Annotated in this window: 50 protein-coding genes, 1 tRNA gene and 1 other RNA gene (1 of these 52 running past the window's edge); 28 read left to right on the top strand and 24 right to left on the bottom strand. The window is 52.3% G+C overall.

The window, feature by feature from the left end; all coding sequences use genetic code 11:
* Positions 1–593, bottom strand: the 5' portion of a protein-coding gene (locus H5T67_04290) for an ECF transporter S component (GenBank protein MBC7244538.1). 292 nt of this gene lie to the left of the window's left edge; 593 of the gene's 885 nt are visible here — the first part of the coding sequence; it begins with the start codon at positions 591–593; the stop codon falls past the left edge of the window.
* A 71-nt stretch (positions 594–664) separates the two neighbouring features.
* On the bottom strand, positions 665–2,326 hold the full coding sequence (locus H5T67_04285) for an ABC transporter ATP-binding protein (protein MBC7244537.1): 1,662 nt from the start codon (positions 2,324–2,326) through the stop codon (positions 665–667).
* A 372-nt stretch (positions 2,327–2,698) separates the two neighbouring features.
* On the opposite strand from H5T67_04285, the gene H5T67_04280 reads away from it, so the two are divergent.
* The 9 genes from H5T67_04280 to rlmD all read left to right on the top strand — a co-directional run bounded on the left by H5T67_04280 (position 2,699) and on the right by rlmD (position 12,746).
* Positions 2,699–3,610 (top strand): HEAT repeat domain-containing protein, encoded by a 912-nt coding sequence (locus H5T67_04280; GenBank protein ID MBC7244536.1) that lies wholly within the window; start codon positions 2,699–2,701, stop codon positions 3,608–3,610.
* A gap of 28 nt (positions 3,611–3,638) precedes the next feature.
* Positions 3,639–4,235 (top strand): zinc ribbon domain-containing protein, encoded by a 597-nt coding sequence (locus tag H5T67_04275; GenBank protein MBC7244535.1) that lies wholly within the window; start codon positions 3,639–3,641, stop codon positions 4,233–4,235.
* Positions 4,232–4,525 (top strand): Asp-tRNA(Asn)/Glu-tRNA(Gln) amidotransferase subunit GatC, encoded by a 294-nt coding sequence (gene gatC, locus H5T67_04270; GenBank protein MBC7244534.1) that lies wholly within the window; start codon positions 4,232–4,234, stop codon positions 4,523–4,525. Before H5T67_04275 ends, gatC begins: the two co-directional genes overlap by 4 nt.
* Positions 4,526–4,593: 68 nt before the next feature.
* Positions 4,594–6,084: an Asp-tRNA(Asn)/Glu-tRNA(Gln) amidotransferase subunit GatA gene (gatA, locus tag H5T67_04265; protein ID MBC7244533.1), complete on the top strand. Its 1,491-nt coding sequence runs from the start codon at positions 4,594–4,596 to the stop codon at positions 6,082–6,084.
* The gene (locus H5T67_04260; GenBank protein ID MBC7244532.1) at positions 6,081–7,073 is read left to right on the top strand and encodes an NTP transferase domain-containing protein; all 993 of its coding nucleotides are present in this window, start codon (positions 6,081–6,083) and stop codon (positions 7,071–7,073) included. The genes gatA and H5T67_04260 overlap by 4 nt, the downstream gene beginning before the upstream one ends.
* A 283-nt stretch (positions 7,074–7,356) precedes the next feature.
* The gene (gene ald, locus H5T67_04255; GenBank protein MBC7244531.1) at positions 7,357–8,469 is read left to right on the top strand and encodes an alanine dehydrogenase; all 1,113 of its coding nucleotides are present in this window, start codon (positions 7,357–7,359) and stop codon (positions 8,467–8,469) included.
* Between the two features lie 43 nt (positions 8,470–8,512).
* Positions 8,513–9,952, top strand: coding sequence for an Asp-tRNA(Asn)/Glu-tRNA(Gln) amidotransferase subunit GatB (gatB, locus tag H5T67_04250; GenBank protein ID MBC7244530.1), 1,440 nt, complete (start codon positions 8,513–8,515; stop codon positions 9,950–9,952).
* Positions 9,953–10,204: 252 nt separating this feature from the next.
* The gene (locus H5T67_04245) at positions 10,205–11,455 is read left to right on the top strand and encodes a Glu/Leu/Phe/Val dehydrogenase (GenBank protein ID MBC7244529.1); all 1,251 of its coding nucleotides are present in this window, start codon (positions 10,205–10,207) and stop codon (positions 11,453–11,455) included.
* A gap of 61 nt (positions 11,456–11,516) precedes the next feature.
* Positions 11,517–12,746, top strand: coding sequence for a 23S rRNA (uracil(1939)-C(5))-methyltransferase RlmD (rlmD, locus tag H5T67_04240; protein ID MBC7244528.1), 1,230 nt, complete (start codon positions 11,517–11,519; stop codon positions 12,744–12,746).
* A gap of 2 nt (positions 12,747–12,748) precedes the next feature.
* Here rlmD and H5T67_04235 read toward each other — a convergent pair whose 3' ends face one another.
* From H5T67_04235 to H5T67_04195, 9 genes are all read right to left on the bottom strand, one after another.
* Positions 12,749–13,411 (bottom strand): ribulose-phosphate 3-epimerase, encoded by a 663-nt coding sequence (locus H5T67_04235; GenBank protein MBC7244527.1) that lies wholly within the window; start codon positions 13,409–13,411, stop codon positions 12,749–12,751.
* Between the two features lie 13 nt (positions 13,412–13,424).
* Positions 13,425–14,231 (bottom strand): BtpA/SgcQ family protein, encoded by an 807-nt coding sequence (locus tag H5T67_04230; protein MBC7244526.1) that lies wholly within the window; start codon positions 14,229–14,231, stop codon positions 13,425–13,427.
* Positions 14,232–14,284: 53 nt separating this feature from the next.
* On the bottom strand, positions 14,285–15,379 hold the full coding sequence (locus tag H5T67_04225) for a M42 family metallopeptidase (protein ID MBC7244525.1): 1,095 nt from the start codon (positions 15,377–15,379) through the stop codon (positions 14,285–14,287).
* Between the two features lie 329 nt (positions 15,380–15,708).
* Positions 15,709–16,449 (bottom strand): glucose 1-dehydrogenase, encoded by a 741-nt coding sequence (locus H5T67_04220; protein ID MBC7244524.1) that lies wholly within the window; start codon positions 16,447–16,449, stop codon positions 15,709–15,711.
* 23 nt (positions 16,450–16,472) lie between these two features.
* Positions 16,473–17,627, bottom strand: coding sequence for a uroporphyrinogen decarboxylase (locus H5T67_04215; protein ID MBC7244523.1), 1,155 nt, complete (start codon positions 17,625–17,627; stop codon positions 16,473–16,475).
* Between the two features lie 158 nt (positions 17,628–17,785).
* The gene (locus tag H5T67_04210) at positions 17,786–18,088 is read right to left on the bottom strand and encodes a hypothetical protein (protein ID MBC7244522.1); all 303 of its coding nucleotides are present in this window, start codon (positions 18,086–18,088) and stop codon (positions 17,786–17,788) included.
* A 96-nt stretch (positions 18,089–18,184) separates the two neighbouring features.
* Complete coding sequence (locus H5T67_04205; GenBank protein MBC7244521.1) at positions 18,185–19,492, bottom strand: PTS galactitol transporter subunit IIC; 1,308 nt, start codon at positions 19,490–19,492, stop codon at positions 18,185–18,187.
* 141 nt (positions 19,493–19,633) lie between these two features.
* Entirely contained in the window at positions 19,634–20,161 is a 528-nt protein-coding gene (locus H5T67_04200; protein ID MBC7244520.1) for a PTS sugar transporter subunit IIA, read from the bottom strand.
* A gap of 16 nt (positions 20,162–20,177) precedes the next feature.
* Positions 20,178–20,942, bottom strand: coding sequence for a DeoR/GlpR transcriptional regulator (locus H5T67_04195; protein ID MBC7244519.1), 765 nt, complete (start codon positions 20,940–20,942; stop codon positions 20,178–20,180).
* Between the two features lie 400 nt (positions 20,943–21,342).
* Between H5T67_04195 and glpK the strand changes: the two genes are divergently transcribed.
* The 9 genes from glpK to H5T67_04150 all read left to right on the top strand — a co-directional run bounded on the left by glpK (position 21,343) and on the right by H5T67_04150 (position 32,492).
* A complete protein-coding gene (gene glpK, locus H5T67_04190) occupies positions 21,343–22,860 on the top strand; it encodes a glycerol kinase GlpK (GenBank protein ID MBC7244518.1) in 1,518 nt (505 codons plus the stop codon).
* Positions 22,861–22,892: 32 nt separating this feature from the next.
* Positions 22,893–24,359: an NAD(P)/FAD-dependent oxidoreductase gene (locus tag H5T67_04185; GenBank protein MBC7244517.1), complete on the top strand. Its 1,467-nt coding sequence runs from the start codon at positions 22,893–22,895 to the stop codon at positions 24,357–24,359.
* 15 nt (positions 24,360–24,374) lie between these two features.
* Positions 24,375–25,643 (top strand): FAD-dependent oxidoreductase, encoded by a 1,269-nt coding sequence (locus tag H5T67_04180; protein ID MBC7244516.1) that lies wholly within the window; start codon positions 24,375–24,377, stop codon positions 25,641–25,643.
* Between the two features lie 35 nt (positions 25,644–25,678).
* A complete protein-coding gene (locus H5T67_04175) occupies positions 25,679–26,011 on the top strand; it encodes a DUF1667 domain-containing protein (GenBank protein ID MBC7244515.1) in 333 nt (110 codons plus the stop codon).
* 4 nt (positions 26,012–26,015) lie between these two features.
* Positions 26,016–27,083 carry a ketopantoate reductase family protein gene (locus H5T67_04170; GenBank protein ID MBC7244514.1) on the top strand — a complete coding sequence of 356 codons (1,068 nt, stop codon included), beginning with the start codon at positions 26,016–26,018 and terminating at the stop codon, positions 27,081–27,083.
* Between the two features lie 38 nt (positions 27,084–27,121).
* Positions 27,122–27,643 carry a hypothetical protein gene (locus H5T67_04165; GenBank protein ID MBC7244513.1) on the top strand — a complete coding sequence of 174 codons (522 nt, stop codon included), beginning with the start codon at positions 27,122–27,124 and terminating at the stop codon, positions 27,641–27,643.
* 116 nt (positions 27,644–27,759) lie between these two features.
* Entirely contained in the window at positions 27,760–30,264 is a 2,505-nt protein-coding gene (locus H5T67_04160) for an ATP-dependent Clp protease ATP-binding subunit (GenBank protein ID MBC7244512.1), read from the top strand.
* Between the two features lie 11 nt (positions 30,265–30,275).
* Positions 30,276–31,637, top strand: a complete 1,362-nt coding sequence (gene radA / locus H5T67_04155) for a DNA repair protein RadA (protein ID MBC7244511.1) — start codon at positions 30,276–30,278, stop codon at positions 31,635–31,637.
* Between the two features lie 33 nt (positions 31,638–31,670).
* Entirely contained in the window at positions 31,671–32,492 is an 822-nt protein-coding gene (locus H5T67_04150; GenBank protein ID MBC7244510.1) for a hypothetical protein, read from the top strand.
* 41 nt (positions 32,493–32,533) lie between these two features.
* Here the strand turns inward: H5T67_04150 and H5T67_04145 are convergent, their stop codons facing one another.
* The 8 genes from H5T67_04145 to H5T67_04110 all read right to left on the bottom strand — a co-directional run bounded on the left by H5T67_04145 (position 32,534) and on the right by H5T67_04110 (position 42,283).
* Positions 32,534–33,595: a radical SAM protein gene (locus H5T67_04145; GenBank protein ID MBC7244509.1), complete on the bottom strand. Its 1,062-nt coding sequence runs from the start codon at positions 33,593–33,595 to the stop codon at positions 32,534–32,536.
* Between the two features lie 2 nt (positions 33,596–33,597).
* Positions 33,598–33,972, bottom strand: a complete 375-nt coding sequence (locus H5T67_04140; GenBank protein ID MBC7244508.1) for a metallopeptidase family protein — start codon at positions 33,970–33,972, stop codon at positions 33,598–33,600.
* Between the two features lie 72 nt (positions 33,973–34,044).
* Positions 34,045–35,667 carry a LysM peptidoglycan-binding domain-containing protein gene (locus H5T67_04135; GenBank protein MBC7244507.1) on the bottom strand — a complete coding sequence of 541 codons (1,623 nt, stop codon included), beginning with the start codon at positions 35,665–35,667 and terminating at the stop codon, positions 34,045–34,047.
* Between the two features lie 50 nt (positions 35,668–35,717).
* Positions 35,718–37,352 carry an ATP-binding protein gene (locus H5T67_04130; GenBank protein ID MBC7244506.1) on the bottom strand — a complete coding sequence of 545 codons (1,635 nt, stop codon included), beginning with the start codon at positions 37,350–37,352 and terminating at the stop codon, positions 35,718–35,720.
* Between the two features lie 2 nt (positions 37,353–37,354).
* A complete protein-coding gene (locus H5T67_04125; GenBank protein MBC7244505.1) occupies positions 37,355–38,041 on the bottom strand; it encodes a hypothetical protein in 687 nt (228 codons plus the stop codon).
* Positions 38,038–39,219, bottom strand: coding sequence for a DNA double-strand break repair nuclease NurA (locus H5T67_04120; GenBank protein ID MBC7244504.1), 1,182 nt, complete (start codon positions 39,217–39,219; stop codon positions 38,038–38,040). The genes H5T67_04125 and H5T67_04120 overlap by 4 nt, the downstream gene beginning before the upstream one ends.
* Positions 39,220–39,233: 14 nt before the next feature.
* Positions 39,234–41,132 (bottom strand): selenocysteine-specific translation elongation factor, encoded by a 1,899-nt coding sequence (selB, locus tag H5T67_04115; GenBank protein MBC7244503.1) that lies wholly within the window; start codon positions 41,130–41,132, stop codon positions 39,234–39,236.
* Positions 41,132–42,283 (bottom strand): hypothetical protein, encoded by a 1,152-nt coding sequence (locus tag H5T67_04110; protein MBC7244502.1) that lies wholly within the window; start codon positions 42,281–42,283, stop codon positions 41,132–41,134. The genes selB and H5T67_04110 overlap by 1 nt, the downstream gene beginning before the upstream one ends.
* 147 nt (positions 42,284–42,430) lie before the next feature.
* On the opposite strand from H5T67_04110, the gene H5T67_04105 reads away from it, so the two are divergent.
* The 5 genes from H5T67_04105 to rsmA all read left to right on the top strand — a co-directional run bounded on the left by H5T67_04105 (position 42,431) and on the right by rsmA (position 46,661).
* Positions 42,431–42,516: transfer RNA gene (locus H5T67_04105), tRNA-Ser, on the top strand.
* A gap of 51 nt (positions 42,517–42,567) precedes the next feature.
* Positions 42,568–42,830: signal recognition particle sRNA large type (ffs, locus tag H5T67_04100), an RNA gene on the top strand.
* A gap of 58 nt (positions 42,831–42,888) precedes the next feature.
* Positions 42,889–44,130 carry an NAD(P)/FAD-dependent oxidoreductase gene (locus H5T67_04095; GenBank protein MBC7244501.1) on the top strand — a complete coding sequence of 414 codons (1,242 nt, stop codon included), beginning with the start codon at positions 42,889–42,891 and terminating at the stop codon, positions 44,128–44,130.
* A 108-nt stretch (positions 44,131–44,238) separates the two neighbouring features.
* Positions 44,239–45,795: a DUF348 domain-containing protein gene (locus tag H5T67_04090; protein MBC7244500.1), complete on the top strand. Its 1,557-nt coding sequence runs from the start codon at positions 44,239–44,241 to the stop codon at positions 45,793–45,795.
* Positions 45,796–45,818: 23 nt separating this feature from the next.
* Positions 45,819–46,661 (top strand): ribosomal RNA small subunit methyltransferase A, encoded by an 843-nt coding sequence (rsmA, locus tag H5T67_04085; GenBank protein MBC7244499.1) that lies wholly within the window; start codon positions 45,819–45,821, stop codon positions 46,659–46,661.
* Between the two features lie 70 nt (positions 46,662–46,731).
* On the opposite strand, the gene H5T67_04080 is transcribed toward rsmA, so the two are convergent.
* Both H5T67_04080 and H5T67_04075 read right to left on the bottom strand, forming a co-directional pair.
* Complete coding sequence (locus H5T67_04080) at positions 46,732–47,628, bottom strand: C39 family peptidase (GenBank protein ID MBC7244498.1); 897 nt, start codon at positions 47,626–47,628, stop codon at positions 46,732–46,734.
* A complete protein-coding gene (locus tag H5T67_04075) occupies positions 47,629–47,913 on the bottom strand; it encodes a DUF503 domain-containing protein (GenBank protein ID MBC7244497.1) in 285 nt (94 codons plus the stop codon). It abuts the gene before it with no gap.
* Positions 47,914–48,304: 391 nt separating this feature from the next.
* Here H5T67_04075 and H5T67_04070 point away from each other — a divergent pair, with 391 nt between their 5' ends.
* The 4 genes from H5T67_04070 to ybeY all read left to right on the top strand — a co-directional run bounded on the left by H5T67_04070 (position 48,305) and on the right by ybeY (position 51,673).
* Positions 48,305–48,505 (top strand): 30S ribosomal protein S21, encoded by a 201-nt coding sequence (locus tag H5T67_04070; protein MBC7244496.1) that lies wholly within the window; start codon positions 48,305–48,307, stop codon positions 48,503–48,505.
* A gap of 66 nt (positions 48,506–48,571) precedes the next feature.
* Positions 48,572–49,036: a GatB/YqeY domain-containing protein gene (locus H5T67_04065; GenBank protein ID MBC7244495.1), complete on the top strand. Its 465-nt coding sequence runs from the start codon at positions 48,572–48,574 to the stop codon at positions 49,034–49,036.
* A 187-nt stretch (positions 49,037–49,223) separates the two neighbouring features.
* Positions 49,224–51,188 (top strand): HDIG domain-containing protein, encoded by a 1,965-nt coding sequence (locus H5T67_04060; protein ID MBC7244494.1) that lies wholly within the window; start codon positions 49,224–49,226, stop codon positions 51,186–51,188.
* A complete protein-coding gene (ybeY, locus tag H5T67_04055; GenBank protein MBC7244493.1) occupies positions 51,185–51,673 on the top strand; it encodes an rRNA maturation RNase YbeY in 489 nt (162 codons plus the stop codon). The genes H5T67_04060 and ybeY overlap by 4 nt, the downstream gene beginning before the upstream one ends.
* 109 nt (positions 51,674–51,782) lie before the next feature.
* On the opposite strand, the gene H5T67_04050 is transcribed toward ybeY, so the two are convergent.
* Positions 51,783–53,753 (bottom strand): hypothetical protein, encoded by a 1,971-nt coding sequence (locus H5T67_04050; GenBank protein ID MBC7244492.1) that lies wholly within the window; start codon positions 53,751–53,753, stop codon positions 51,783–51,785.
* A 432-nt stretch (positions 53,754–54,185) separates the two neighbouring features.
* On the opposite strand from H5T67_04050, the gene H5T67_04045 reads away from it, so the two are divergent.
* Positions 54,186–54,773, top strand: a complete 588-nt coding sequence (locus tag H5T67_04045; GenBank protein MBC7244491.1) for a ferric reductase-like transmembrane domain-containing protein — start codon at positions 54,186–54,188, stop codon at positions 54,771–54,773.
* A 61-nt stretch (positions 54,774–54,834) separates the two neighbouring features.
* On the opposite strand, the gene H5T67_04040 is transcribed toward H5T67_04045, so the two are convergent.
* Both H5T67_04040 and H5T67_04035 read right to left on the bottom strand, forming a co-directional pair.
* The gene (locus H5T67_04040) at positions 54,835–56,076 is read right to left on the bottom strand and encodes a DUF438 domain-containing protein (protein MBC7244490.1); all 1,242 of its coding nucleotides are present in this window, start codon (positions 56,074–56,076) and stop codon (positions 54,835–54,837) included.
* A gap of 72 nt (positions 56,077–56,148) precedes the next feature.
* On the bottom strand, positions 56,149–57,366 hold the full coding sequence (locus H5T67_04035) for an FprA family A-type flavoprotein (GenBank protein ID MBC7244489.1): 1,218 nt from the start codon (positions 57,364–57,366) through the stop codon (positions 56,149–56,151).
* Between the last annotated feature and the right edge of the window lie 305 nt (positions 57,367–57,671).

The following is a 57,671-nucleotide window of genomic DNA, read 5'->3' as shown; positions in this document are numbered from 1 at the left end:
CTAAAGTCCTCGATTTCGCCTGTCCAAGGGCCGATGACTCTCGGGTTGACAAACACGAGCACGGCGAATATGGCCAGCAGGGCAATCGTGATAATGGTCAGTGTATTCAGGCTGCGTTTTTTGTCCGCAAAAAGGAGGACCAGACCAGGGACAAAACCCATCAATCCATTACCCATATCCCAGGCTGGGTAAACGCCCCATCCGCTCAGGAAATCGCCCAGGATGTTGCCTGCTGCACCAGTGAAGAACCCCACCACTGGGCCAAAGATGTACCCGAAGAAGATGGGGATGACCACCGCTGGACGCAGAGCTACTTGGCTTACGGAGGGCATGGGAATAACGTTAAAGACCCAGCAGAAAACGCCATAGAGTGCTGCGCCAAGAGCCATATAAACCACCTGCCGGGTTCCAATCTCCCAGACCTTGTTCTCCGACGTGGCGAGGTAGATGGCCAAGATCAGCACCACGCCGATGGCAACGAAAACTGCCCACATGATTCCTTGGAGTTGTCCCCCCGATGCAACGTTGACAATCAGCATGAGAGCGATGAGCACGGCAAAGAGGACCACCCAGTTCAGTAGTTTCTTTTGCATTTCCCTTCTCCTTTCTTCTTGGTAATTTGCTTATCCCCGCGCCCTTCCCTCCGCGAGGCTTGGCTACTAAATCAACAGGCCATTCTATAGGCTGGTGAATCTGTAGAAGGGGTTGCCCCTAAACAAGCCAGCGCCTCAGCGCGCATGAACCGACCAGTCCGTTCGATCAGCGCCAGGTTCGTCTGCAGCAACGAGGTTGGGTAAAGATGGCATTCTCTCAGCAATTCTGGCACTGAGAGCGTTTCCTCTGGTTTCCCATCCGCTACAATGCGGCCATTGTCCATCAGAACCACGCGGTTCGCATAACAAACAGCTAAATCGAGGTCATGAGTAATGAAAAGGATCGCAGAGAAATAAGGCAATTGTAAGATGGAATCCATGAATTCCATATAGTTGCGATAGTCTTGTCCAGCGGTAGGTTCATCCATAGCCAGGATACGCGAGCGCATGGCAAGGATAGCTGCGATGCTCACTCGTTTCTGCTGTCCGAAACTTAACGAAAGGGGCGAAAACTGCTCCAACCCACTCAAATTTAGAATGCGCACCGCTTCCGCTACGCCTGCTTTCACGTCTTCTTCGCTGTAACCCAGGTTGCGAGGGCCAAAAGCGAGTTCCTCATGCACTGTTGGGGCAAAGAGCATGTGACTGGGACTTTGAAAAACATAACCCAGAGTACTAGCTAACTTTGCCGTGCTTGTCTGACGCGTATCTTGTCCCGCAACAATGACTCGTCCTGCACTGGGTTTTAGCAAGCCAATAGCATGCTTGATTAACGTGGTTTTGCCTGCTCCGTTGGGGCCCAGTAGGGCGATCACATCGCCAGGATAAATGGCAAGGTTAATGTCGCGCAGAGCAGTGGTGCCCTCTTCATAACTAAAGGTTACATCTTCGAACAGAACCAGTGGTTCGCTGTCGCTGATTTTGGTCGCAAGAACGGGATAAGCATGTTCCATGTCAACCCTGCCCTTGGCTTTTTCCATCACCAGTGGGGCAGGCAATTTGACCTCACCGTACTGGACAGTACGAGCAAAGCCATCCAGGTCACCGAAATAGCGCTGTTGTCCCTGTTCCAAGAGCAGCGCTTTATTCGGCCGAATGGACAGCACATCTTCTACGCGGTGCTCAATAATCAGGATTGTGCGCCCTTCGTCGGCCAAACGCCGTATCATATCCAGAGCTTCGCGCGCACTGAATGGATCCAAATTAGCAAGTGGTTCGTCAAGGAGGAGGATGGATGGGCGCATAGCCAGCGTTCCGGCAATGGCAACTTTTTGTTTCTCCCCGCCGGAAAGGTAAAACGTCTCGCGGTCACGGAGATGGTTAATGCGTAAATAGTCCAACGTTTCTTCCACGGCGGCAATAATTTGCTCACGTGGCCAGCCCAAGTTCTCGAGTCCAAAGGCGACCTCGTCATACACGTAGCTGCCCATGATCTGTTTTTCCGGGTCTTGGAGCACCGTGCCGACAATGCGGGAGATATCGGCTAGCCTCATACCGGTAGTATCCTGGCCATGAAGGAGGACGCGCCCGTGCAACTCCCCCTTGTAACTGCGCGGAATCAGTCCATTGATGCAGCGCATCAGGGTAGTTTTGCCACAGCCACTGGCTCCCGCTACCAGCAGTATCTCACCAGGCCAGAGCTCAAACGAGATATTCTGAATAGCCTGGTCGGAGCGGGTATGGTAACGAAAGGATAGGTTCTCTACAACAACAGCGGGCACGTTTGCGATCAAGGACACACTCCCGATTGCACAGAGTACGTGATGGACATTTTGGGCACTCCGAAGTCATCGCAAGTCATTATACCCAGATTGTTACTGAAGTCAACTTGTACGCTTTGAGGATGTTGAAAAAGTCCTTTCTTGTTAACCCGCACCACAGCATGTAATAGCCATTCACTAACTATTGCACAATATGCAGGCATTTTTTCAAGTAACTGATGTGTTTCTCAACAGCCTCACGCTTTCTCATCCCTGCTATAAGCAATGTAGCTAACAAGCGGTTTTTACAGATTACAAAAGGCATGGTATACTTTGAGACGTATGCTATTTGCGACGAAAACATAGAGCAATATCTGGTAGTTTGCTCAGGAATACGCATTCACGATGACCCGGCACTATACCGAAATTTCAACCCCATTTAAGATTGTAAAACGCTTGCAACTGTCCGTGCAAAGAAGGGTAAAAGCCCTGCTGGAGAACCTGCGCTTCGACAAAAGGTCTCGTCTCGAAAAATTGTTGGCACAGTTATCGAGCGACGACGCACGCACTCGTTGGGAAGCTGCGGAAATCCTTGGTTATTATCGAGACCAGTCAGTAGTTGAGGCATTGATCAAGGCTTTGGGAGATCCACATCCATTTGTGCGCTGGCAAGCAGGGGAAAGCCTTGCCCAGCATAAGGATGCGCGCACAGTAACCTTGTTGAAGGAGGCGCTCTCGAGCAGGAACATCCACCGTCGCAGTGAAGCAGCGGAGGTTCTGAGTAAACTTGGGGACAAAGAAGTGACCAGTGACCTCTGCAAAGCGTTGGATAGCCGTAATGCTCAAGTGCGCTGTAGCGCGGCAGAAGCATTGGGTCGTTTGGCAGATCCGACCGCTCTACCTGCGCTGATCCAAGCACTGTCCGATAACGACCCGCAGGTGCGGCGAAGCGCGGCGCAAGCCATTGGAGCTATTGGTAGCCGTGAAGCGGTACCAGCCTTATTGACCGCCTTGGGAGACAGGAGCGCGCCTGTTCGGGCTAGTGCAGCCGCAGCATTGGGCAAGATCCCTGAATCCAAGGCGGCTAGCGCTCTTCAGCATCTGTTGCATGATCCCGATCCTGGTGTCAGGTGGCACGCAGTGCGTGCTTTAAGTATAATTGGCAACGAAGAGGTACTGTCTGCTTTGGCATCGCTGCTGCATGACGAAACAGAAGTGTTTGGTTCGCTTATTTCAGAGGCAGCGCGTCAAGCGATCAGGAGCATCGAACAGCGCCAGAAAGATCAGGCACGGCGAGAGCGTTTGCGAGTGTCGTGATTTGGGATGAATGGCAGGAGTCATCTAGATGATCAAGTGTCCATATTGCGGTATGCCCAACCGACGGGGAAGCAGATATTGCAGCAATTGTGGTCAACGTCTGGAAGAAGTCTCTGGCATCGCTTGTTCAGCCTGCGAAAGACTGAATCCACTAGGCAGCACTTTTTGCGCCTTTTGTGGTGCCCTTCTTGTATCTAGCGTTCCTGCTGCGGAAAGTGCAACAGGTCAAACCGCCCCGCGACAGGAGGAGACTGGGAAAGAGGGCATGGAAGCAGTCACTCCTCAGCGTGAGTTACCATCTTGGCTTTACGAAGAGCTTAGTACACGGCCTAAAGATGTTAGCTTATCCGCTGCTGCACCACTATTAGTAGAGGAAGAGAGGAACAAGTATCTCCGGGGCATCCAAGGTGTGCTGCCGAGCACTGATAAGTGGCTAGCATCGTCCATGCAGCTGGAAATAGGAAAAACGGACTCGACAGCGAATAAGCCAACAACCAGCAAAACAGCGAAGCGAATGGGTTGCCTGACAGTGGGGTTGATGACCTTATTGGGCATTATAGGGTTCGCTTGGGTATCAGTAACGCATTTTTCTCGAGAGTGTAACAAGCAGGGTGGTAAAAGATGACCGTGATACTCACTCGCGAACAGGTCGAGCATGTTGCCAATCTAGCTAAACTGGGACTGACGGAACAGGAAATCGAGCTATACCGTGAGCAACTTTCGGCTATTTTGGAATACTTTGCCATCTTGCAACAGCTTGACACTGATGCCATCCCTCCGACGGCTACCGTTCTGCCCTTGCGCAATGTCATGCGCATGGACGAACCCAGCCCTTCGCTTTCACGGGAAGATGTACTGGCCAATGCTCCTGCAGTAGTAGAAGGACATTTTCGCGTCAAAGCGATTCTGGAGTAGTGCGTGATGAACAGGGTAGCATCATGCGTTGCTCATCACTTGTCAGCCATCCTTGCCAGAGGTGACGTGTGAACTTGTATGAACTAACCATCCATAAAGCGCTCGACTTGCTGCGGTGCCGGGAGATCTCAGCAGTCGAGTTGACGAGAGCACTTTTGGATCGCATCGTGGATGTGGACAATGACATCAAAGCCTATATTACCCTTTTGCCTGAAATGGCACTGGAAGAAGCGCGCATTGCAGATGAGCGTCGTCTAAAGGGCATGGATGGGGCTTTATTAGGCATTCCGCTGGCAATTAAGGATGTCATCTGCTTGGCTGGAGCGCCCACTACCTGTGGCTCGCGCATTTTAGAGAGCTTTATCCCACCATATGACGCGACCGTCGTAGAGCGGCTGTATCAGGCTGGTGCGATCTTTTTGGGGAAAACGAACACCGACGAATTCGCTATGGGCTCCTCCACGGAGAACTCGGCCTTTTTCACCACTCACAATCCCTGGGACTTGACACGGGTGCCTGGTGGGTCAAGTGGTGGCAGTGCTGCTGCGGTAAGTGCTGATGAAGCTTTGGGAGCCTTGGGTTCAGACACTGGGGGCAGTGTGCGCCAGCCCGCTTCGTTTTGTGGTGTAGTTGGCCTGAAGCCTACTTATGGGCGCGTGTCGCGCTACGGGCTAGTGGCATTTGCTTCATCGCTGGATCAAATCGGACCGCTTGCAAAAGATGTCACGGATTGTGCATTGCTACTCAATGCAATTGCAGGTCATGACGCACGAGATTCTACGTCTTTAGACGCGCCTGTGCCAGATTACACCAGAGCTCTTCGTCCCGACATCAAGGGGCTACGCATTGGTGTGCCACGTGAGTACCTCGCTGCAGGCATACAGCCTGGGGTGGAAACTGCAGTGCGCAAGGCGATTCAGGTATTGGCGGATTTAGGTGCAGAGATTGCCGAGACTTCCCTGCCACACACCGAATATGCTCTGCCAACATACTACCTGATCGCCCCCGCTGAAGCTTCGGCCAACCTGGCTCGCTACGACGGTGTGAAGTACGGATTCGCTGCTACCGAGGCGTCCGATATTTGGGAGGCATACCGCAAGACGCGACAGCATGGTTTTGGCGCAGAAGTAAAGCGTCGTATCATGTTGGGTACCTATGCTCTTTCAGCCGGCTACTACGACGCCTATTACCTGAAAGCGCAGAAAGTACGCACCCTGATCAAACAAGATTTCGATCGGGCTTTTCAGCAATTTGATGTGCTGGTTGGACCAACTTCACCCACTGTGGCTTTCAGAATCGGAGAAAAAGTAGACGATCCGCTGCAGATGTACCTCTCGGATGTCTTTACGCTGGCGCATAACTTGGCAGGCATCTGTGCGCTTTCGTTGCCCTGTGGCTTTTCCGATGGATTGCCGGTAGGACTGCAAATCAGTGGACCAGCTATGGGCGAGGAAATCGTCCTGCGCGTTGCCTTCGCTTATGAGCAAGCAACAGAATGGCACAAGTGCAAACCGATGCAGCCTATGAGCACTCTCGAAAACGAGGAGTACAGACCATGAAAGTGATTATTCCATTAGCGGGCTTTGGCACCAGATTGCGTCCGCATACTTATACCAAGCCCAAGCCACTTGTCTCTGTGGCTGGCAAGCCAGTCCTGGGCCACATCCTAGACAAACTAACCAATCTGGACATAGAAGAGATCATCTTCATTGTTGGCTACCTCGGCGACCAGATACGCGACTATGTAACTGCCAATTATCACTTTCCCTCCCGCTATATCGAGCAAAAGGAACTGAAGGGCCAAGCTCATGCCATTTTTCTGGCTAAGGAACACATTTCCGGGCCCGTGCTGATTATTTTTGTGGATACTATCTTTGAGACAGACCTCAGCACACTCGCACAGGAACCAGCAGATGGCATCATCTATGTCAAAGAAGTGGATGATCCACGACGCTTTGGCGTAGTCATTACAGAAAACGGCTTGATCACGAAACTGGTCGAGAAACCTGCTTCCCCGGTTTCCAATTTAGCTGTGATTGGCCTGTACTATGTCAAAGATTCCCAAATGATGATCGAATGCATTGGCGAATTAATCCAGAAAGACATTAAGACCCAAGGGGAATATTTTCTAGCCGATGCCTTCCAGTTGATGATCGACCGCGGAGCCAGGTTCGTAGCTCGGACTGTGGAGGTCTGGGAAGACTGTGGCAGGCCCGAAACAGTGCTGCATACGAATCGCTATCTCCTGGAGCACGGCGGCGCGCAGGAGATAGAGACCGAGAACTCGGTATTGATTCCGCCAGTCTATATCGAGAGAACCGCCTTGATAAAGGACTCGGTTATTGGCCCCTATGTCAGTGTAGCGGGAGGAGCGGTGATTATACGCTCTATCATCAAAGATTCCATTATTAACGAATTTGCGCATATCGAGGACGCCAATTTGAGCCAATCCCTGATTGGCAAAGACGCTGTGGTACGGGGTTCTTCTCAACGCTTAAACGTTGGTGATTCCTCACAGGTGGATTTTGCGGGCAATGAACGTGAATAACCCCACCCGCGTGGAATGCTATTCAGGCTACAACTATGCTCAAGAACCGCGTGCCTTTGCCTTTGAGAACGAGCGGCGCATGGTAACAGATGTCCGTAAGAGATGGCGAGAGCCGACAGGGCCTTTCTTCGAAGTGCTTGCGGATGATGGCAGGGTGTATTTGCTTGCTTATCATGAATCTGCTGACCAATGGTATGTATCCCTACTGTGTTCGAGGCCAGCGCGTATTATGACGATGAATGGGATTGAGGATGAAAAAATCACAAAAGGAGGATGGTCAAGGATGATCATTGGTGTACCAAAAGAGATCAAGGATAATGAGTATCGGGTTTCCATCACCCCAGGGGGCGTGCACCAACTTGTAGTAGAAGGGCATCAGGTATTGATAGAACGAGGAGCTGGGGAAGGTAGCGGTTTTGCCGATAGCGAATATGAGCAAGCTGGTGCGAAGTTGGTTGCTGATGCTGCAGAAGTATGGCACAGAGCCGAAATGGTGATGAAAGTGAAAGAACCTCTGCCCCAAGAATATGACTACCTGAGGGAAGGACTCATCTTGTACACCTACCTGCATCTGGCCGCTGATGAAGAACTGACCAAGCAATTGGTGGCCCGCAAGGTTACCGGCATTGCCTACGAAACGGTGGAGCTCCCGGATGGTTCTTTGCCACTCCTTACTCCAATGAGCGAGGTAGCAGGCAAGATGTCCGTGCAGATTGCTGCACACTACCTGGAGAAAATGAATGGGGGCCGAGGTAAATTGCTTGGCGGCATACCAGGGGTCTTGCCTGCTGATGTCGTGATCATCGGTGGGGGTACTGTTGGGACCAACGCCGCCATCGTGGCCTTGGGCATGGGAGCCTCCGTATTGATCATTGACATCAATGCCGACCGTCTGCGCTATCTGACAGAGGTGCTGCATGGCAATTTAAAGACGCTCATTTCCACCCCGCGCAACATTGCCGAAGCGGTGCGTCGAGCGGATGTGGTTATTGGAGCAGTGCTGATCAAAGGCGCCAAAGCACCGCGCTTGGTCACACGTGATATGGTGTCCACGATGAAGCCAGGAAGTGTGATTGTAGATGTGGCGGTAGATCAGGGTGGCTGTGTCGAAACAACGCGTCCTACCTCCCACAGCAATCCCACTTTCTTAGTAGATGGCGTGGTGCACTATTGCGTTCCGAATATCCCTGGCGCAGTACCGCGTACATCCACGTATGGCTTATCCAATGCCACCCTGCCTTATGCACTCAAGCTGGCTAATAGGGGTTTCCTGAATGCGATCAAAGAAAATGCTGCTCTGGCTAAGGGGGTCAACACCTATAAAGGACATATCACGTATCAAGCCGTTGCTGAAGCATTTGGTATGGAGTACTGCCCCCTTACGGAGCTGCTCTAAGCCCGGAATGAACCTAGCAATCCAAAACTCTTGAAGGAGCTTGATGGAATACGAGCCAACTATTGGCCTCGAAACACATGCACAATTGCTCACTGCTTCCAAAGTGTTCTGCTCTTGCAGCAGCGACTATGCTATGGCGCCCCCCAACAGCCTTGTTTGTCCTGTCTGCCTGGGCCTGCCTGGCTCGCTTCCGGTCATCAATCAACGTGCTGTCGAGTACGTGATCATGACCGGATTGGCTTTGAACTGCCGTATTCCCGAAGTATCGCGATTTGACCGCAAGAATTACCACTATCCCGATCTAGTCAAGGGCTATCAGATCTCCCAATACGACCTGCCTTTATGCCGCGACGGCTGGATAGAAATCCAAGTGAGTGGAGGAACAAAGCGTATTGGCATCCAAGACGTGCATCTGGAGGAAGACACGGGCAAGCTTGTCCACGTCCAGGGCCAAAGCCTAATTGATTTTAACCGCTCTGGCGTAGCACTGATGGAGATTGTAACCAAACCTGATTTCACTTCGATCGAAGAAGTGCGCGAATATGTGCTCAAACTCCGCCGGATACTGCGTTACCTTGGTGTCAGCTCAGGCAACATGGAGGAAGGTGCCATGCGCTTCGAGGCCAACGTGTCATTGCATCCGGCAGGCACAACCGAGAAAGGCGCGCGCGTCGAGATCAAGAATCTGAATAGTTTCAGGGCACTGCTGCGCTCGCTGGAATATGAAATCAGCCGCCAGGAGCAGGTGCTTCGGGAGGGCGGAACGATCAGTCGCGAGACGAGAGGCTGGGATGAGACACGCAGCATAACCTTCGTGCAGCGCAGCAAGGAATTCGCTGATGATTACCGCTACTTTCCAGAGCCCGACCTTCCGCCTTTGGAGATCACACGAGAATGGGTGGAAGAGATTCGGGCCAAGATGCCAGAGTTGCCCGACGAACGTTATCGTCGCTTCGTGTCGGAGTATGGACTCTCGGCATACGATGCGGGTTTGCTTACCGATGATCGCTTTATTGCTGACTATTTCGAGCAGGCAGTCACCACAGCAAAAACCAGAGGTATTCCACCTAAAACCATTGCCAATTGGATTACTGGCGAATTGTTCCGTCTGCTCCATGTCACCAATGTGGAACCAACTGCTATCCAGGTGCCTCCGGAGCAGCTCGTTGAACTCGTTGTGCTGCTCAACGAGAACCTGATTACAATGACTAGTGCCAAGCATGTTTTGGAAACCATGTTCCACACGGGTAAAGCGGCGAGGGATATTGTGGCCGAAGAAGGATTGATACAAATTGCAGATGCAGACCAGATTATGCCCATCGTAGAAGAGGTTATCAGATCAAATCCCGATGCAGTAGCCCAGTATAAAAGAGGTAAGGAGACTGTGCTGCGTTTCCTTGTCGGCCAAGTAATGCGAGCCACAAAAGGCAAGGCAGATCCAAATATAACCGCTGAATTGATAAGGAAAAAACTAAGCGCTTGATTTTGGGAAGTGATCTTGGTTGCGGTATAATTTCTCGTTGTGAAGAGGCATCAGGGCTTATATGCTCTGATAGCTTTGCGACGAGGTGAGGCACGGAATCTGCGTTGGATAGGGGTACTCATTAACACAGTTCTCAAAATCTGAAAGGCGGTGTTCATATCGCTGAACGGCAAGCCTGGGGAGCCAATCCGCTCGTTTTGAGACAGGCGAATCAATAAAGCAAAATACATTCAAAGGAGAATTAATAGAATTATGACGAACGAAATCAATCCATTTGAAAATGCTCAACGCCAGCTCGATATTGCTGCTGAGATCCTGAAATTGGATCCTGGGATGCACGCTTTTCTCCGCGAGCCCATGCGCGAACTGCATGTCTCCTTGCCTGTAAGGATGGACGATGGTACTGTCAAAGTATTCAAGGGCTTTCGCGTGCAATACAACGATGCCCGTGGGCCATGCAAAGGTGGCATCCGCTTTCATCCTGAGGAGACGATCGATACCGTACGCGCTCTGGCTGCTTGGATGACTTGGAAGTGTGCTCTATTGGACTTGCCTCTAGGAGGAGGCAAGGGTGGCGTAGTATGCGATCCGAAGAGGATGTCCAAGGGTGAGCTAGAACGCCTCAGCCGCGCTTATATACGGCAAATAGGACGTATCCTGGGACCGGAGATGGACGTACCTGCGCCGGACGTATACACCGATGCGCAAATCATGGCCTGGATGATGGATGAATTCAGTGCCATGCAAGGGCACAATGTGCCCGGCGTGATCACGGGCAAACCCCTCTGCTTGGGGGGCTCATGTGGACGCAGTGATGCTACTGCACGTGGTGGCATGTATGTCATACGTGAAACAGCAAAGGTGCTCGGCATTGATCTGAGGGGCAAAGCGACAGCCATTCAAGGTTATGGGAATGCCGGACAGTTCGCCCACCAACTTGGCCAGGAATTGCTGGGACTCAAGGTGGTCGCGGTCAGTGACACGAAGGGTGGAATCTATTGCAAAGAAGGGCTTGACCCACAAAAAGTCATGAAACACAAAGCCGACACAGGCTCTGTAGTCAATTTGTCTGGATGCGAGAACCTCACCAATGAAGAGCTTTTAACACTGGATGTCACCGTGCTCATTCCTGCCGCTATGGAAAACCAGATTACAGGCAAGAACGCGGGTGGGATAAAGGCTAAGATCCTGGCCGAGTTAGCCAATGGTCCCACCACCACTGATGCCGACGACATTTTGTACAAGAATGGGGTTTTTGTCCTTCCGGACTTTTTGTGCAATGCCGGGGGCGTTACCGTATCCTACTTTGAGCAAGTGCAGAACGCCTACAATTACTACTGGCCCATCGAAGAGGTATACGAAAAGCTGGATAAGAAAATGACTGCCGCTTTCCATGCCATGTATGATATGGCACAGGCCTATGGCGTCAACAACCGGGTAGCAGCCTACTTGGTAGCAGTAAACCGCGTGGCAGAAGCCGTCAGGATGCGTGGCTGGGTATAATTCCGGCTGATCAGCAGGGGCGAACATCGCGTTCGCCCCTTTTGTTTGTAGCACAAGGGATATGGACGAAATATTGACCATTTTATTGACCGATATGGCCCATGGTGGCGAAGCAGTAGGGCGTTACGAGGGAAAGGTCATCTTTGTTTCGTATGCCATCCCTGGCGAACTAGTTCGTGCACAAATCGTGCTGGATAAGGGCCACTTCGCACATGCTAGATTGTTGGAAGTTTTGACTCCATCCCCACAGCGTGTGCAACCACTGTGCCCTTACTTTGGCCTGTGCGGCGGTTGTCAGTGGCAGCATTTGGCCTACGAAGCACAATTGGAATATAAAGGCTCCATTGTGCATGGCCAGTTGCAGCACATCGCCAGCCTAGCCCATGCTACGATCCACCCAACCATCGGCATGCATAATCCCTGGCATTACCGCAACCATGTGCAGTTCAGCGTGAGCACGGATGGCCATTTAGGCTTCATGGCTGCTCGCAGTGATCAGGTCATTCCTATTGAGCAATGCCCGTTGTTGCATCCCCTTTTGCAGGATTTATTCGATTCCCTAGACATCGAACTTGCGGGGCTGCAACGCTTGTCACTGCGCGCAGGAGTGAATACTGGTGAGCAGATGGTCATCTTTGAAATAAAGGGCGACGAGCCACCTGAATTAGAAGTGGAAATTCCTGTTTCTTGCGTGCTGGTCTTAGCCGATGGAACTCCGGTTACTCTGCTTGGCAGCCCTTATATCCACGAACAGATTGCAGGTAGAGTTTACCGCATCTCAGCTCCCAGTTTCTTCCAGGTAAACACGCAGCAATGCGAAGTGCTGATCTCACTAGTCTCCACTTACTTGGATCCCAAGCCGGATAGTACTGTCCTTGACGTTTACTGTGGAGTGGGCACGTTTGCTCTAGCGATGGCGGAGAAGGCAAAGCAGGTGATCGGCATCGAAAGCAACGCGGCTGCGATTGCTGATGCTCAAGCCAATGCAATGGACATGGAGAATGTGCTTTTTGTCCAGGGACTAGCAGAGGAAATTCTGCCAACCTTGGACATTCAGTCCCCTCTTGTCCTTGTAGACCCGCCTCGGTCTGGCATGGATAGGAAGGCTCTCGCTGCTCTGGTGAACTTGCTTCCTACCCGTATCGTCTACGTCTCCTGTGATCCGGCCACACTAGCCCGCGATATCAAGCGACTGCTTGCATCTGGCTACCAGTTGTGCGAAGTACAGCCGATAGACATGTTCCCACAAACCCACCATATCGAATGCGTAGCCCTGCTAGAACGGGCATGAGTTTATATGCTGATGCTGGCAATAGCAGCAGTACGCAAAGCTACGAGATTCTCGGCGACGGCTCCATTGTGGAACACACTGCGTCCTGCCACAATCACATTCGCTCCCGCCCGTACGGCTTCGCCAATGTTCTCCGTTGTAATCCCTCCATCAACCACCCAGTCTATGCCCTGCTGACCAAGCATCTTTTGCCCTTCTCTTACCTTGCGCAATACCTCGGGCAAAAAGTCAGCGTCCGGATACTCAGGTTCCGTAGTCAAGATCAGGACGAAATCAAGATAGCGGCGTAGGTAACGCAAATCAGGCAAAGGTGTCTTGGGATTAAAGGCCAAACCTGCCCGCGCACCCAACTGTCGGATCAAGCGCAAGGTACGGTGCGGGTAGGAACATGCCTCATAGTGTACCGAGACCCAGTTTGCACCTAAGGAGACTACTGCGGGGATAATCCAATCTGGCGCGTGCATCATCAGATGCACATCAAAGGGCAAGTGAGTCAATGGGCGCAATTCGCCTATGATGCGCGTGCCCAAGGTCATCATGGGCACAAAAGTGCCGTCTTCGATATCAAAGTGAATGATATTGGCTCCAGCAGCTTCGAGATCCTGAACGACATTAGCTAGATGAAGGAATGGAGCCGAGGCCATAGAGGGTGCTATCTGGATCACAGGTGGCCTCCGGCTAGCCACGAAAAGCCCGCACCACGGCCATGAATTCCTTCACTCGCCGAACATCTACAGGATTCCAAGTAATGCCATCCTGTTTGAAATAGGTGCCCACGATTGCACCGTCAGCAACAGAGAGTTGAGCCTCCACATTATCTGTGCGCACACCAGTGTTGGCAAAGATCGGGATATCCGGCACAGCTTTCTTCACCTGTGCAAGGAGACTGGTATCTGTCTCCTGTCCAGCAGTTATTCCCGAAACGCAAATGCCATCAGGCAGTGTATTGAATACCGTGGAGACCGCTATGTCCGTGAGAGGGCGGTCAGCCAAGTATTTTGCTGCCTCTGGATAGATGTTGAACAGCAAACGCACATCCTGCGCCCCGATCGCATGCTGGTGGCGCACTACGGCGCCGCAGTTGGTATTCCACAGTCCAAAGTCGCTAGCATATACACCTGTGAAGATCTCGCGCACGAATTTCGCTCCGACGGCCACAGCCAAATCAAGGGAAGCACGTGCATCCCAGAGCACGTTCACTCCAAATGGGATACAAATTTCTGGCAACAACTCGCCAATGACACGCGCCATGGCAGCCACGGTCACGGTTTCCACCTGTGTCAGATAGGGGCGGCTGAACTCGTTGGAGAACATCACCGCATCTACGCCGCCTTCCTGTAATGCCAACAAATCCCTGCGCCCAGCCTCCACGACGGCTTTCATGCCTCCACTACGGTCATAGGCAGGGTCGCCGGGCATAGCACGCAGGTGACACATAGCGATGATAGGTTTATCCGTTCCAAAAACATCCTGTAACCAGGACAATCTCATCCTCCTCATCAGGCTAAAAATACAGTTTGAATCAAGCTATTGCTAGACTATCCCCGGGATAGGTCAAGAGCTGAATCTATGCTATCCAATACCTCCGCCAGTAGAATGATCAAATGCTCCATATCCGGCCGTGAGCCCACTTCAATCGGAGCATGAGTGTAACGGACGGGAAATCCCATGTCCAGGGCGGGTATCCCCTCCCGCACGACAGCTAAATAAGAGGTTTCTCCTAATCCTCCTAAGAACACAGAATGCTGTAGAGGGATGCCTAAACGGGCAGCAGTCTCAGTAACGTATTGACGAAGTCGTGGATTAGGAATCAGACCATTCAATGTGCCCCGACCGTGAAAGGTATAATGGCTAATGACCGGTCCGCCTCCAAATCGGATATCTGCAAGGGGCTTCAGATCCGGTGTATCACAAGCAACAGCTACATCCAATCCAATTGCCATGTCCGGGTTGATGGCAAACCCTGCCGTCACTACACCACGGATATTAAATTCCTCCTGCACAGAGGCAACAAAATATATTGTGGCAGCTCTCTTTTTGCCTGCCAGCAAGCGTATGAGCTGTAATAAGACAAAACAACCGGCTCGGTCATCGAGTGCCTTTCCTGCAAATTGCCCACCCAGCATCTCCTGGAAGAAACCATGATATGTGACCGGAGTACCGGGATAAATACCCATGGCCTCAGCTTCAGCCTTCGAGTGTGCACCAATGTCCACATAGAGCTCATTGATTTCGGTAACCTTGAATTTCTCCTCCGGCGGTGTCAAGTGATGAGACTTTGGTCCAATCACACCAAATACATCGCCTTTGGAACCGCGCAAAACCAAGCGCTGTGCTGGAAGGCTCTTCTCCGGAACGCCACCTACTCGCGTTAATCGTATCCATCCATCATCCTCGATTTTGCGCACCATAAACCCAAGCTCGTCCATATGCGCGGAAATCATGACTTTTGGGCCTTTTGCCTGCGTACCAGGTAGGCAAGCGATCACATTACCTAGGCGATCTACACGCACGTCAGACACGAAGCGTGACATTTCCGCCTTCATGTACTGGATCATAGCCTCCTCGTGGCCTGACAGTGCGGAGAGATGGCACATCTGCTGTAGTTGTTCTAGGCTCTCAATCGGCTTCACTTTTTCTGTTTTCCTTCCTTGTCTCTGTGCCCAAGGCGAGCTCTTTGTCTAGCGCTGGTTGTGTGCTGACCAAAAGGTCCTTGATCCGAAACGATCCATAAATTTCAGAACCAGCGACCTAGTCTGGCATAATTGTAACCAATAGTCTCTGCAATGGCCAATCGGACCGCAAGACATGCGCAGAAGGGGGAGGCGATAAACGAACATGCCAGAGATAGTAAGCCCGCTCTTTCATAGACTCTGACTAAACAGCCTAAATGATCTCTTTGGATTTGCATTTGGTTATTTCGATTTGTCTACGTCTTTTGCGTTGCTTTCTATGTTGTGACTTAAGAGCCCCACATCCGTCCACCGTCAGCTGTTATTATCTCACCGCTAATATAATTCGATAGCTCAGAGCAGAGAAAGAGCACAACGCGTGCAATATCTTCTGGTTGTCCTATGCGCCGGATAGGTATGCGCGGGATATAGTGCTCCAGCAATGCCTCTTCCGTCTTGTAACGAGCCATAAGCATATCTGTCTGGATCACCGCCGGCATAATGCCATTGACCAGGATTCCCTTTGGCGCATATTCCCTGGCCAAGTAGCGAGTCAAGCTAAAGCTCCCACCTTTTGACACGACATAAGCAGGTGCCCCTGTTGAACCTGTCATGGCGCAAGTAGATGAGATATTGATGATTCGACCCTTCCCTCTGGCGACCATGTGCGGCAGCACTGCCATCGCACATAAGTACTGACCCGTTACATTGACAGCAATAGTGCGTTCCCAGTCTTCGCTTACTCCGGCGTTGTTGACCAAGATATCGATCTGGCCAAACGCATCGAGTGCAGTTGAAGCAATATGCTTTGCTCCCTCTTTGACGGAAACATCTGCTTGCACGAAAACGACCCGTCGACCTAGACTTTCAATATAGTCCATGGTAGGACGCACTTCGCGCTCTTCTCGAATATCATCAAGGACAATATCAGCCCCTGCCTCTGCTAGAAGTCGGCAAGTAGCACGACCAATTCCTTGGGCACCGCCGGTTACAATGGCCACTTGGCCGCTCAAATCTATGATATAAGGCATGTTTCTGATCCCTTTCTCCTCAGTTACACCGCGATTGGGTATCGACCATATCTTTTGGCATCTTCAACCATCCGTAAAAGGTTATCTAGAGGCACATCGCTTTGGACAAGGTTTGCCGGAGCGAGGATGTATCCACCGCCCGGCGCAAGCTGGCGAATACGTGTGCGGACTTCACGCGAGACATCTTCAAGCGAGCCTGGCATGGCTTGCTGCATGTCGATTGCACCGTGGAACACCAGCTTCTCACCAAAATTAGCCTTTAACTCTGCTGGATCCATCCCTGCAGCCAATGGCTGGACTGGGTTTAAAATATCCACTCCGAGTTCAATGAGATCAGGGATCAGGTTCCGTATCGAACCACAACTGTGCAGATAAATGCGAGCTTGCGGAGCCTTACTACGTATCAGCTCATGCAATCGTTGTCTAGCTGGTTTGATCATTTTGCGAAATAACTCAGGAGACATAAAGCTGTTCTGTTGAGTACCATAATCATCCTGCGTCTCCACGATGTCTACGTACGATCCTACCGCGGTCAATAAAACATCGTAATACCTCATAATGGTATCTGTCACTCGGTCTACCAGCCGTATAGCCAGTTTAGGGTCGGCAATCATATCTACCATGAAATTTTCCATGCCACGCAGCACCCAGCAATGCTCAAAAATGCCTGAAGTTGGAGAGCGCGTCGCAACGGCGAAAGCCGTATGGTGCCGCAAGTATTCACCCCGCTCTTTTACCCCTTCCAGTAAGCCAGAATCCCCATACGGGTTCGGCCAGGGATATCCATCGATATCAGATATTGTTGTCGCTTTGGCCAGGGGATTACCCGTGAAGGCGTGTAGGCCGCCTTTCGTCTCTCTAGTTATGCCCCAAGCATCGACAAACGGGTCATACAAGCCACCCGCACCCAGCTCTTTGCGCACGAAATGGTCGGAGTGATAAAAATTCAGAAAGACATGTCGTACATCCGTGCCAAGAGCATCAAAAACACGATCATCGTAGTAGTTATCACCGTGTCCGCGCCGGAATGGCTCAATCTCGCCCTCAATGTGCAGTCGATCCTTCAATGCTCTATATACCGCATCGTGGATCGCGGATCCACTGGCTCCGATTCCGATGGGCACGCGGTCTGGCTCACGGTGACTCAATGTGGATGTTACTCGTTCTCTCGGGGTCATGTGGAATCAAATGCTCCTTGTGGGATTGGCCCATGAGTGGCCGATTTATCAGCAAGCCTATCGCAGAGTGATTGCTTAACCATTAGCTTGTAGGGCCAGCAGCTATTCAAAATGCGCTGAATCCAGACTACAACATTCGAAGGGTAATAAATAGACGATCAATAACCGAGCTGTTTCAGGATGCTTTCAGCCAAAGCCCTCTTCTCAGCTTTGGTCCCACTGATGAAGGGTACACCACTCACAACCGGCACGCGAAAAGTCCGCGAAAGAGGCGTCATTTCAATGATCAAGTCAGCCTGCTCCGCCCAACGATCTAGCCCTGCCAAGTTGGATTTGACAACTTTCACAAAGCGGCTGAGTTTCCGCTCACGGATCATATCCTCCAATGCAGCAACACCAATGGTGCTGGTATTAATTCCTGCCGGGCAGGCGACCACAATGTGTTTGACTTTGTCCTCCATCCAAAACAACCCCCCCTTGTGCTATATTAGCAATATCCGAAATCTACGCAGGGAAAGGGCTCGTGTCATGCGCACACGAGCCCTTTAGACACAAAACTAAATCTTCGCTAACCCGATCAATCGGAAAAACACTACCCAGATGAAGGCCATAAGATCGCCACCACCTAGTCCAAAAGCCGCCACCTGTTTACCAGCCGCGATCTGCTCAGCATACAGACCGAGTTTCGCAAAAGCAGCCGTGTAGACTGGGGCAAGATAAGTCGAGGTGTAGAAGATAGGAATGGCCACAATCAACATCGCCAAAACCGCTTTCACGATATTACCTTTGGCCCAAGGCATGATCGCTCCCAAATAATAGGGAACTGATGCCAGGCTAGTAATAGCCAACAACTGGTTTCCAGGCAGGATAGCGCCTAGGAGTACCATTAGAGGCATACCAATTACAGATGCAGCGATTACCGGAGGCGGACCAACATATACTGCTACATCAACGGATACCGAAACCGGCTCTTCCCCATACTCGTATTTTTCCTCCCCTTTTGTAAATCGACGGCGGAGAAAGTCAACGATTTCTGTGGTGAGGGAGACTAATCCTTCTGACAGAATCGCCACCATGCGCGGCAGCAAAACCATCAAAGCTGCCACGACAGCAGCGAAACCCAAGATCTTGGCTACATTGTACCCGGCTATGATACCCAGGATTACCCCAACCACCGCGCCCATCACAACCGGCTCTCCGAGCACTCCAAAACGGTCGCGTATAGCATCTACATCGGCTTCTATATCTTTAATAAATGGAATCCTATCCAGAAGCCAAAGCACAGGGATACCCATAGCAGTAAAATGTGCAGTTGGCCCGGCGGGGAAAGAAATACCAGGAATGTTCAAGAATTTCTGGAATTCTTTTTTCTGCCAATCGGCGAGAACGACGCCGAACACTGAGTAGATGACAGCTGCTACAATCGCGATTACCACACTGTCAGTCAGTGCCCAAATGCAGGCTCCGAATGTCTGAGCATGCCACATGCCCCAGATATCAGTCCATAGGGTTTTTTGTACGCGAAGGGCGACTAGCACCAAATTGACCGCCAGGATGCCAACATAAACAGCCGCCAATCCTGGCCATCCAAAGGCTAGTCCAGCAGTCCCCCAGCCTACATCCACTATGGTAGAGCTCCATCCAAATCTGGCGGCAAGAGCTGCCATTGCTGGTTCCAGGTTTTCGACGATCATATTCACCACTAGGAATAGGCCCTGCAAGCCAACGCCGACAAGCAGACCACCAACTAGAGCTTTTCCCCACGAAACCCGAAAAACTAGACCCACAAGAAACATCATCACGGTCACGATGACAATCGGACCTAGGCCAATAAACCAATTGATCGCACTGGAAATGGCTCCCATTTTTCTCCTCCTTGCTTTTTAGATATTCGCAAATAAGTGGTTATAAAGTGGTTATAAAAAGCAACAGGTTTCGAACAAATTAGTTTATTACAGGCCATCACCTCCTTTCCTTGGCATCGCTATCCATTCAGAAGGCGCATCTCATTCTGGCTCACCATCGCCATTCGCCAGGATCTTATCTCGCAGAAGCGAGACAACCTTTGCAGGGGTCCTGGCTTCTTTGAGTGCTAGAAGAGTCTCTGGTTCACCAAAAGCCTCTGCTAGACGCTGAAGCATCTTCACTTGCTGGCTGCTGTCCGCAACCGCAACCATGATTACCAATTCGACCGGCAGTTTCTCTTCTGGATCGGCCATATTCCCAAAAGGGACCGCTGGCGAGCATGTAGCGACAGCGATGGCTGTATAATTAACATGCTCTGCTTCAGCGTGTGGAATAGCAACATAAACGCCTCGTGTTGGTAAACCAGTTGGGAATTGCTGCTCTCGTTTACATACTGCACCGCCATAGCTGTCCTTTACAGCGCCGCAAGCATATAACATTTCGGCCAACTTGCGAATGACAGTATCACTGTCCGCAGCACGCACATTTAAACATACTAACTTCTCATCCAAGTAGACTTCGTTGCATGTTACCGATTTTGTATTGTCCACCACACCACTATTGCTCACGAACACCTCTATTGATTCAAACGAGTTTCACTTCCACAGGCCATGCCTTGAGCATGTCAAGAGCGCGAGTGGATACGTCTGTATCAGTAATGAGAACATCCACTTCTCCCAAGTCACACACCCTGGCAAAGCCAATAACCCCAAATTTCGACGAATCGGCTAACACGATCACTTGCTCGCCTGCATGAAGCATGGCTTGCTTTATTGCCACTTCCTCCAAAACGACATTGCCGATAACGCCATCTTCATGGATAGCATCGGCACCTAAGAAGGTCTTGTTCACGCGAAGAGTCCTGAGGAACGCTTCTGTTTGGGGACCAAGTAGGGTGTACACGTTAGCACGGGCGACACCTCCCGTACAGACCAAAGCGATGTTGGGATTGGCAGCCAACTTCACCGCGATTTGCAGATCGTTAGTTACTACAGTGAGATTGCGCCGGCGTGCGAGCAAGAGCGCCAGTTCGTAAGTTGTGGAGCCAGCGTCTAAGATAATGGTCTCACCGTCGCGCACCATCTCCGCTGCTGCAGCTGCAATACGGCGTTTCTGCTCGATGTTACGCTGGCGTTTGATCTCATAAGGGGGTTCCAGAGTGGTGCTTGGCACAGCGATCACAGCACCACCACGCGTACGAATGAGTTGTCCTCCTCGTTCCAGATGCGCTAGATCGCGGCGGATCGTTGCTGGGGACACTTCGAGCGGTACGGCTATTTCTGCAACTTCAATGTAGCCCTTCTCTCTCAGTTTATCTAGCAGGATCGCACGGCGCTCTTCAGCAAGCATGATACCTCTTGATGTGCATAACAAAACTATTTCGAGCAATTTTTTGTTTCAAAATGCTCATTCTTGAGCATATTATAGCACAAATTCGTGCCGTTGTCAATAGTTTTTGCATGAGTAATTGTTCAGATTTGCGGTAAAGAATCGTAGCCGAGCAGCCTCTGGTCACAAGATATAGTAGAGTAGTGCCACGATAGCTAGGTACTAATAGTAGAAACCGAGCTATCCCCAACTCACCAACCCTAGCCCTAATCTGCACAATTATAATAGGGAGTGAAAAGCCCTTCTTATTAACCCAGATTACAACACGCAGGCTCCAATCACCGTCTGTTTGTTTGACCAGCGACCTGAAATGCGATAGTATGCTGCCATAATTCACTGTAGCAAGGGAGGCACATACAGAATGACAACCGCCTATGCTGCTGCCATTGACCAAGGGACGACCGGCACACGCTTCATGATCTTCGACCACACAGGTCAGGTGGTTGCCTCAGCGTACCAGGAACATCAACAAATCTATCCCAAACCCGGCTGGGTAGAGCACGATCCTAAGGAAATCTGGAGTGTCACCTGCCAGGTTATCCGGCGAGCCTTCGATGAAAGTGGTATCAACCCACAGCAGGTGCTTGGCATTGGCATCACCAATCAACGGGAGACGACCATTGTCTGGGACCGAACCACTGGCCAACCGCTATGCAATGCCATTGTTTGGCAATGCACACGCACTCGAGATATCTGCCAGAGCCTTATCCAGCAGGATCTTGAGCCCCTTGTCCGAGAGCGGACTGGCCTAGTTATCGCCACCTATTTCTCCGGCCCCAAGATCAAATGGATTCTGGACAATGTACCTGGTGTGCGCGAGAAAGCGAAACTAGGGCAAGCGCTCTTTGGCAATGTAGATACCTGGCTGATCTGGAACCTCACGGGGGGCGTGAATGGCGGAGTACACGTCACTGACTATAGCAATGCCTCTCGTACGATGCTGATGAACTTACACACGCTGGATTGGGACGACGAAATCCTTGCGGCGCTTGACATCCCCAGAACAATGCTCCCCACTATTCGCCCATCCAGCGACCGCGAGTTCTACGGCTACACGGAGACCAAAGGGCCGGTGCCAGCGCGCATACCCGTGTGTGGCGATCTCGGTGACCAGCAGGCAGCTCTCGTAGGACAGACCTGCTTCGCACCTGGTGAGGCTAAGAATACGTATGGCACTGGTTGTTTTATGCTGCTGAACATCGGCGAGCAGATTGTGCTTTCCAAAAGCGGGCTCCTCACCACTGTAGCCTATGGTTTTGAATCAGGGCACTGCGTCTATGCATTGGAGGGCTCCATCGCCATCACTGGAGCAGCCGTGCAATGGTTGCGTGACAACCTGGGCCTGATCAAGAGTGCAGCTGAGACGGAAGAGATTGCGCGCTCGGTAGAAGATGCTGGTGGCATTTACTTTGTGCCAGCATTCTCCGGTTTATTTGCTCCCTATTGGGACATGGATGCACGAGGAGCGATCTTAGGCATTACCCGCTATGTGACCAAGGCACACCTCGTACGTGCTACACTGGAAGCTATTTGCTACCAGACGCGCGAGGTATTGGAAGCCATGCATGCCGATGCGGGGTTGAGGTTGCAGTCGTTGAAGGTGGACGGTGGTGCGGTCGTCAATGATTTTCTGATGCAGTTGCAGTCCGATATCCTAGGAGTTCAGGTCGTGCGGCCTACAGTCCGGGAGACAACGGCGTTGGGGGCAGCGTACGCGGCGGGTTTAGCTTCAGGCCTGTGGAAGAGCATCGAGGAACTGCGTGAGAACTGGGCGGTTGATCGCGTTTTCATTCCTCAGTGGGATGAAGAAAAACGCGAAGCTGGCTACCGTGGCTGGCGCAAGGCAGTGCAGAGAGCTATGCACTGGGTGGAGAAGTAATCGGCAGAGGAAGCAGATTCGAGCAGTGGAATATGAATGCTTGGTATGACATCATCATCGTAGGCGGCGGAGTAGTAGGTTGTTTCATCGCCCGCGCGCTTTCCCGCTATAAGCTGCGTGTGCTCCTTTTGGAGCGTGAGTCCGATGTTTGTTCGGGCGCTTCCAAAGCCAATACGGCCATTGTCCATGCTGGCTACGACGCCAAGCCGGGCACGCTCAAAGCCTCGCTCAATGTGGCGGGCAATCGCGTGTATGACCAGATTTGTGCAGATTTGGATGTGCCTTTTCAACGTTGTGGCACCTATGTCGTGGCTTTGGATGAAGAGGATTTGCGCACCCTCGATGATTTGTATCAGCGCGGCGTACAGAATGGCGTGACAGGCATGCGCGTGATCTCTGGAGAAGAGATGCGGCGCATTGAACCATTGGTCAATCCTGAAGTGCGTGGAGCATTGTATGCTGCCACCGGTGGTATTGTGGATCCCTTTCTGCTGACCATTGCCGCGGCGGAAAACGCAGTGGTCAATGGCGTGCACCTGCTTCTGGAGACCGAAGTCACGGATTTCATCCGACAGAATGGCAGGCTAGCTGGGGTCAGAACAAGCCACGGCCAGTTTTTGAGTCGTTTTGTGATCAACGCTGCCGGTTTGTATGCTGATCAACTAATGGCCAAGGCTGGTCTGCACGGATTTTCCATCACACCACGCAAGGGCGAGTATTGCGTTTTTGACCGCGAGAAGAGTCGGGTACGTGCTGTGCTTTTCCCCTGCCCTACGCCGATTAGCAAAGGCATTCTGGTGACACCCACGACACACGGCAACACCATGATTGGCCCAAATGCAGTGGATATCCAGGACAAGAGCGATCTTTCAGTAACTCCGCAGGGTCTGGAAGAGGTTTTCTCGGGGGCGCAGCGACTGGTGCCTACACTGGAGCGGCGCGATGTTATCGCTGTTTTTGCGGGTCTGCGCGCCAGCGGCAGTACAGGCGATTTCTTGATCGAAGCCCCTGTACAGGCTCCTGGTTTGATCAACGTAGCGGGGATTGAATCCCCGGGTTTAACTGCGGCGCCAGCCATTGCAGAGTTTGTCCTTGATCTGCTGCGCGAGTGCGGGCTAGAATTGCGGGAAAAACCTGACTACAATCCCATTCGCCGTTCTCCACCGCGCTTTCACGAACTATCGCATCGGGAACAAGCCTTGCTGATTGCTCGGGATGCGCGCTATGGGCGTATTGTGTGCCGTTGCGAGATGGTGACCGAGGGCGAGATTGTCGCGGCGATTCATGCCCCTGTCCCGGCACGCACATATGACGCGCTCAAGAGACGGACGCGTCTAGGAGCCGGGCGATGTCAGGGAGGATTTGATACCCCTCGCGTGATTCATATCCTGAGCCGCGAGCTAGGCCTCCCACTAACTGCCATCACGAAGAAGGGGCCAGGTTCCGAGTTCGTTGTGCGCGAGACAAAGGACAGGAATGATACCAAGACAAAGGTGTAGCTAGCGTTGAAGACCTTGCATTATGATGTTGTAGTGATAGGAGGAGGTCCAGGAGGGCTTGCTGCAGCTATTGCCGCCCGTGAGCGCGGCGCGGAGCACGTCTGTATTGTCGAGCGCGCGGAGGAGTTGGGAGGCATTTTGCAGCAGTGCATCCACAATGGATTTGGTCTGGAAGTGCTTGGATCTGACCTGCCAGGCCCCGCTTATGCACAACACTTTATCAATCGCGTTTACCAAACTGGGGTGCAGGCATTGTTGGATACCATGGTACTAGAAGTTACTTCCCAGCGGAGTATTTATGCTACCAATTCGCGGGATGGCATTGTAGAGATCAAAGCTGGCGCCATTGTTTTTGGCATGGGCTGTCGCGAGCGAACGCGAGGAGCATTGGCTATCCCAGGCACTCGTCCAGCGGGAGTGTACACTGCTGGAACGGCGCAGCGCTTGGTCAACATCGAGGGTTACATGCCGGGACGGCGCTTTGTGATCCTAGGGTCTGGCGATATTGGCATGATCATGGCACGCCGCTTGACCTTAGAAGGGGCTAAAGTGGAACGAGTGTTGGAGATCATGCCGTATCTTTCTGGACTGAAGCGCAATTACGTACAATGCCTACAGGATTTTGGCATCCCGTTGCAGTTGAGCCACACCGTGCGCGAAATAAAGGGAGACAGGCGTGTGGAAGCAGTTGTATCTGTGGCTGTGGATGAGCAGTGGCGCCCCATTCCGGGAAGCGAAGAGATAATCCCTTGCGACACCTTGCTGCTTTCTGTTGGACTTATCCCGGAAAATGAGCTATCGCGTCGGGTTGGCGTGCAGATTGACCCTGTCACTGGTGGGCCAATCGTAGATGAGGGGATGGGCACTTCTTTGCCCGGCTTTTTCGCTGCGGGGAACGTTGTGCATGTCTACGATCTGGTAGACTGGGTGACGATGGCTGGGGAAGTTGCTGGACGCAGCGCTGCCGAATACGCACTTGGGTTGGCTCCTGCTGCGGTGCGTCGCTTGCGTGTTGTAGCAGGAGATAATGTGCGCTATGTAGTGCCCCAATTACTCGATCCCGAGAGTCTGACTCTTGGTCCACAGCGATTGCAGTTGCGTGTGCGTGAGCCTATCGAAGAGAAAGTAAATGTGATCCTCGAGGCAGATGGGACGGATATCTGGCGCAAGACAGAGCGCTATGTGCGGCCAGGCGAGATGGTCACGGTGCAGTTGATACCTGACCTCTATGACCGACTCAAGCTCGCCACTATCTTGAGGGTGGGGGTGAGGAAGCGAAAGTGAAGAACAAAACTATCCTGACATGCATCACCTGCCCCATGGGTTGTCGCCTGGATGTCACCGTAGAAGAGGGCAAGGTGGTATCCGTAGAGGGACAAGCCTGCAAGCGTGGTCTGACCTATGCGCAGGATGAGATCACCGATCCCAGACGCACGGTCACAACTACAGTACGCGTGGTAAACGGTCTCCATCCTCTGCTGCCAGTTTATACTGAGCGGCCTTTCCCTAAGAATCAGATTTTCCCTCTGTTGGAAGAGTTGCAGCAGGTTACGGTGGCAGCGCCTGTACGTGCTGGTCAGGTGATTCAGCCCAACGCTTTGGGGACTGGGATCAATGTACTTGCCAGCAGGGATATGCCACAGAGGGGGTAGCCTCGTGCGCGTCCTGGTTTTCGGGGCTGGAGCCATTGGTTCGCTGCTTGGTCATCGCCTTGCAAGCGCGGGACACGAAGTGATATTAGTTGGTCGTCCCAGTTACGTGCATGCTGTGCAGGAACACGGTTTGATTCTAGAGCGGGCCAAGGCTCCAGGTAGCCATGCCGTATACCCCAGCACTGTCGCAAACATCTCGGACATTCCTGTTAGCCAGCGTCACTGGGATATGATTCTGCTGACAGTGAAGGCGTATGATACGCGGGAAGCTGCTTTGACGCTTGCCCCGTATGCTTCAAACGATATACCACTTCTCATCGTGCAAAATGGTGTGGGCGGCGAAGAATTAGCCCAGCGGGTATGGAAACAAGCAGCGATCATCTCTGGGGTGCTCACTCTCTCCGTGTCGGTGCTAGCCCCTGGCCGCATCCGTCTGGAAACCACTCGTGGCGGTTTGAACCTGGCCCCGACCAGAGGAGACATGGATGTGGATAGGTGGGCCAGGCTCTTCTCCACGGCAGGGCTGAAGACCGCCACATACCATGACTACCGCGCCATGAAATGGTCTAAGTTGCTGCTCAATATACAAGCCAATGCTATCCCGGCCATCTTGGACATGACACCGGCGGCTGTCTTCGCCCATGCGGCGCTGTTTGCCATTGAGCGCTCTGCCTTTTTGGAGGCTCTGGCAGTAATGCAGGCTATGCGTCTCAGCGTGGTCAGCTTCCCTGGCTATCCGGTTCCTCTACTGGTGTGGGCAATGCAGGCGATGCCTGCCTCGTTGTTGCGCCCACTGCTCATGCGCTTGGTTGCTACGGGGCGGGGAGACAAGAGGCCATCGCTTTATATGGATTTGGCAAGCGGACGGCAGCGTTCTGAAGTACTCTATTTGAATGGAGCGGTGGCTGCTCATGCCGAACGTCTGGGACTGGATGTGCCAGTCAACCGTACCTTGTGTGATGTACTGACTGGCATAGTTACAGGCAGAATACCATGGGATGACTTCCGTGGCCAACCTCAGAGGCTGGTCGCGAAGATACAACACACAAGCCCATATAGTTTTGCACCCTAAATTGTGTATGGATTCCGATCTCCGGAGGGGTGGATAGCATGCAAGGACTGCAAATATGGAATGACCAAGTCTTGCTCCGCATCGCTCGCGATGCACGACTATCCTTTCGTTTGACGGGGGAGGAAAAGTTCTACGGCGATTTTGAATTTAAAGAGGGCAGTATCGAGGCAGAAGGTGGAGCACCAATTAGCGGGGTGCTCTATTATGCCGTGCCCTGCGTTTTTGAGAGCCTGGTCGTGCAGTTGGAAGGCATTGCCACTCCCGCTATGTACCAGGCAGTTGGTGCTTGGCCTGCAGATATCGATGATGAGTACCTGGAAGCTTATCCTCATTTGCATTTCCTGGAAGAGCGCAAAACGGGCACACCATGGCGCTTGGAACGCTGGTACACTCTTGCCGGACCTTACCTGGTTTTTGACAGCCAGCAATACTTCGAGCGCACCCATCCAGAGCAGTGTGGCAAAAATTGGGAGCGCCTGATCGTGCAATTGCGTCAGGTGGTGGATTTGCCTACTTGGGCCCATAACATAGATCAGATTGCCATCAATTTGATTTCTTAGGACTATTCTGATATAATTTAGGGTGCAAGCAGTTCATAAGAAAAGGCTGCTTGCAGTGGGTTAAGGGGCAAAACCGCGACAGAGCGTGATATTCCACGCTAGCAGGATTATTTGATATGTCAGATAAGCTGGAACGGTTTACAAAAAGAGCGCGCCAGGCGTTAGGGTTCTCCCAAGAGGAGGCACTGCGTCTAGGTCATCGCTATATCGGCACTGAGCACCTGCTATTGGGGCTCCTTCGTGAGCAGCAAGGAATAGCAGCCAAGGTCCTCATGCGAATGGGAGTCACTCTGGAGCGCGCACGTCAATTGGTTATGGAAATGCTTGGCAGTGAGGAGCGCTCCATGAGCACTTCCATTCAATTAGCCCCTGCTGCTAAGCGTGTGTTGGAGCTAGCCATGGACGAAGCCCGGCGCCTGGGGCACGGGTATATCGGGACAGAGCATTTGCTGTTAGGGCTTGTGCGGGAGAACCGGGTCATCAGTGCTGGGATACTGGAAGTCCTGGGACTTGACCTCGAGGAGGTGCGCAGGGAGACCTTTCGCGAGATGCAAGCGAGCCAGTACCAACCGGCTCCAGCGAAAGAAAGCCCAAAGTCTCAATCCGTGTTGGAGCAAGTAGGTACAGACCTGACGGAAGCAGCCCGGCAAGGGAAACTAGACCCCGTCATTGGCCGTGAAAAGGAAATCGAACGAGTCATTCAGATTCTCTCGCGGCGCACCAAAAACAATCCCGCCCTCATTGGCGAGCCTGGTGTTGGAAAGACCGCTATTGTCGAAGCCCTCGCACAGCGCATCGTGAACGGCGAGGTTCCGGAGCGCCTGGCGGATAAGCATTTGATCATGCTCGACGTGGGATCCCTTGTGGCCGGTACGATGTACCGAGGGCAATTCGAAGAGCGCATGAAGCGCGTAATTGATGAAATTCGCAAAAGCAGAAGCATCCTGTTCATTGATGAGTTGCACATGATCATCGGAGCAGGAGCAGCAGGCTCCTCAGTTGATGCAGCAAACATCCTCAAGCCGGCCTTGGCTCGCGGCGAGTTGCAGTGCATTGGCGCAACCACCATGGACGAGTATCGCAAGTACATCGAGGGTGATCCCGCCTTGGAGCGTCGTTTCCAGCCGGTGCTTGTCGAAGAACCAACGGTGGAAGAGACGATCGAGATTCTACGTGGCATCCGCTCGAGGTACGAAGAATATCATCGCCTCACGATTACCGACAATGCTATTCTGGCAGCAGCGAATTTGGCCGCTCGCTATGTGCCAGACCGTTACTTGCCAGACAAGGCGATTGATTTGATCGACGAGGCGGCTTCGCGCGTGCGCACTTTCAAGGCGTTTCAACCCGCTGCTGTGAAAACCGCTCTATTGCGGTTGCAAGAGGTGCAGAGGGAAAAGGACAAAGCGTTAGAGGAGCGCAGGTACGAGGACGCATTTCAACTGCGCGAGCGGGAACGAGAGTTGCGCGGGAGCGTGGAACAACTGCAACTGGGTTTGCAAGGCACGGATGAGCCTGAAGGCCTCAAAGTCACCGAGGATGACATAGCTGAGATTGTCTCGATGTGGACTGGCGTGCCTGTGACCCAGCTTGCCCAAGAGGAGACCCAACGCCTGCTCAACATGGAGGAAGCGCTGCACCGGCGGATCGTGGGGCAAGATGAAGCCATTACAGCTATAGCCAAGGCAGTGAGACGAGCACGGGCAGGTTTGAAGGATCCAAAGCGACCCATTGGTTCTTTCTTGTTCCTGGGGCCAACTGGTGTCGGCAAGACGGAACTAGCCAAGGCTCTGGCAGAATTCATGTTCGGCAGCGAAGAGGCACTCCTGCAGCTCGATATGTCCGAATTTATGGAACGCCACACGGTTTCACGCCTGGTGGGAGCGCCACCAGGGTACGTTGGCTATGAGGAAGCAGGGCAATTGACCGAAGCAGTACGACGCCGACCTTATTGCGTGATCTGTTTCGATGAGATCGAAAAGGCGCACGAGGAGGCTTTCAATATCCTGCTGCAGATCATGGAAGACGGACATCTATCGGATGCGAGAGGTCGTCAGGTAGATTTTCGCAATGCCATCATCATCATGACCTCGAACATCGGTGTGGAGCTGCTGACCCGAGAGACAACCATAGGCTTTGCAGTTGCCAGGGATGACGCCAAGAAAGCACAAGAGAACTACGATAAGATGAAGGAAAAGCTGCTTGGCGAGCTGAAACGCACTTTCCGCCCCGAATTTCTAAACCGTGTGGATAGCATCGTTGTCTTCCATGCTTTGACGGAAGAGCAAATTCGGCAAATCGTGGATATTCAGGTAGCCGAAGTGGCAAAGCGCCTGAAAGAGCACAACCTCCGATTAGAGTTGACTCCAGCGGCAAGGGACTTGCTAGCGATAGAGGGGTATAATCCGCAGTATGGTGCGCGTCCATTGCGCCGTGCGATACAACAATTGCTTGAGGATCCACTGTGTGAGGGATTGCTCTCCGGTCAGTTCAAAGCAGGCGATACCATCCTGATTGACCGCGAGGGCAACAAGCTCCATTTGTGTGCCCAAAAGCCAGCCGAGGTAGAGGAAAGCCCTCTGCAAACAGCATCGCCTGACGATACTGACCAGACCGTCTAGAAAGAGTCTGCGTGCCCAAGACACGAACCCAATTTGTTTGTCAACAATGCGGTTATACCGCGCCGCGATGGTCAGGGAGATGCCCTGAGTGTGGTCAGTGGAATACGCTCGTAGAGACGATCGAGGAGCGTCCCGGCCCAGGTGTAGCGCGGGCAGTCACGCGCACTGTTCCCCAGCCGATTACTGCCATTTCTGCTGACGGTTTTGCCCGTATTCCGGTACCCATAGACGAATTCAATCGTGCCATCGGTGGAGGCATTGTGCCGGGGTCTGTGGTGCTCATCGGTGGTGATCCAGGCATTGGCAAATCTACCCTGCTTCTACAGCTTTCTGCTTTGTTAGCTTCAGAGGGGAAAACTACGCTGTACATTTCCGGTGAGGAGTCTGTGCAGCAGATTAAAATGCGTGCCGACAGATTGAACATTTCGGTAGAGCAATTGTATGTCCTATCGGAGACTAACCTCAATCATATCTTGAGCCAGATTGAGCAATTGGAACCACAATTGGTTGTGGTGGATTCGATACAATCCGTTTATCTGGAGGAACTGGAATCATCTGCAGGAAGCATCGGGCAGGTTAGAGAGTGTGCCGCTGCTTTGCTACGCCTGGCTAAATCGCGCAACATACCCATGTTCATCGTGGGACATGTAACAAAAGAAGGGGCGATAGCAGGACCGCGTGTGCTCGAACACATGGTGGATACGGTGCTCTATCTCGAGGGCGACAGGTTCTATGCTTATCGGCTTTTGCGTAGTGTCAAGAACCGCTTTGGTTCCACCAACGAGGTCGGGGTTTTTGAGATGCAAGAGCAGGGATTAGTCGAGATTACCAATCCATCCCAGGCTTTCTTATCAGAGAGGTTAGCTTCTTCCCCCGGCTCAGTTGTAGCCGTGACAATGGAAGGTACCCGGCCATTGTTAGTGGAGGTTCAGGCGCTGACAACCACGACTAGTTTCGGACTGCCCCGCCGCACTGCCAACGGCATTGACTTCAATCGCATGCTCCTCCTCACCGCTGTGCTGAGCAAGCGGGTGGGACTCAAGCTGGCTTCGCAAGACATCTTTGTCAACGTTGTGGGTGGGCTGCGCATTAGCGAACCAGCCGCAGACCTGGCGGTAGCTGGAGCAATTGCCTCTAGTTACCGCAACATCCCCATTCCGGACGATTGCGTGATGCTGGGTGAAGTTGGACTTTCGGGAGAACTGCGTTCCGTTAGCCACGCAGAGAAACGGCTGAACGAAGCAGCGAAGTTGGGTTTCAAGCGTTGCATTGTGCCGCGTTTTCTGCGCCTAGGGAAGGCCGAGGCAATTGGAATAGAGCTATTGCGTGCACGCTCCATTGGGGAAGCCTTGGATATTGCCCTGCAGCCATAGGCTGGCCTTGGATTGCAAACTGAGGCCGTTCCGATGCATAACAAAGTAGGTGCAGTTGTCATTCTGATTGCCATCGGATTGCTTAGTTCTTGCGCATTGACTTGGCCATCCCGCGATGTCTTCTGGCATGGTATCATCTTTACCTTGTCCGGCAGGAGGCTGCTCGGGCTTGTCTTGCTCGGGTTGGCCTGTGCCGGTACGGACTTTATCGTTCATGAGCATCCCAGAGTTCCCTCTCAACAACAAAACCCAACCAGTTGCAGTACAGAAGCACAGTATCCATTTTTGCATTGGATTTTGCCTGCTGCACTGACCACGGCAGTTTGGGGGCTGCTTGCTCGACCTGGACCCTTGGAAGCAAAAGCGATAGGCATCGCAATCACAAGTGCAGCGCTGGCGCTGCTGCTGTATGCAGAATATTATGCAGTGAACTCTACAAGATATTGGGGTGCATTAGCCCAATTCGCTCTACAACTCGCCACCTATCTGCTAGCTGCGCTAGTGTACTTCACGATTCATGAGTGCATCTCTGTGGCTCGCATTGCAGCAGATACGGTGGCGGTGGCCAGCGCACTCTTGAGTCTTCGGCTCCTGGGCGATGAGCATCTTCCTTCTTTCTCACGCGTCTCGCTCTGTACCTTGGGCGTGGGATCTCTGCTTGGCATAATCTCTTGGTGGCTGCTTCCTCGCGTTGCATCTCCACTATTGTATTCCTTCTCGTTGATCATCTTCCTGTATGGGCTGACCGGGATAGCAAGGCAGTTCTTGCGGGGCAAATTTAGCAGAGAAATTTCTTTAGAGTATCTGCTTGTCAGCGTACTAGCGCTGTTGATGCTTTTCCTGTACTCACGGTAAGCGCGAGATCTGCTATGACTTAGAGACGAAGCGAACCGTTTTCAATAAGCGCGCGACAGCAGATGACGATTGCCAATGCGCACATTGCGCAAGCCTGCTTCCTGTGCAGCAGCAAGTGCTTCTTCAGCATGCCGCACTGATGTCGTAGGTAGGTCGTGAAGGTAAAAATGGGGGTGAAATCCCAGCAATGCGTAGGGAATGGAAGGATTCAACGAAGCGATGAACCTTGCCAAGTGCTGCACTTCCTCTACATCGACATAGCCAGGTACAAGGAGCGTACTAGCGATCAGCAGCGGGGGATCGGGGCGCTGGTCTATGTGGGTGGCCACCATAGCAAAGTTCTGCAGAGTTCGCTCGTTGCTTGTTCCTGTCAGAGCACGATGAAGGTGATCATTCCATGCTTTTAGATCAAACTTGATACAGCCACCGCTGTGCAACGAAAGCTCAACCATCTGCTTGGCCAGAGAGGGATGCATGCTGCCATTTGTCTCCCAACAGATGCGGATGCCCTTGTCCGCTAATAAACGCGAAGTAGCCAGCGCGTGAGACATCTGAGGTGTGGGATCTCCACCGAAGTAGCAGACGCAGAAGGTGCGTTGGTCGGCACATGCGGCCAACTCTGCAGCGCTGAGTCCTCGTCCGTGAGGGGACATCTCTCGATAATGCCAATTCTGACAGAACAGGCAATTGAACGTACATGCACCATAAAATACAGCCAGGTTTTTGTAGCCGTAGCGCGTGTGTCCAGCACAGACCCAGTCGGCCACGCAGTTGGTCGGCAGAGGGTCGAAATACCAATGCAAAAGCCCTTTCGCAGGTGTGCCTGCGTAGTGTCTCAAAATGCCGTGCTCGTTACGACGCAAGCCGCAGTATCCCGTCTCCCCTTCTGCCATACGGCATTGATTACTGCAGATCTGGCAGGATTTGCCCGAAGGGCTATCAGGCGGGGCTTCTGGCAAGTTGAATTCGCACCGCGAACGGTGATGGATTTCCCGGGCTAGTGGCAGTGCTTCGTCAGGATGCTGTCGGATGCAGTCTACACACAAGCCAAGAGATGAAGCGATCAGCAAGGACTGCTGCCCACAGAGTGTACACCGTGCCATGCTCAATACCCTAATTCGCGCAGGCGTGCTTCGCTTATTCCAAAATGATGTGCGATCTCGTGCACTACGGTGCGGCGAACCTGCTCACGCAATGCAACCACTGTAGGACACGCATGGAGCAGTGGTCCCCGGTAAATCACAATGCGGTCTGGCGTTACCAGGTTATAGTGCCTGCCCCGATGGGGAAGGGGGATCCCTTCATAAAGGCCAAACAACTGGCTAGGATGATTTACCCCAGCACGTTTCAATTCGCCAGGGCTGGGCCAGTCGGAGATGGTGATGACCACATTGTCCATGTGTTGCTGGATGTCCTCTGGCAAGTCGGCCAGTGCCTCCTCGACCAGCGCTGCGAATTGAGAAGCTGTCAGTTCAACCATAGTCTATCCATCTCCTACAGCCAGCTACTCCTGCTCACCGTCCGTTAGCCGTAGCCAGCCAGACCCAGCTTCTCATCGCCACCAACGGTAGTCATTGTTCATAGCTGCTCTGAAGTCATCGAGGATTTCGGGGATATGTGCAAAGGACCACTGATCGTGTGCCAGCCAGCGATAGAGAAGCAAGCAGCGAATTTTCTGGTGTGTCAGATCTTGGTTCCATCTGTCGATTTCTGCATAGGCAGCCTGTACCCAGCCGGTGTTGGTGCGCGCCCAGGGGTCGTTTTGATCGGTTTCGGTGATGTACACTGGCAAATGCCTCATGCTGGGCGGGATGGCTTCCATAAACTGACGGTAGGTACGGAATTCGAAGTAACGGTCTTCGAAAGGTGCATTCATCCGGGCATAAGAAGTAATTTTGGTTGGCTCAGGCCCATGGGTGTAAGTATGCAAGGCTATGCCATCGCATTTGTTGCCAACAAAAATCAAGATATCGGCCAGATACTTGATCCAATCGCCACGCTCGTTGCCTGGATACTTGGTCTCGGCATTCCAAGGAGCAACAGCGCCAATCACTACTTGATCATCCTTATGCCCCGGCCGCTTGTGTATCTCCTCATAGCAGCACTTGAAGCAATCTGCATACCTCTGGGGCGTGATCGGTTGGCCTTGTGGACCACCCGGCCATTCGTTGGGATGGTTCATTTCGTTGCCAATGATCCAGATATGGCATCCCTTTGACTGTTCGACAAAGTTGCCACAGCGCACAGCGAATTCCCGGTAGTTTTGTGCGTTGGCATCCCTTTCCGGAATGGTGCCCGGGTAGTTGCTCAGAGAAGGGTTACTATAACCATGATTCAGGCGCACGATCACGCCATAGCCAGCGTTCTGCAGCGCAGAATAATCCTTGCCACTGTAGTCATAGGGATTCCGGCCAATTTCCTCGGTGATCAGTACCCAGCCTTTCTTGCTTTTTGCGGCCATTAGGTGTTCGCCTCCTTGGTCGTGAATGCCAAAGATGTACGGCGATTCGCCAGCCGGCAACAGCCCTACGGTCACTGGCTCTGGAATGATAAGCTGCTGACCAACATGAATGAGAGCGGGATTGGCAATGCCGTTGAAATAGGCAATTACCCAGTATTTGCGTGCATCATTGTAGAAGCGAAAGGCAATTGTACTTAGAGTATCTCCTGCTTTCACCGTATAGCTTGCGGTTTTAGTGGGCCATTTGCCTGTCCATGCGGCGACAAAATCATAGAGCCAAGCGCTCATAGCGGTCGCTTCGAAAGCAGTCCTGGCCTTGAACCGGCGATGAAGCAGCTCATCGATCTCCACGGACACGGCGATCTTGGGCACATTTTCCGGGATCGAAACCCCAGGTACTAAGCCCGATGGCGTTGCCCCCGGCTCGGGTATCCAAAGTTCTTGTCCTTGGAGCAAGTTTATATCAGAGAGGTCATTGAAATAGACGATCGTCCAATATCGCTCGGGATCGTTGTAATATCTCTGAGCAATGCTGGGAAGATCTTCCCCTTCCTGTACAATATGGGGTTGGAAATAATTGCCCCACGTTCCTACCCAGTTGTTGATCAGGCTATTCAGGATGCTGGTCATCGAAGCATTGAAGTAAGCTACACGGGCTTTAAAACGCCGGTGCAGAGGCTCATCCAGATCAAAGGATATCCTTTTTGTAGCCATTGATCCTCCTTCGTAGTGTTTTGGGGAAATAGGTCTTGCTGCTTTTTGATTCACTCCACGCCAAATAAATCCTGGATGCTAATATCTGCTCCCTGCTGAGCCTCCAAACGCGTACCCATTGCTTTATAAAATGCTTCATCGTACTGGCGAGTGCGCAATGCGATGGGCATGGGCACAGCATGTCCCATGATGAGGATTTCCTGGCGCGTATCCAAGCTTTCCAAAGCGCCGCGGAGTGCACTGCGATTGCTCACCCCGGTCAGCACCGCGTCAATATCCCGCTCTTCAGTGAGCTTGCCTGTGATGCGCGTACCTAACTGAGACATTACTTCGGGATCAATGCTGCTGGGACGCTGGTCTATTACCAACAGGGTGACATTGTACTTGCGCATCTCACGTGCAATGGTGCCAAAAGTTGTCTGTCGGGCGACGGCTGGGTTGAGGAACTTGTGCGCTTCTTCGATGGTTATCATCAGCGGGCGGGGCTTGTCCGCTTCATTTTTGCTTTCTTCGTAGCGACGTGTTTTCTCTTCATAGCGTTGACGAACGCGTCGCGTTACCAGGTTGGCAACTAGCAGGTAGTCAAGCACGTTGTTGTGCCTGCCAAATTGCAGGATGACGTGCTTGCCCCGGTCGAGCGATTCTACCATGTCATCCAATGCATCAAAGGATGCTTCTTGGACAACGTACTCTTGTCGCTGTAGCCTCTTCAGGTTGCGCTGCAAGCTGCTTGCAGCCCCAGCGTGAGCGCCACTGCTTTTGCACCATTCTTCTAACTCTTCCTGGGTCATCTCGAGGAGTCTGCGCAGCCATTGTTCGCGGAAGCGATCACGCAAGAGTCCAATGGTTGCCTCCGCTGTCTGGCGTAGGTTGAGTTCTTCGCTCAGCAGGATCACATCGGCCTCTTCAATCTGGTTTAGTCCAATTTTGAGTGTGACATCAGCATTGCGCCCCGTGCGACGTCCCAGTTCCTCATCCAGAGAATAGATGAGCACCTGGGGACCAAAAATTTGGCGCAAGCCCTTTACCCAGCGGCCGTCTTCAGTCTGTTTATCAAAGGCGTACTCATCGTGCATGTCAAAGATGAGATTTACCGCTACTTTGCTTTTGATAACGCCGCTGATAACTAGCCGTGCGAGGAAACTTTTCCCTGTGCCCGACTGGCCAAATATGCCATCAGAGCGTTCTACGAAGCGATCCAACTTCAGACAGATGGGGATGTCCATAGTCAGCGGTGTGCCCATGGCAAAGTACTCCCCGCCTTCTTTGCCAAAGACGGTGGCAAAATCCAGATCGGTGGCTTCGCGCAATTCGGCAAAATGCATGGGTATCGTTTTCACCGGCTGCGGTCCGCTGCGCTCTTCCAACAAGGCACGAGGGTCAGATTCGTCTGGTTTCTCGAGCATGAGCATTGGCCTCACCTCGACCGTGGCATAGACACTGGTGCCAGCCAAGGTGCGAGCGATAAACGGGGAGGTGACACGAGGAGGATCGCTCAACAAGCGCGGGTCAGTAGCTTTCAAATGGATGTCCGAGATGAGACTGAAATAGCGATTGCGTTGGCCTTCTACCACGACAAAACTGCCAATGCGCAATTGTTCAGTGGTAATGCCAGGATCTAGGCGCACGGTAAGTCCGCTGCTGAAAGTGCCATCTATAACTACGCCTAGCCTTTTGCTGCTCATGCTTATCCTCCCCGCTCTACAAAAGTGGGAGTCTCACCAGGTCTATGTAGTGAGAGAGCTTCCCCCGGATCAATAGCGTACAAGACCGTTAGCAGTGCTTTGTGATCATCTTTGAGCAAAGTTGCGATCTCTCGAGCTGCTACGTCAAGCCAGGCACGATCGCTTCCGCGTTGCCAATATACTTCGCGCACATGGGCTGCTAACACCTGCAAAGGCGAGACTGGGCCACTGTAGCTGAGGAGTAAACGGAAATAGTGGAGGTGCTCAGTGAAACGCTGCACTTGATCCATTTCCACAGTTTGTACCGAGAAATGCAGAGGTGGCGGCTGAGGCGGCAAATGCTGCCATACTTGCCCGTGCGCAAAGAAGCCTACCAGAACTGTCCCGAACTCGGTGCGCAAGACATGCCTTAACTCTGGGTGTTCCTCGTAAATGGCCTCATCGAATACCTCTTCTGTGCTGCGGCGTACTGCACGGCGACCTGGATCCAATCCAACTGTTTGACCATAAGTAACTACAGCGTAGAGATCCATCGCATTCGCAGGCTCACTGGGCTGTCTGGTTGAGGTTTCTTTATAGCCAGGCAAGGTCACGACGACAAGGCTGCCCAGCGGTGGAGGGCGGTTGAGTTCGAAGCTTTCGGCGATAAAGCCGGTGCTCGTTGTCTCGACAATTTCGCCAATTCTCATACTCCTCGTCTCCTCTTGCTATCATCCTTGGCCGAGCGAGTTACAAGTTGTCCATGGAGTCCCAATGCCCGTTCAACCATTTCCTCTATCAGGCGCCTTTCGGCAGTGGTGATCACAGCCTGCTCATGTGCTTCCAACAATGCTGGAGGATAGGGTGGGAAGCCGGGGCTACGCTGGCACTGGTCATATAAGATGGCATGGAGCAGGTCCAGCAATGCGGCATCGGTGCTTACCCAATGAGGTACCTCGACGCGCACGATTTCTCCTCCCACGTTAAGGTAGAAGAAATCCACCCGATGTTCCCCATATCTTTCCAGTATTTGGGAGGAACTGCCAAACAGTGCAGAGCGCTCTCCTGTGGCTAGAAAGTTAAACAGGTCACGGTCACGAATCTTGGCCAGCGCCAAGCACAGATCGCGTTCGCTGCTGCTACAATGCTCGCATTCATTAGGCCGCTCTTTGCAGATCCACACCCGTAGAGAATTGGCTACATCGCGGCTATCTGTGTAGCTGATGTACCCAGCCAGTGGGATGCCCTCTTCTCGCAAGCAAGCCATCGCGGCTAGAAAACCATGTAGGAGCTTTTCCTGCACTGTCTGGCTCTCGTTTTGCAGTGCCCACAGGATGAGTGGACCATCGCGCAAGGCTGCCGTAGGAAGGGAAGGGGGTGAGTGGATCACCTCCTGCAAGGCGTCCAGGCACTCCAATTCCATGCGTGCATTGAAAAGTGTGCCCTCAATAGGCACATCGCGTTTCTCTGGAAAGAGATAGAGATCCTCATCGAGAAAACAAAACCGGCTATTGGCATCCAGGATAGCATTGGAGTGCTGGCCGTAGGTGAGAAAAGCGTAGCCAATGTTGAGCACGTAGAAGCGAACAGAGCTATGACGATCCGGTGGCATGGAAGAGGCATCAACACCGATCACGGAGAAATTCGTTGGTGTGGGTGGGGCGGGGATAACTTCGGACAAAGACCCATAGGGGATGGCGACCAGCCAGGGGAAGCGATCCTGCTGCCGGCGCTGCCATTCTAGCCTTTGACGCAAAGCATCTGCATTGATGCTGCGCAGATACGCCTGTGCTTGCCTCAAAAATTGGTCCTGGGTGGGCGACTTTGCGACGGTTGCTTGCGCTAGGCTCTCTATTTGTTTGCTGATGAAATCCAGTTTCAGTGGCAATCCGAACTGTCCTTCTAACGCAGGATACGCTCGTCACCAATGCGTTTGGTGATGCGTTTGTCATCCAGGTGCTCCAATAAAGCCTGAGCGTACTTGCGACTGGTTGAGAATATATCACGCACCTGTGCCAGGGTGATACGGCCTTCGCGTTTGAGATGATCAACCACGGTCTGCATCATTGTTTGGTAGGCTTCTGCTGAGAACAATACGGTATCGCTGACCTTAACTAGCTTTCCCTGTTCGATCAAAGCAGCGAGGACCTCTGTTCCCACCAGGGCTTCGCTATCAGCCAGCGATGGAGGCGCATAAGGGCTCTTTGCGAACATCTGAAGCAGCTCATTGATCTTTCGTTGCTGCTCTGGATTGAACACTACTCGATGATCGGACAGAAAGATAGCCGTTTCTTTCTCCCCTATTATCCCTTGCCTTGCCGCTTTGGCCATGATCTCGTTAAAGGCACGGGCCACCTGTAACCGGCTTTTCAATTCCTCGCGTGGCATGCCCGCCCGCAAAGGATAACGCAGGTGATACTCGCGCAGCAATGCGGTCATTCTCTCTAGCAGCGACTTCCAAGCATTTGTTGACATCACGTATTTGGTGCTAGCAGGCACGGAATCAAAGTCCGTAGCAGGATCCAGTAGCACTGCCTGACCGCTTTTCAGTAACGAGCGAAGAGCTTGCGTTGCCTTTTCAGCGCCCAGTGTGCTGCGTGACACGAGAGTGGCTGCCTCACAGGGTTGCTCGCGTTCCATTTCCTGCAACAAGACTTCTTCGGGCGTGCCACGGATCAGTTGTTCCAACCGGTTGATGACCTCGCGCCGAAAGCGACGATGCCGTCGCTGTGGAAACGGATCAACCACAGCGCCGCCACCCAGCGTCAGGCTTGGCGAAGCTTGGCGAATGATGAAGCGGTCGCCTTTTACTACCACCACTGGAGCGGACAAGATGAATTGTACCCAGCTTTCCTCGCCTGGTTCGAGCTCTTTACAATCTAGCAGCCGTACCCGTGCTTGACATTGGGTTGTGCCGGTGAAGAAATCCACCATGGTGTTATGCGCCAATGGACGAGGTGCATTTTTCAGCAAGCGCAGGCGCGCATCCAGCAAGGATGTAGGGCGCAGCCAACCCAGGGTGGTTAGGACATCTCCACGCTGCAATTGGTCTTTGCTGACTCCAGCAAGGTTAACTGCTACACGGCTGGGGGGAATAGCTACTTCTACTTTGGCTTTGTGCGTTTGTAACCCTCGCACGCGTGCTTTGATGTTGCCCGGCAGAATCTCCACCTCTTCTCCACTGTGCAGACGTCCATCAATCAGCGTCCCCGTAACGATGGTACCAAAACCGGCAATGGTGAAGACACGATCAATGGGCAGGCGTGGTCGCCCTGTCTCAGTGCGAGGCGGAGGAGATTGCAACAAGCGATCGAGTTCGTTTAATAACTCGGATATCCCCTGCCCTGTACGTGCGGAAACAGGGATAATCCTAGCATTTTCCAAGACCGAACCAGCTAGTTCCTTGCGTACCTCGTCCTGCACCAATTCCAGCCATTCGGGGTCTTCAACCAGATCGCTCTTGGTCAGTGCTACTACGCCGTCGCAGACCTGCAAAAGATCCAGAATTGCCAGATGCTCGCGGGTTTGCGGCATGACACCTTCATCGGCGGCGACGACGAAAAGGGCAAGGTCAATGCCTCCTACTCCGGCAAGCATGTTCTTGATGAAATCCTCATGTCCTGGAACGTCGACAATGCTCACTTCCTGACCGCTGGGCAATTTTAGCCAAGCAAAGCCTAGATCAATGGTCATTTCGCGCTCTTTTTCCTCTTTTAGGCGGTCGGGGTCAATGCCTGTCAGGGCATGCACCAGAGTGGATTTGCCGTGATCTACATGTCCTGCTGTGCCAATAACGCGCATCAGCCCACCTTTTTCTGCTGCAAGATCTCTAGGAGTTTGACCTGCCCTTGTACATAGTTGGCCATGACCTGCCAAAACTCATCAGTGGAAGCCTTGATATCCTGTTTGTTCTGCTCGAGGCGTTGTTCCAGGTTTTCCAGAATCTTGGTGACTTTTTGTTGCCAGGCTAGCAATTGTTCCAGACGAGCTGTTTGCTCCTCATCTACCTTCATTTGATTGTCTTGCCATTCGCGCAGTTCTGTGCGCTGCCTTTCCGCCTCCAAACGCTGCCGCTCCAGGAGCTCGTTTCCTTGCTGGCGCAGTTGCCTTTCAAGCTCACGCAAATCGTATAAGGTCTTCTTATCACGCTCGAACTCGTCCGTGAATCTGTCCATCTGCTTGGCCCAGCGGTCCAGCAGTATCTTGAAGCCTTGTATTTCTTTGCCTAATTCTTCCATCGTCCTGTCTTGAGCTTGTTGCTTGGCCTGCAAAGCACCTATGTCAGATTGCTCTCTCTTGCTGATTTCCTCGATGGATGATTGTATCTGCTCAATTTTCGCTTCCAAACGCGGTCCTAGGGCATCGAGAGCGGCTTTGAGCGACATGATGCTGGTGCTCAAGCCCTCATAGGTTACTCTCATACTGTTCAGGCCATCCCGCAAAGCTTGTGCATCTTGAGCAAGCAGGGTAATGCGTTGGTCCTGGGCTTCAAAGCGCTTGAGGATATCCTCAAGTTGGGTGAAAGCCCTTGTTATTTCGCTGCGCAGCTTGCTGTCCTCCTCGCGCAGGACAGCCGCCATGTTGTCGAAGGAGCCGATAGCATCCACTCGTTCCTGTAACTGGCGCACAATCTTAGCGATGGTCTCGCTCTCCAACTTATCGGTCCGTGTCCGGGCTTGTTCCCGTGCTTCTTGTTCAGCATCATGCTTGGCTAAAAGCTCAGCAAACTCTGTGCGGATGCTCTGCAGCGAGTCCTTGATTTGTGCCAAAGCGGGAGGCTGACTTTCGATGCGGACCAGCGCTGTTTGCATCTCCTGCAATTGGCGGGCTTGCTCCGTGAGTTGTGCTTTTTGGACATCAATTTGGCTTTGCAGAGCCATTAGCATCGCTTTGTCTTTGCGGCGCTCCTCGTCAAGCCAGGTCAGCAATTGAGTGATTTGGTTAAGATCCAATTTTTCCTCCTGTTCGGCCGTGAGGTGTGATACAACGCGGGAATTTCCCAGCTCTTCTAATAGAGTAGCAATTCTGCCTATATTTTTTATTATACTTTGAAAAGGCATTTTGCACAATCTTTTTTCGAGGCTATAATGTGTTTGTACGGAGAGGTCGCATAGCTTGGTCTAGTGCGCACGATTGGAAATCGTGTAGGCGATGAGCCTCGCGGGTTCAAATCCCGCCCTCTCCGCTGTCGAGGCAGGTTTGACAAAAGGAACAGGACCAGATAAGATAAGGCTGGTCGTGCTAGATGGGGAGCTAGCGGTGCCCTGTACCCGCAAGCCGCTATAGCGGGGTCGAATTCCCTCTCGAGGTGCAGCATGTCAGGACTGCTGCGGCCAAGCGGCGTTGAAGATCGGGTCCTACGCGGCAGAGGCCTGTGAACCCCGCCAGGTCCGGGAGGAAGCAACGGTAAGCAGCCTCCTCTGGGTGCCGTAGGGTAGCCTGATTGGAGCAGGCTGTCCACAGCAAGCTGGTGTGTTGGCATCGACAGAGGGTGCACGACCATTGCAAATGCGGAGGGTGGGCATGTTTCCCGCCCTCTTTCCGTTACTGGGATGAAATGAAAAAACAGGTCATTGTAGCGGGCGGGGGTGCTGCAGGTATGATGGCTGCTGGCTGCGCCGCGGAATGTGGTGCGGATGTCTTGCTGCTGGAGAAGACACCTCGCCTGGGCAACAAACTGCGTCTGACCGGCAAAGGACGCTGCAATCTTACCAACAAGACTGAGCTATCCGAGTTCATTGCACATTTTGGTGAGACAGGGCATTTCTTATACGGCGCTTTCTCCCGCTTTTTTGTGCAGGATCTGCTCTCCTTTTTTCACGAACGGGGTGTTCCGACCGTGGTGGAGCGGGGCGGGCGTGTTTTCCCAGCCTCCAACGATGCGCACCAAGTTGCAGATGCTCTGGAGCGTTATCTCGAGATGAATGGGGTGCGCATACAGCGCAGATGTCCGGTGGAGCACCTCGCGGTCGAAGAAGGACAAATCCGAGGTGTACAGGTAAAAGGGCGTACCATTCCAGGAGATGCGGTAATCCTAGCTACAGGAGGAGCTTCTTATCCACGCACAGGTTCCAGTGGTGATGGCTACCGCCTCGCCGCGGAGGTGGGGCATCGCATTGTGCCAATCCGCCCTGCCTTAATACCCTTGCTCACCAAAGAGCCTTGGGTACAAGAATTGCAAGGCCTTAGCCTGCGCAATGTACAGATTACTCTGTTCTTGGACCGGGAGGCTATTGCTCAAGAATGTGGTGAGATGCTATTTACGCATTTTGGCGTGTCTGGGCCTGCCGTTTTGACTCTGAGCAAAAGAGCCGTGGATGTGCTGGGCCAAGGGAGGATTTATTTGTCCATCAATCTCAACCCCGCTCTTGCTGCTGAGGAGTTGGATGAACAATTGCGGCAGGAACTGGATGCCCATGGACGCCAGCAATTGCACAATTTTTTGGGCGCGTTTTTGCCTAGCAAGATGATCTCCGTGTTTGTAACCTTGCTTGGCATTCCAGCCGACAAGCCCGGACATCAAATCACATCAACTGACAGGAAGCGCATCGTGTCGCTCTTAAGAGATCTGCGGCTGACCATAACCGGCAGCCGCCCTATCAGCGAAGCCATTGTGACCGCAGGCGGCGTAGACACAAAGGAGATCAATCCACGAACGATGGAATCACGCCTAGTTAAGGGGCTTTACTTCTGCGGGGAAGTGATTGACGTGGATGCGGACACTGGTGGCTATAATCTGCAGGCGGCTTTCTCTACGGGCTACTTGGCCGGTGAGTCGGCCGCACATGAGGCATCATGAGCTGTGGTAGAATGAAAAGTTGCTAGATGTTGCCAATGTTTTCAAATGTCAGGATTGCCTGCGTGGCCCGCTGATTGCCGACGAAACTGTGCGAAGGATCGAGAACGATTGTCTGAAAAAGAGCAAGCATTGCCTAGGGCACCAATAAACTCTGAATCTTATCTTTTGTCCATAATCCAGAGCATCCAACTGCGGTCGGGGTTGTTTTCTCTGCTACTGGTTATGTCTCTCGTGCTAGTGATGGCCTCTAGTTATGCCCGATCAGGAGTATTGGTCACGTTGGAGGTGAATGGGCAGGTATGGAGGACGAAAACCCATCAGCGCACAGTCGGTGCATATCTGCGCGAAGTAGGTTTGACCTTACAACCAGGGGACATTGTCCTACCTTCGCTTGACTCCCCACTTGGGGAACAGCAAACCATCGTCGTGCAAAAGGCTCTGCCGGTGTTGATTGAAGCCGATGGGCAGGTTATCGAGCACTATACTCAAAGCCGGCAAGTAGTGGATGTGTTGCGCGAAAGGGGCTTGCAGCCCAAAGACTATGATCGGGTGATGCTCAATGGCACACTGGTAAGTCCGGAAGCGTCCCTCCCACATTACCAATGGACGCCAAGCCGTTGGCCGCTGGTTCGAGGAATTCTACATGGTCTGGCGAGCGTGCCAATGTCTTCCTGGACACGGATTAAGCTGCAACGTGCGATTTCATTGTCTATTCGAGACGGTGGTGCACAGACTGTTATCCATACAGTGGCGCGTACAGTGGGTGAGGCGCTGCTCAGCCAAGGCATTGCCCTATATGTTGGCGATCGTGTACAGCCTTTATTGGGTACTTTGCTGACGGCCGGCATGCACGTTGAGATCCACCGTGCTAAACCAGTGACGATTCGAGCGGATGGTAGGACGATTCCGACCCGCACACAGGCAGACACTGTGGCTGAGCTGCTACATGAGGCAGGGATCACACTGCTTGGTAAAGATTACACCATCCCACATTTGGATGCGGAAATCACAGTGGATATGACGGTGAGGGTGGTGCGCGTGCTCGAGGATCTCATCGTGGAGACGGAAGCCATTCCCTTCGAAACAGCTTGGCGTCCGGATAACACGCTGGAGCTAGATCAGCAGCGTATAGACCAGCAGGGGAAGTCGGGCGTGCGCAAACGACGTGTACGTATCGTCTACGAAGATGGTCAGGAGAAGGAGCGGACCACAGTGGACGAGTGGATTGAGCGCCAACCTACTACGCGTATCGTGTCCTATGGTACCAAGATCGTCGTGCGAGAGTTGGCAACCCCAGATGGTGTTATCCGCTACTGGCGCAAGGTGCGCATGTTGGCTACTTCCTATAATGCTGCGACCGCGGGCAAGAATCCCGATCATCCTACTTATGGCATAACCAGACTGGGATGGAAAGCACGGAAGGGTATTGTGGCTGTGGACCCACGAGTTATTGCCTTGCGCACCGAAGTGTATGTTCCAGGCTATGGGTTTGCCACGGCTGCTGACACCGGCAGTAAGATTCTGGGGCGACGTATAGACCTCTGCTACGATGATGACAACCTGGTGCTTTGGTATAAGTGGGTGGATGTGTATTTGCTTGAGCCAGTGCCGTCTACTGAGAAAATCAACTGGATTTTGCCCAGTTATCCCACGGAGCGGCGCTAAGGGCTGTTGCTTTCTGAGCGAGGATGAGCATCAAGGCGTTTTTGCAGGAACTTGAGCTTCAACCGCACAAAAGGCTAGGACAGAACTTTCTTGTCGATCGGCGTGTCTTGAGGCGAATACTCGCGGCTGCCGAAGTGGGGCCACACGATACCGTGCTCGAGATTGGAGCTGGGTTAGGAACTCTGACTGAAGCTTTGGCTGAGCGGGCACGTCGCGTAGTAGCCGTTGAGATTGATGAAGAACTTGTGACCATCTTGCAGGAGCGACTGGCATCGCTTGCCAACATCGAAATTATCCCAGCCGATATCCTGACTGTGGACATCGCCTACCTTGTACAAGGAGCGCATACGGAGGACATTCCCAGCTACAAAGTAGTGGCCAACATCCCTTATTACATCACTTCGGCCGTGATGCGGCATTTACTGGAAGCAGACAAAAAACCCCAACTGATTGTGCTGATGTTGCAAAAAGAAGTAGCGCAGCGCATTACGGCCCAGCCGGGGCAAATGAGCCTTCTTGCCGTCAGTGTGCAGTTCTACGGGCAACCTCGGCTCATTGCGCATGTGCCTGCTAAGGCGTTCTACCCAATTCCCAAGGTAGATTCGGCCATTGTCCGCATTGATCCACACGAGCAGCAACTTCTTGCAACGAACGAGATTGGGCCCTTTTTCGATGTAGTGCGTGCTGGCTTTGCTCAGCGGCGCAAACAGCTCCGCAATGCGCTTGCTCATGGTCTGGACTTATCGGTGGAACGCGTTGCTCAAGCCATGGAAGAAGCAGGCATCGAGGAGCAACGTCGGGCACAGACACTAAGTGTCAATGAGTGGATATCGTTATACCGTGCGCTTAGCTGCAAGGCGGGTTGAGACGAAAGGCGGGCATAAAAAACCAACGTTTGCAGTGGCTGAGAAAGATGTATTGGGTGCCTGGGTTGGTCTAGGAGGTGCGTGGCCTAACGAAGACCGCCATGCGGTCGAATAGGTCCCAATTGGGGAAGGAGTGCACACGAAAAGTCTGCGTGCCATTTTTCTGTGGGTATGGATCATGCACTTCAAAAGTCCTATCTCCATGGTAGCCAATCACCACCCAGACGTGCTCGCCAAAGATAAGCCTTACCTGACCTTCAGGGGTATCAATGGTGGTTTCTTCTATTTCCTGCCGTTTTGTCACCCAAACGATTACAGGGTAGCCATCGAGCACTGCCTCAGCCACCTCTTGGTAACTAGTGCCCTTGACTGCCAAAGCCACGAACTCGCCACCGGCCGGCTCTAAGACACAGCGGTTCAATGTTTCAGCTACGGCGGGTGCATAAGCTCCATAGTTCTCCCAGTTGATGCTACCGTCTGCGTAACGGTTCCTACCGGAGGGGTCCCCGCGAAAACCGAGGTATGGATTGGAGTTTCTGGGCATGCAGGCAAGTAGTTCTTTTTCGCTGGGGACAGCGTCGAACAGAGCGGAAAGGACCATGCGCATCCCTGCGATTTCACAAGAGAGAGGCAATTCTTGCAGGATAAGCGGCACGGGGAGAATGCGCGAACCCTCGCGTGTGGAAGTTGCCGTGGCCGTTGCAGTGGGCGATGCGGTCGGCGAGTGGGTTGGCGTCGGAGTAGAAACCGGTGTGGATGTCAAGGTAGAGGTCGCAGTTGGGGGTGCAGTCCGTGTGAGCGTTGTTGTGGGTGAGAGCAATGGTGTTGGCACAGGCGTTGCAGTGGGCGAAAAATAGAAGCCCAAGCCATGACCAAAAGCTAACGCCCAGTAGCTGATGACCAAAAACCCAAGGCCTAGTAAGCCAATGATCCAGAGTAGTTTGTTGCGTTGTAGCCAGGTGAACACTTAGTAAATCTCTATTTCGAAGTCAAGAACATCGGCATCCAGGCGGTAGGCGGATATAGCTTCTACCACTCTGGTGAGCAAACCATGAGCATAAGCGGGATCAGAAGCAATGCACGCTATTCCCAAGGTTGCAGCCTGCCAAGCATCCTGCTGGGCCACCTCAGCGATGGATACATTAAAGTCCTTACGCACATGGGCTATAAGTGATTTGAGCACCTGTCGCTTGCCCTTCAGGGAATGGTTCGCGGGAATACTAAGATAGATCGTGCAAACTCCAACGGTCATTTCTCTTAACAATATATTTCCGTTTTTCTATACCTCTCAGAGCGAGGTGCGCACGCCTTCCCTCGCTGAAAGCCTTGTTGAATCTAATGCTGGGAGCATCGAGAACCGTGTGCAGATAGAAGCTTCCTGGCTATTTGCCCCAAACATGCGTCGCAAATACCGTGCTGGCATTTGCCAAGGGGGATTCGGCGTGTGATCTAGTCTATATAGTCACAACTCATACCCATATTCAATTGCTATTTTAGCATTTTCCTTTAGAATCGCCAAGTAAGGGGACTGTGCCATGAAGATTTGACATTTTGTCGTTCACCACTATAATCGAGTTCTGTAATGAACAGTTGGTAGTTCCAGGTTTTGGAAGCTATTGACTGGCAAGAGGGGAGGGAAGTATGTGACGCAGATTATCGTTGAAAAGGACGAGACCTTTGAGAGCGCGCTGAGGCGGTTCAACAAAAAAGTGCAACAGGATCGCGTGCTTTCCGAGGTGCGTCGCCGGCGATTCTACGAGAAGCCTAGCGTCTTGCGCAAGAAAAAAAAGGCTGCCAAGCGCCGGAAGAGTCGAAAGCAGACGTTCAAGCACCAATTTGACTAAATAAGAGTGCAATATCCGGGACAGTCAATACTAGTTTCATAGATTTTTATTAGGGCGCGGTCACATATGACTTTGAAAGGACGGCTACAACAAGATTTACTGCAGGCAGTTAGAGACCATGCCGAACAGCGCAAGTCAGCTATTCGGCTGGTGCGTGCTGCTATCCTTAATGAAGAGATTGCCAGACAGCATGAACTGAGTGACGAAGAGGTCCTGGAGGTAATTAGCAGGGAGATCAAGCAGCATCGGGAATCGTTATTGGAATTCGAGAAGGCCAAGCGGGAAGATCTGGTTGCAGAGGAGAAAGCCCAGTTAGAAGTGCTGCTCAGCTACCTACCGCCACAGATGAGTCGGGAAGAAATTGTGTTTGCCGCGCAGCAGGCCATTATAGAGGTACAAGCCAACAAGCCAGAAGATTTGGGGCGGGTAATGCGCATCCTGATGCCTCGCTTGCGTGGTAAAGCCAATGGCAGCGAGGTAAACCAAATAGTAAGGGAATTGCTCAGTTGTGCAAGGCCAGAGCAACGCTGATTCGTCCTGAATGCATGGATAGTGACAAATGATACATACACAACCAAGCGGGGCCCAGAAAAAGGCTCCGCTTGCTTCAATAAGTAAGGAATTACATGCAGTTGGGGTGCACCTGCTTCTCTTTGCTCTTTTTCTGATCACAGGACTAGGTCTTCTCCTAACATTGCCATCCTTCTCTGGAAGGAACTTGCTGACGCCTGGGATAGTAAGCCGGTATGATATACTCGCACCCCATCGCGTGGTGTACAACAGCCGCTTGCTGACAGAAGTGGAACAAGAGCGTGCTGAAGCTGCTGTAGAACCAGTGTACATGGTGGATGCTGCCATTGCCCGTCAACAAGTTAATCGAGTCCATCAGATTATCTCCTACATTGCATCCGTCCGCCAGGATGCACGCGCTTCCTCTGAAGACAAGGCAAGATGGATTAGCAAAATACCAGACCTTGCCCTGCCCGCTACAATGATTAGCAATGTGCTCTCCCTAGATGATTCAGAGTGGGAAAGTGTATCTGCTGAGGTTATTTCTCTACTCGACCGGCTGATGCGCGAGGGGGTGCGTGAGGACCGACTGGATGAGACGCGGGCGAGAGTTCCACAACTTGTTAGTTATGCCCTTTCTCCACCAGAAGTTGAGATAGTCGTCGGCATCATTCAATCTTTGCTAAAACCCAATGCTTTTCTAGATGAAGAGCAGACGGCAAGAGCACGTCGTCAAGCGCGCGAGGCAGTCCAACCAGTGCAATGTGTGATTGAGAGAGGGCAGGCGGTGCTTCGCGTGGGCGACATTGTCACCCCATTGCACCTTGAGCAATTGGCAGCACTAGGCTTGCAACCCACGGAACCGGAATGGCATGGCTTGGTGAGCAAGATGCTTTTCGTGCTGGTAATCACCGCTGCACTATGCATTTACTTGTGGCAGGCATATCGCTGGCTCCTGCACGATCGGAAGCGCTTGCTGTTGTTGGGTTTGCTCATTGTACTGACCGGGGTGGCAGCTAAGTTGGCCATACCTGGTCATGTCTTGCTGCCCTATTTCTTCCCTATGGCAGCAGTTGCCATGCTTGTAGCAGTACTCCTAGATACTCAACTTGCTATTATGGTTACGATCGTACTGAGTCTTTTTGTGGGGTTCATTAGCGGTGGCTCTCTGGATCTTACGGCGTATGTCTTGTTAGGCAGTGTGTTTGCTGCATTGATTGTAGCGCATCTGGAGCACCTGAGTACTTTTGCCTGGGCCGCTATCGTTATTGCCATAGTCAATGCTGTCGTAGCGGTGTCCTTTCGGCTGTTTGGACAGAGCTATGACTTGGTTGCACTGCTGCAGTTAAGTGGAGCCAGTTTCGCCAATGGCGTCCTTTCTGCCAGTCTCACATTCACGACTTTCTTTTGGCTCGGTGCGATATTTGGCATCACCACACCATTGCAATTGCTCGAATTGGTGCGCCCAACTCATCCATTGGCACGACGTTTATTGCTGGAAGCCCCCGGTACCTATCATCACAGCCTAATCGTAGGGAATTTGGGGGAACGTGCTGCGGAGTTGGTGGGTGCAGACCCGTTGCTAGTTCGTGCGGCAGCTCTACACCATGATGTGGGCAAAGTGTTGCGACCTTATTTCTTCATCGAAAACCAAGTCAGCGGCGAGAACTATCATCAGCAACTCGATGCAAAGACCAGTGCTCAGATCATCATTAATCATGTGAAGGATAGCGTAGAACTGGCGCAGAAACACCATTTTCCCCAGGAGGTGGTAGATATCATCGCGCAGCATCACGGCACAACCAGTGTTGGCTTTGGTTACTTCTATCAACAGGCACGTCAAGAAGGCGAGGAAGGTATTGATGAAGCCCGATTCCGCTATCCTGGCCCGCGACCGCGCAGCAAAGAAGCAGCCATTGTGATGCTGGCAGATAGTGTGGAAGCAGCTGTTCGTGCCTCTGCACCAAGTTCCCCTGGTGAGATAGAACGCATTGTACGCAAAATTGCCAATGACAGGCTTGTAAGTGGGGAGTTAGACGAGTGCGAATTGACTCTGCAGGATCTCGATAGAATCCGCAGTGCATTCATCGAGGTTCTGCAGGGCGTTTTCCATCCGCGGATTCAGTATCCGGAGAAAGACAGCGTAGCTCAAGCAGAAGCGGGAACCATGTGAAGAAAGCCTCTGTTCGGACTCTGAAGATTGATCTGCGCATTGCTCCTGAATATGCCCGGAGGGTAAGCTCTGCCCGTTTACGGCAGGCTGTCCACGCCGCATTCGAAAGCGCCGGCCAACAGCGTCAAGGCGAGTTGACGGTAGTAATCACCAATGATGAACAGGTGAGAGAACTAAATCGTATTTATCGTGGTGTGGATGCTACGACGGATGCGCTCGCTTTCAGCCATATGGGCGAGGCTAAGGACTTGATTCTGCCTCCTACGGTTCCTGTCTACTTTGGTGACATCCTCATTTCCTATCCCCGTGCTGTTGAGCAAGCAACTGCCTATGGTCATCCTGTCGAAGAGGAGCTCTTGCTCCTGGTCATACATGGAACGTTACATCTTTTGGGTTATGACCATGAGCAGGCCAGCGACAAAGAAGAGATGTGGCAGATACAGAACACGGCGCTTGCCAGAGTAGGTATTTCATGGCAACCCTGAAGCACTTATTCCCCCGTTAGAGTGAAAAGAGAGGGGCATGACGGAATAATCAGCTCCTCTCTTGCAAAGCCTTTTACTAACCACGCAACTTGGATTTTGCGTTCACTTTTTAGTAATAGCGGCTCCAGGTGTTGTTGTCATAATAAAGGACAAAGAATCCTAGCGTGTCGCTCCACAGCATCAAGCCACCAGCATAAGCTTGCCAGGAAGCATTCAAGCCACGTTCCTCTGTCGTGGCCCAACTGAGCTTGTCCCTGACGAGGACCCCGGGTTGCACCAGTTGTTCGCGCCAGACTTTGCCAAAGCCGCGCTTGGGTTGGAAGTAACCAGATGGTGGTACAATACCAGGATCCCATTCTAGTTGTCCCTCAGTCCAGGTGTCAATGAAGCTTTGCCATGTGCCATCATTGTATAGGGCATAGATAAGCCTCAAGTCGCCACGCCAGAACATGTAGCCGCCGATAAAGGTTTCTTCCGCACTCCAGGTGTTCTTTTCAATTTCAACTGGACACCCAAGTCGGTTGCGCACCGTTGCGTATGTGGACCAGATACGGCCAAAGCCAAGAATAGGCGTGATGGGGCACGAAGGCAATGCTGGTGTCGGCGTAGGAGTGGGCACAATTGGTGTTGCGGTAGGCGTCACTACGATTGGTGTCGCTGTGGGTGGGGGAGTAGCAGTGAGCACCCATGGCGTAGGTGTCGGCGCTGCAGGAGTTGATGTCGGTGAGACCGCGCCTACCATGACGAATTTGACCGCGTCAAAACCGATCTTCCGCGAGGCGTAAGGCTCGCCTGTGACATCATCCAAGTACACGTATTCGTTGCCACTAGCAGCAAAGTAGTAAGTCCCCAAGGAGACCCATTTGTCGAAGTAGATAGATTGATTAACCGTGGCAGTATGCTGTTGGCCATTGTGATAGATGCGATAGCGAGCGCTCTTGGTATCAGCACGTTCCCTGGGAATGAATACGTAAACCTGATAGTTTCCTGCGCCGGGTAGCTGCGGGGTCCACCTGGCATAGTTGTAAACCTGGGCATCGCTGTTGTACGTCCAATAGATATGACCGTTGTAGCCTATTGACCTCTCATACCAGCTCTCATTTGGGCCGCCTTTCTGAAAGCCGCTACTCTTGTCATCTACGATGATCTCCCCTGCTGGAGTAGTTGGCCCAGCCGTAGTTGTAGGGCTAGGAGTTGGTGGGCCGGTTACTCCTCTTTGCCAGGTAAAGGTGATGCATGCATTTCCTGAGCCCTCGTAGTACTCGACAGTTATGGGATGCGTTCCCTTAGTGACATAACGAGCCACAGATATCGTGGTGACGGATTGATCACGCCATGCATCAATCAGCAGGCCGCCATCAATCCATACGCGTACACCATCATCCACAGTAACTGTGAAGGTGTAAGTATCGGTGTTGTCAAAGCCCACGATACCCGTCCAACGCACTGAGAAACCGTCGGCTACAATGCCAGGCGCAGGGGAATTTGAGCCCCAGTCGTATCGGATATCAGTCTCTTCGCGAACCAGCACTGGTGCACCAACGAGCCAGGGGTTGTTGAAATACTCCGCACGCCAACGCATGGTCGTGGTTGATACAGTCAAGCGATCCCACCAAAGCATGGCCACGGCATTGCCGATGTGCTCATAGTATTCCATGCGTATGTTGTGATAGCCAGGGCTGACATCAACCTCTCGTTGGTTGAGAGTTGCTGGCTGGTTACGCCATTGGTCAATGAGCAATTGCCCATCAAGCCATAGGCGTACCCCGTCATCAGTGTAGGTCTTGAATGAATACGTGCCTCCTTCGAAATAGATGGAAGCGGTCCAGCGCACAGAAAAATAGTCGACCGGAAGGCCATCGTCTGGTTTATTGTGGCCCCAGTTGAAATCAATCGCTCTGTCATAGCGTATCCGAGTTGGCTCTCCGGTGAGACTGATGTTATTGAAATACTCACCTCGCCATGGCAAAGTGTCCTGGGCACCAGATACAGTCGGCTGAACTACTTGTAAACAAGCCAGCACAAGCAGTGTAGTGACTATCAGGTAGCTGGCTTTTTGCCAAGGTCTTTTTGTTGACATCTTGTCTCCTCCCTTTATATCCCAGTCTTGTGCGGCCCCAAAGTTATGAATATTATACCATATTTATGTACATTTTGCAACTTTTATAATCTGGATTTCGCCTCCGACTAGACGAGCTTCACTAGGTGAAGTGTAAATAGTGAAAGCGTTTGGGTGAAACTCATGGATATCGTAACTGACATCCATTCAGAAAGCAAACCAAACTTCCCCGAATCTCGATTTGGGGCATCTCTGCAACACTCCGCTTTTTGCTGCTCTGAGCGAAGAGACTCCAAGCGATGGAATTCTGAGCCGCGCAGCGGCAAAGGATGATGCTTCGGGTCGGTATAGCAAACGGTTGTCCAGGCTAGTTTCCCCACTTTCCTACTGCTTGGAGGGTCGCCTTCAATTGATTAAAATGGGGGTTGAAAGACTGTTTTAGGAGACCTGACCATGAAGAAAACCGTTTGGCGTAGGCTTATCTACATAGGACTCGCCTTGTGGACGGGGCTGATGCTTTACACGCTTTACAGTATTCCAGCGCCTGCACTGGCAATGATAGTGCGAGCTACTGCCTTGTTTGCCTATACAGCTGTGTTTTTAGCCATTATTTCGAGCGAGTACATGCGTGAAATGCGCGACCTTTTTGGCAGACCTTTCCTTGTTGTGCATCACATTCTAGCTGTAGCAGGGTTGGTACTCATGGGCCTACACGCTGTGTTGTATGCCCTGCTAACGCGTCGTTTGGCAGTTTTCCTGCCTCGTTTTGATTCCCTGCGCCTTTTCCTCTCGCTGGGGGGTCGCCCTGCGCTATATCTCTTCATCATCGCTACATTGGCTGCAGTGTGGCGCAGGAATATCAAGAATACCTGGAAACTGCTCCACTGGCTTAACTATCTTGCTTTTGCGTTAGCCTTCACCCACTCTTGGCTGATCGGTACAGATGTCTCCACTCCACTACTGCGGTTCGTCTGGGCTGTGCTCAGCGGCATTGTCTTGGTAGTTTTCATACGGAAGCGACTTTTATACAGGAAACGCTAAAAAGCCGGGCCTATTTGGGCCTGGCTGTAGGAAAAAGGACAGGTTTCTATCAAGGGTCGCCCTAGTCATCCAAAATCCGCCGCTCACCAGTTAGTTCGCGGATCCGCGTGATATCCTGTGTTACTTCCATTGTACCCACATATTCGCCGCTTTCGTCACGCACTGCGAAGTAGCGAATGTGTACAAACCTGCCTTTCATCTGGATCCAGAACTCGGCTACGTCCTGCTTGCCTTGTCTAAAATCGTCCAGAATGCGATTTACCACGTGTATGCTGGCTGGAGGGTGGCAGTTCTGAACTTTGCGGCCGATGATGGCTTTGGCTCGTGGAAAGATACGCTCTGGGGTCTGCGAAAAATACCTTACAGTGTCATCTTTATCCACAAAAGTGATGTCCACTGGCAGGTGCTTTAGCAACAGGTTGATCTCCCGAGGCGTCAAACTGCCGGTGTCCAAGGGTAAAATGTCTGGGTATGCCTGGGCTTCGGCAGGGCGTGCTTCCGCCGAAACTGGCTCTTTGGCTTGCGGCCATTCGTCTCCTGGTTCGATTAGACAATACCCTAACTCCGCACTTTGCTTCTTGATTTCCAGCCACTCTGCGTCCGATAACCTTTCCAATGCTGCGGGGTATAGGATGTTCTCCTCTTTGTAGATCATCTCTGTAATGGCAGTGGTCAGAGGAGTGGCTATCCGCTCAATGGCTGTCACCAGCGCAGTGAGTTCATAATTCCTGTAATTCGTCAGTACCTGCTGTAGCTCTTTAAGTTGGGCTCGGATGTCGTCATGAATTGCCCACATGACTGACGATGGCCCATAGAAACCATGCTTCTCCAGATAAGGGAAAAGCAGGTTCTCCTTGCGTAAATAGTGCTTGTTCACCTGCATCAATTTGTCTAGGCTTTCGCGTGCGAGTTGCACGAGTTCACCTGCTGCATCTATCGTTTGGGCTGAGGCTATTTGCTGAATTCTCTGTTGGAGGTCCTCTACTACTTGGGCTATGGCCTTATTCTCAGCACGGAAGGTGTGCACAGGATGCCCTGGCATCATTTCTGGGGGCACTTGCTTATCCAACGACTCGCGGAACACCTGCACATGGATATCGCAGAGTTCCTTAATCTGCTCGCTCGGGATCCCTTCCGCGATAAGAGCCTGTTCCATCTGCGCAATTTCCGTTGCACTGACATCCTTTATTAACTTGCGGAATTCTTCTTTTATCTCCGTTAGGTCTCGCCCTTCATGCAGTTCTCGAATGAGTCGCTTAAGCGTCTCATGCCGATACCGACGGTTATTGATGTATTCGCCCATTTATCTCTCCTTACTCTTGTTCAATTTTTGCAAACCAGGTTGCTGTGCGAAATCTGGTTTGTAGCCATGGTGTTATGCCTCTTCACGTATGCTCCTGGCAAAAGCAGCCGCTAGTTCCTCCGCTTTTAACAGATCCTCAGGCGTCGGTGCGCCCCGAAATTCCAGCGGCTCGGCTTGTTCCCATTTCAAAGCCTGAGCCAGAGCGTCGAACTCGCGCTGTGCTCCGCCAGACCATCCATACGAACCATAACGGAATGCTTTTTTATTGGTCATGTTCTTGCGCACTATACTGTCTAAAACATGCGCCATTGGGGGGAAAAGTTTGGTCTCATAGGTTGGTGCTCCCACCACAATACCCCTGTTCTTGAAAACCGAAGCCAGAATATAGGATTCATCCACCACTGGTACTTCGAAGACCTCCATCGGCACCTGCTCCCGGGCAATGCCACGCATTACGGCGTCGGTAGCAATCTTAGTATTGCCATACATGCTGCTCCAGAGTAGGGTGATGCCTTTTTCGGCTTTGCCAGTGGGGTACTCGGCGAATTTCTTGTAATGAGCGACGACTTCGCCTGGATTTTTGCGCCAGACCAGACCGTGGGAGGGGGCAATTACCGAGACCTCTGTACCTGCCAACTTATCAATAGCGCGCAGCACCATGCGCGAAAAGTTCGCCACGATGTTGGCGTAGTAACGCAGCATTTCATCGTAATAGAAAGCCCGGTCATTCTCCTGGACTTGGTCGTCAAAGAGAATACCTTTTAGCACCCCAAAGCCACCGAATGCATCGCATGAGAACAGCACTTTCGTTGCGAGTTCGTAGGTCATCATGGTCTCAGGCCAATGGACAAAAGGCGTATGGACAAAAAGCAACTTCTTGCCACCGCCGAGGTTAAGTTGCTCGCCATCTTCCACTGCCTTTACCCCTTCCGTGATGCCAAAGAGATGCTTGGTCATCTCTATTCCCTTGGGCGTGGAGATAATTACGGCCTGCGGAGCCATCCGTCGAAAGTTCTGCAGAAACTCTGTGTGATCTGGCTCCAGGTGATTCAAGATGACATAGTCAACGTCTTTTGGCTCAGTGCCAGTGGATTGCAACTGGGTGAGAAAGTTGCGCGAACTGCCGCTCCATTCACGCACCAGGTCCACAATGGCTGTCTTCTCGCCTTTCACCAAGTAAGCATTGAGAGATACACCATGGGGAATGGGCCAAAGACCCTCGAATAGGTCGTGTGATCTCACATTCACGCCAATCCACCAGATGCCTGGCTTGATTTCTATTGCGCTCATTGTTTTGCTCCTTTTGCTGCCCTAAATAAACCTTTGTTTGCGTCAAGTAACTTTAATTTTACTTGCAATTTATTGGAGTGCCAATTAAAGCCTAAGGTCCTGTACCTCGTCGACAAGGTATGCTTCGCGTAAAGCCTTGAGCCACCCTGTCTGCCCGCCAGCGATCCCCCGTTCAAGCTCGTAATTGTTCAGATTAGGGCTAGCTGTGGTATACTGAGCACATGACACTGGAAGAAGAAGTCGTTGCCCTCCGTGCTGAGAACAATACTTTGCGCGCACAAGTAGCTGCCTTGCAAGAGGAGCTA

This window comes from Chloroflexota bacterium, assembly GCA_014360905.1.
In the GTDB taxonomy this organism is placed as follows: Bacteria; Chloroflexota; Anaerolineae; order UBA2200; family UBA2200; genus JACIWX01.
The sequence above is the reverse complement of the archived record's forward strand: the minus strand, read 5'-3'. Positions and strand labels throughout refer to the sequence as shown.

Coding starts and splice junctions, on each gene's coding strand:
- H5T67_04280 (MBC7244536.1), top strand. CDS start 2,699: ATGACCCGGCACTATACCGAAATTTCAACCCCATTTAAGATTGTAAAA.
- H5T67_04275 (MBC7244535.1), top strand. CDS start 3,639: ATGATCAAGTGTCCATATTGCGGTATGCCCAACCGACGGGGAAGCAGA.
- gatC (MBC7244534.1), top strand. CDS start 4,232: ATGACCGTGATACTCACTCGCGAACAGGTCGAGCATGTTGCCAATCTA.
- H5T67_04260 (MBC7244532.1), top strand. CDS start 6,081: ATGAAAGTGATTATTCCATTAGCGGGCTTTGGCACCAGATTGCGTCCG.
- ald (MBC7244531.1), top strand. CDS start 7,357: ATGATCATTGGTGTACCAAAAGAGATCAAGGATAATGAGTATCGGGTT.
- gatB (MBC7244530.1), top strand. CDS start 8,513: ATGGAATACGAGCCAACTATTGGCCTCGAAACACATGCACAATTGCTC.
- H5T67_04245 (MBC7244529.1), top strand. CDS start 10,205: ATGACGAACGAAATCAATCCATTTGAAAATGCTCAACGCCAGCTCGAT.
- rlmD (MBC7244528.1), top strand. CDS start 11,517: ATGGACGAAATATTGACCATTTTATTGACCGATATGGCCCATGGTGGC.
- H5T67_04220 (MBC7244524.1), bottom strand. CDS start 16,449: ATGCCTTATATCATAGATTTGAGCGGCCAAGTGGCCATTGTAACCGGC.
- H5T67_04215 (MBC7244523.1), bottom strand. CDS start 17,627: ATGACCCCGAGAGAACGAGTAACATCCACATTGAGTCACCGTGAGCCA.
- H5T67_04210 (MBC7244522.1), bottom strand. CDS start 18,088: ATGGAGGACAAAGTCAAACACATTGTGGTCGCCTGCCCGGCAGGAATT.
- H5T67_04205 (MBC7244521.1), bottom strand. CDS start 19,492: ATGGGAGCCATTTCCAGTGCGATCAATTGGTTTATTGGCCTAGGTCCG.
- H5T67_04195 (MBC7244519.1), bottom strand. CDS start 20,942: ATGCTTGCTGAAGAGCGCCGTGCGATCCTGCTAGATAAACTGAGAGAG.
- glpK (MBC7244518.1), top strand. CDS start 21,343: ATGACAACCGCCTATGCTGCTGCCATTGACCAAGGGACGACCGGCACA.
- H5T67_04185 (MBC7244517.1), top strand. CDS start 22,893: ATGAATGCTTGGTATGACATCATCATCGTAGGCGGCGGAGTAGTAGGT.
- H5T67_04175 (MBC7244515.1), top strand. CDS start 25,679: ATGGGTTGTCGCCTGGATGTCACCGTAGAAGAGGGCAAGGTGGTATCC.
- H5T67_04165 (MBC7244513.1), top strand. CDS start 27,122: ATGCAAGGACTGCAAATATGGAATGACCAAGTCTTGCTCCGCATCGCT.
- H5T67_04160 (MBC7244512.1), top strand. CDS start 27,760: ATGTCAGATAAGCTGGAACGGTTTACAAAAAGAGCGCGCCAGGCGTTA.
- H5T67_04150 (MBC7244510.1), top strand. CDS start 31,671: ATGCATAACAAAGTAGGTGCAGTTGTCATTCTGATTGCCATCGGATTG.
- H5T67_04145 (MBC7244509.1), bottom strand. CDS start 33,595: ATGGCACGGTGTACACTCTGTGGGCAGCAGTCCTTGCTGATCGCTTCA.
- H5T67_04140 (MBC7244508.1), bottom strand. CDS start 33,972: ATGGTTGAACTGACAGCTTCTCAATTCGCAGCGCTGGTCGAGGAGGCA.
- H5T67_04135 (MBC7244507.1), bottom strand. CDS start 35,667: ATGGCTACAAAAAGGATATCCTTTGATCTGGATGAGCCTCTGCACCGG.
- H5T67_04130 (MBC7244506.1), bottom strand. CDS start 37,352: ATGAGCAGCAAAAGGCTAGGCGTAGTTATAGATGGCACTTTCAGCAGC.
- H5T67_04125 (MBC7244505.1), bottom strand. CDS start 38,041: ATGAGAATTGGCGAAATTGTCGAGACAACGAGCACCGGCTTTATCGCC.
- selB (MBC7244503.1), bottom strand. CDS start 41,132: ATGCGCGTTATTGGCACAGCAGGACATGTAGATCACGGCAAATCCACT.
- H5T67_04095 (MBC7244501.1), top strand. CDS start 42,889: ATGAAAAAACAGGTCATTGTAGCGGGCGGGGGTGCTGCAGGTATGATG.
- rsmA (MBC7244499.1), top strand. CDS start 45,819: ATGAGCATCAAGGCGTTTTTGCAGGAACTTGAGCTTCAACCGCACAAA.
- H5T67_04075 (MBC7244497.1), bottom strand. CDS start 47,913: ATGACCGTTGGAGTTTGCACGATCTATCTTAGTATTCCCGCGAACCAT.
- H5T67_04065 (MBC7244495.1), top strand. CDS start 48,572: ATGACTTTGAAAGGACGGCTACAACAAGATTTACTGCAGGCAGTTAGA.
- H5T67_04050 (MBC7244492.1), bottom strand. CDS start 53,753: ATGTCAACAAAAAGACCTTGGCAAAAAGCCAGCTACCTGATAGTCACT.
- H5T67_04045 (MBC7244491.1), top strand. CDS start 54,186: ATGAAGAAAACCGTTTGGCGTAGGCTTATCTACATAGGACTCGCCTTG.
- H5T67_04040 (MBC7244490.1), bottom strand. CDS start 56,076: ATGGGCGAATACATCAATAACCGTCGGTATCGGCATGAGACGCTTAAG.
- H5T67_04035 (MBC7244489.1), bottom strand. CDS start 57,366: ATGAGCGCAATAGAAATCAAGCCAGGCATCTGGTGGATTGGCGTGAAT.